This window comes from Dyella sp. (genome assembly GCF_035685805.1).
Classification (GTDB): domain Bacteria; phylum Pseudomonadota; class Gammaproteobacteria; order Xanthomonadales; family Rhodanobacteraceae; genus Dyella_A.
In genome coordinates this window covers 1-56,461 of record NZ_DASSAB010000032.1, presented here as the reverse complement: position 1 = coordinate 56,461, position 56,461 = coordinate 1, and the positions used below count along the sequence as shown (strand labels likewise).

Annotated in this window: 53 protein-coding genes (1 of these 53 cut by a window edge); 41 read left to right on the top strand and 12 right to left on the bottom strand. The window is 68.4% G+C overall.

Features of this window, described 5'->3' with window-relative positions; translation table 11 throughout:
- The 5 genes from ffh to rplS form a co-directional block, all read left to right on the top strand.
- A protein-coding gene (gene ffh / locus VFG40_RS07545; RefSeq protein WP_324896546.1) for a signal recognition particle protein crosses the window boundary here: on the top strand, positions 1 to 722 show its 3' portion. Its footprint begins 661 nt before the window's first position; 722 of the gene's 1,383 nt are visible here — the last part of the coding sequence; the start codon falls outside the window, past its left edge; the stop codon is at positions 720 to 722.
- 341 nt (positions 723 to 1,063) lie between these two features.
- Positions 1,064 to 1,318 carry a 30S ribosomal protein S16 gene (rpsP, locus tag VFG40_RS07540; protein ID WP_324896544.1) on the top strand — a complete coding sequence of 85 codons (255 nt, stop codon included), beginning with the start codon at positions 1,064 to 1,066 and terminating at the stop codon, positions 1,316 to 1,318.
- Positions 1,319 to 1,320: 2 nt separating this feature from the next.
- Complete coding sequence (rimM, locus tag VFG40_RS07535) at positions 1,321 to 1,836, top strand: ribosome maturation factor RimM (RefSeq protein WP_324896541.1); 516 nt, start codon at positions 1,321 to 1,323, stop codon at positions 1,834 to 1,836.
- A gap of 31 nt (positions 1,837 to 1,867) precedes the next feature.
- Entirely contained in the window at positions 1,868 to 2,629 is a 762-nt protein-coding gene (gene trmD, locus VFG40_RS07530; RefSeq protein ID WP_324896539.1) for a tRNA (guanosine(37)-N1)-methyltransferase TrmD, read from the top strand.
- Between the two features lie 32 nt (positions 2,630 to 2,661).
- Positions 2,662 to 3,066, top strand: coding sequence for a 50S ribosomal protein L19 (gene rplS, locus VFG40_RS07525; RefSeq protein WP_324896537.1), 405 nt, complete (start codon positions 2,662 to 2,664; stop codon positions 3,064 to 3,066).
- Positions 3,067 to 3,205: 139 nt separating this feature from the next.
- On the opposite strand, the gene VFG40_RS07520 is transcribed toward rplS, so the two are convergent.
- Both VFG40_RS07520 and epmB read right to left on the bottom strand, forming a co-directional pair.
- Positions 3,206 to 5,254 (bottom strand): EAL domain-containing response regulator, encoded by a 2,049-nt coding sequence (locus VFG40_RS07520; RefSeq protein ID WP_324896535.1) that lies wholly within the window; start codon positions 5,252 to 5,254, stop codon positions 3,206 to 3,208.
- A gap of 133 nt (positions 5,255 to 5,387) precedes the next feature.
- Positions 5,388 to 6,398, bottom strand: a complete 1,011-nt coding sequence (gene epmB / locus VFG40_RS07515; RefSeq protein ID WP_324896533.1) for an EF-P beta-lysylation protein EpmB — start codon at positions 6,396 to 6,398, stop codon at positions 5,388 to 5,390.
- Between the two features lie 89 nt (positions 6,399 to 6,487).
- Between epmB and efp the strand changes: the two genes are divergently transcribed.
- The 7 genes from efp to folE2 all read left to right on the top strand — a co-directional run bounded on the left by efp (position 6,488) and on the right by folE2 (position 12,254).
- On the top strand, positions 6,488 to 7,069 hold the full coding sequence (gene efp / locus VFG40_RS07510) for an elongation factor P (RefSeq protein WP_324896531.1): 582 nt from the start codon (positions 6,488 to 6,490) through the stop codon (positions 7,067 to 7,069).
- Between the two features lie 249 nt (positions 7,070 to 7,318).
- Complete coding sequence (locus VFG40_RS07505) at positions 7,319 to 8,650, top strand: TRZ/ATZ family hydrolase (RefSeq protein WP_324896529.1); 1,332 nt, start codon at positions 7,319 to 7,321, stop codon at positions 8,648 to 8,650.
- Positions 8,651 to 8,675: 25 nt separating this feature from the next.
- Positions 8,676 to 8,930, top strand: coding sequence for a YciI family protein (locus tag VFG40_RS07500; protein ID WP_324896527.1), 255 nt, complete (start codon positions 8,676 to 8,678; stop codon positions 8,928 to 8,930).
- 22 nt (positions 8,931 to 8,952) lie between these two features.
- Complete coding sequence (gene ubiG / locus VFG40_RS07495) at positions 8,953 to 9,663, top strand: bifunctional 2-polyprenyl-6-hydroxyphenol methylase/3-demethylubiquinol 3-O-methyltransferase UbiG (RefSeq protein WP_324896524.1); 711 nt, start codon at positions 8,953 to 8,955, stop codon at positions 9,661 to 9,663.
- Complete coding sequence (gene gph / locus VFG40_RS07490) at positions 9,660 to 10,340, top strand: phosphoglycolate phosphatase (RefSeq protein ID WP_324896522.1); 681 nt, start codon at positions 9,660 to 9,662, stop codon at positions 10,338 to 10,340. Before ubiG ends, gph begins: the two co-directional genes overlap by 4 nt.
- Positions 10,337 to 11,188, top strand: coding sequence for a squalene/phytoene synthase family protein (locus VFG40_RS07485; protein ID WP_324896520.1), 852 nt, complete (start codon positions 10,337 to 10,339; stop codon positions 11,186 to 11,188). Before gph ends, VFG40_RS07485 begins: the two co-directional genes overlap by 4 nt.
- Before the next feature lie 118 nt (positions 11,189 to 11,306).
- Positions 11,307 to 12,254 (top strand): GTP cyclohydrolase FolE2, encoded by a 948-nt coding sequence (folE2, locus tag VFG40_RS07480; protein ID WP_324896518.1) that lies wholly within the window; start codon positions 11,307 to 11,309, stop codon positions 12,252 to 12,254.
- Between the two features lie 15 nt (positions 12,255 to 12,269).
- Here folE2 and VFG40_RS07475 read toward each other — a convergent pair whose 3' ends face one another.
- Together VFG40_RS07475 and yidD are read right to left on the bottom strand one after the other, a co-directional pair.
- Positions 12,270 to 13,076, bottom strand: coding sequence for a M23 family metallopeptidase (locus VFG40_RS07475; protein ID WP_414649263.1), 807 nt, complete (start codon positions 13,074 to 13,076; stop codon positions 12,270 to 12,272).
- A 106-nt stretch (positions 13,077 to 13,182) separates the two neighbouring features.
- Positions 13,183 to 13,461, bottom strand: a complete 279-nt coding sequence (gene yidD, locus VFG40_RS07470; protein ID WP_324896516.1) for a membrane protein insertion efficiency factor YidD — start codon at positions 13,459 to 13,461, stop codon at positions 13,183 to 13,185.
- Between the two features lie 122 nt (positions 13,462 to 13,583).
- On the opposite strand from yidD, the gene dksA reads away from it, so the two are divergent.
- The 5 genes from dksA (at position 13,584) to arsH (ending at position 17,618) form a co-directional block, all read left to right on the top strand.
- Positions 13,584 to 14,753, top strand: coding sequence for an RNA polymerase-binding protein DksA (gene dksA / locus VFG40_RS07465; protein ID WP_324896514.1), 1,170 nt, complete (start codon positions 13,584 to 13,586; stop codon positions 14,751 to 14,753).
- A 244-nt stretch (positions 14,754 to 14,997) separates the two neighbouring features.
- The gene (locus VFG40_RS07460) at positions 14,998 to 15,348 is read left to right on the top strand and encodes an ArsR/SmtB family transcription factor (RefSeq protein ID WP_324896512.1); all 351 of its coding nucleotides are present in this window, start codon (positions 14,998 to 15,000) and stop codon (positions 15,346 to 15,348) included.
- Positions 15,345 to 15,788 (top strand): arsenate reductase (glutaredoxin), encoded by a 444-nt coding sequence (arsC, locus tag VFG40_RS07455; RefSeq protein ID WP_324896510.1) that lies wholly within the window; start codon positions 15,345 to 15,347, stop codon positions 15,786 to 15,788. The genes VFG40_RS07460 and arsC overlap by 4 nt, the downstream gene beginning before the upstream one ends.
- Before the next feature lie 28 nt (positions 15,789 to 15,816).
- Positions 15,817 to 16,881 (top strand): ACR3 family arsenite efflux transporter, encoded by a 1,065-nt coding sequence (gene arsB, locus VFG40_RS07450; protein ID WP_324896508.1) that lies wholly within the window; start codon positions 15,817 to 15,819, stop codon positions 16,879 to 16,881.
- Entirely contained in the window at positions 16,878 to 17,618 is a 741-nt protein-coding gene (arsH, locus tag VFG40_RS07445) for an arsenical resistance protein ArsH (protein ID WP_324896506.1), read from the top strand. The genes arsB and arsH overlap by 4 nt, the downstream gene beginning before the upstream one ends.
- Positions 17,619 to 17,648: 30 nt before the next feature.
- Here arsH and VFG40_RS07440 read toward each other — a convergent pair whose 3' ends face one another.
- Positions 17,649 to 18,074 (bottom strand): SufE family protein, encoded by a 426-nt coding sequence (locus VFG40_RS07440; RefSeq protein ID WP_324896504.1) that lies wholly within the window; start codon positions 18,072 to 18,074, stop codon positions 17,649 to 17,651.
- 287 nt (positions 18,075 to 18,361) lie between these two features.
- On the bottom strand, positions 18,362 to 19,729 hold the full coding sequence (gene cysS, locus VFG40_RS07435) for a cysteine--tRNA ligase (RefSeq protein ID WP_324896502.1): 1,368 nt from the start codon (positions 19,727 to 19,729) through the stop codon (positions 18,362 to 18,364).
- A gap of 181 nt (positions 19,730 to 19,910) precedes the next feature.
- On the opposite strand from cysS, the gene VFG40_RS07430 reads away from it, so the two are divergent.
- The 14 genes from VFG40_RS07430 to VFG40_RS07365 all read left to right on the top strand — a co-directional run bounded on the left by VFG40_RS07430 (position 19,911) and on the right by VFG40_RS07365 (position 33,505).
- On the top strand, positions 19,911 to 20,444 hold the full coding sequence (locus VFG40_RS07430) for a glycine zipper 2TM domain-containing protein (protein ID WP_324896500.1): 534 nt from the start codon (positions 19,911 to 19,913) through the stop codon (positions 20,442 to 20,444).
- A 386-nt stretch (positions 20,445 to 20,830) separates the two neighbouring features.
- Complete coding sequence (locus VFG40_RS07425) at positions 20,831 to 21,838, top strand: N-acetylornithine carbamoyltransferase (RefSeq protein ID WP_324896498.1); 1,008 nt, start codon at positions 20,831 to 20,833, stop codon at positions 21,836 to 21,838.
- Between the two features lie 11 nt (positions 21,839 to 21,849).
- Positions 21,850 to 22,476, top strand: coding sequence for an FMN-binding negative transcriptional regulator (locus VFG40_RS07420; RefSeq protein ID WP_324896496.1), 627 nt, complete (start codon positions 21,850 to 21,852; stop codon positions 22,474 to 22,476).
- Positions 22,473 to 22,949, top strand: coding sequence for an OsmC family protein (locus VFG40_RS07415; protein WP_324896494.1), 477 nt, complete (start codon positions 22,473 to 22,475; stop codon positions 22,947 to 22,949). The genes VFG40_RS07420 and VFG40_RS07415 overlap by 4 nt, the downstream gene beginning before the upstream one ends.
- 28 nt (positions 22,950 to 22,977) lie before the next feature.
- Complete coding sequence (locus VFG40_RS07410; RefSeq protein WP_324896492.1) at positions 22,978 to 24,168, top strand: argininosuccinate synthase; 1,191 nt, start codon at positions 22,978 to 22,980, stop codon at positions 24,166 to 24,168.
- Between the two features lie 3 nt (positions 24,169 to 24,171).
- Positions 24,172 to 24,615, top strand: a complete 444-nt coding sequence (locus tag VFG40_RS07405; RefSeq protein WP_324896490.1) for a GNAT family N-acetyltransferase — start codon at positions 24,172 to 24,174, stop codon at positions 24,613 to 24,615.
- Positions 24,612 to 25,712: an acetylornithine deacetylase gene (locus tag VFG40_RS07400; RefSeq protein ID WP_324896488.1), complete on the top strand. Its 1,101-nt coding sequence runs from the start codon at positions 24,612 to 24,614 to the stop codon at positions 25,710 to 25,712. Before VFG40_RS07405 ends, VFG40_RS07400 begins: the two co-directional genes overlap by 4 nt.
- Before the next feature lie 36 nt (positions 25,713 to 25,748).
- Positions 25,749 to 27,065, top strand: coding sequence for an acetylglutamate kinase (locus VFG40_RS07395; protein ID WP_324896486.1), 1,317 nt, complete (start codon positions 25,749 to 25,751; stop codon positions 27,063 to 27,065).
- A gap of 16 nt (positions 27,066 to 27,081) precedes the next feature.
- The gene (argC, locus tag VFG40_RS07390; protein WP_324896484.1) at positions 27,082 to 28,041 is read left to right on the top strand and encodes an N-acetyl-gamma-glutamyl-phosphate reductase; all 960 of its coding nucleotides are present in this window, start codon (positions 27,082 to 27,084) and stop codon (positions 28,039 to 28,041) included.
- Positions 28,042 to 28,146: 105 nt separating this feature from the next.
- Positions 28,147 to 29,442, top strand: a complete 1,296-nt coding sequence (gene argH, locus VFG40_RS07385) for an argininosuccinate lyase (protein WP_324896482.1) — start codon at positions 28,147 to 28,149, stop codon at positions 29,440 to 29,442.
- A 12-nt stretch (positions 29,443 to 29,454) separates the two neighbouring features.
- The gene (locus VFG40_RS07380) at positions 29,455 to 29,802 is read left to right on the top strand and encodes a cupin domain-containing protein (protein ID WP_324896480.1); all 348 of its coding nucleotides are present in this window, start codon (positions 29,455 to 29,457) and stop codon (positions 29,800 to 29,802) included.
- A complete protein-coding gene (gene proB, locus VFG40_RS07375) occupies positions 29,795 to 30,919 on the top strand; it encodes a glutamate 5-kinase (protein ID WP_324896478.1) in 1,125 nt (374 codons plus the stop codon). The genes VFG40_RS07380 and proB (VFG40_RS07375) overlap by 8 nt, the downstream gene beginning before the upstream one ends.
- A 142-nt stretch (positions 30,920 to 31,061) precedes the next feature.
- Positions 31,062 to 32,237, top strand: a complete 1,176-nt coding sequence (gene proB / locus VFG40_RS07370) for a glutamate 5-kinase (protein WP_324896475.1) — start codon at positions 31,062 to 31,064, stop codon at positions 32,235 to 32,237.
- Positions 32,238 to 32,239: 2 nt separating this feature from the next.
- Positions 32,240 to 33,505, top strand: coding sequence for a glutamate-5-semialdehyde dehydrogenase (locus tag VFG40_RS07365; protein WP_324896473.1), 1,266 nt, complete (start codon positions 32,240 to 32,242; stop codon positions 33,503 to 33,505).
- Between the two features lie 602 nt (positions 33,506 to 34,107).
- Here the strand turns inward: VFG40_RS07365 and ggt are convergent.
- The 3 genes from ggt to VFG40_RS07350 all read right to left on the bottom strand — a co-directional run bounded on the left by ggt (position 34,108) and on the right by VFG40_RS07350 (position 38,024).
- Positions 34,108 to 35,880, bottom strand: coding sequence for a gamma-glutamyltransferase (gene ggt / locus VFG40_RS07360; protein ID WP_324896471.1), 1,773 nt, complete (start codon positions 35,878 to 35,880; stop codon positions 34,108 to 34,110).
- 146 nt (positions 35,881 to 36,026) lie between these two features.
- Positions 36,027 to 37,307, bottom strand: a complete 1,281-nt coding sequence (gene kynU / locus VFG40_RS07355; RefSeq protein WP_324896469.1) for a kynureninase — start codon at positions 37,305 to 37,307, stop codon at positions 36,027 to 36,029.
- Between the two features lie 192 nt (positions 37,308 to 37,499).
- Positions 37,500 to 38,024, bottom strand: coding sequence for a hypothetical protein (locus VFG40_RS07350; RefSeq protein WP_324896467.1), 525 nt, complete (start codon positions 38,022 to 38,024; stop codon positions 37,500 to 37,502).
- 208 nt (positions 38,025 to 38,232) lie between these two features.
- Between VFG40_RS07350 and VFG40_RS07345 the strand changes: the two genes are divergently transcribed.
- From VFG40_RS07345 to tssH, 10 genes are all read left to right on the top strand, one after another.
- Positions 38,233 to 41,043 (top strand): protein kinase domain-containing protein, encoded by a 2,811-nt coding sequence (locus tag VFG40_RS07345; RefSeq protein WP_324896465.1) that lies wholly within the window; start codon positions 38,233 to 38,235, stop codon positions 41,041 to 41,043.
- A 26-nt stretch (positions 41,044 to 41,069) separates the two neighbouring features.
- Positions 41,070 to 41,630, top strand: coding sequence for an ECF-type sigma factor (locus tag VFG40_RS07340; protein ID WP_324896463.1), 561 nt, complete (start codon positions 41,070 to 41,072; stop codon positions 41,628 to 41,630).
- Between the two features lie 433 nt (positions 41,631 to 42,063).
- Complete coding sequence (gene tssB, locus VFG40_RS07335; protein WP_324896461.1) at positions 42,064 to 42,579, top strand: type VI secretion system contractile sheath small subunit; 516 nt, start codon at positions 42,064 to 42,066, stop codon at positions 42,577 to 42,579.
- A 6-nt stretch (positions 42,580 to 42,585) separates the two neighbouring features.
- The gene (gene tssC / locus VFG40_RS07330; RefSeq protein ID WP_324896459.1) at positions 42,586 to 44,079 is read left to right on the top strand and encodes a type VI secretion system contractile sheath large subunit; all 1,494 of its coding nucleotides are present in this window, start codon (positions 42,586 to 42,588) and stop codon (positions 44,077 to 44,079) included.
- A 215-nt stretch (positions 44,080 to 44,294) separates the two neighbouring features.
- Positions 44,295 to 44,795: an Hcp family type VI secretion system effector gene (locus VFG40_RS07325; RefSeq protein WP_324896457.1), complete on the top strand. Its 501-nt coding sequence runs from the start codon at positions 44,295 to 44,297 to the stop codon at positions 44,793 to 44,795.
- Between the two features lie 204 nt (positions 44,796 to 44,999).
- Positions 45,000 to 45,797, top strand: a complete 798-nt coding sequence (locus tag VFG40_RS07320) for a type VI secretion system accessory protein TagJ (protein ID WP_324896454.1) — start codon at positions 45,000 to 45,002, stop codon at positions 45,795 to 45,797.
- 15 nt (positions 45,798 to 45,812) lie between these two features.
- Positions 45,813 to 46,316: a type VI secretion system baseplate subunit TssE gene (tssE, locus tag VFG40_RS07315; RefSeq protein WP_324896452.1), complete on the top strand. Its 504-nt coding sequence runs from the start codon at positions 45,813 to 45,815 to the stop codon at positions 46,314 to 46,316.
- Positions 46,317 to 46,321: 5 nt separating this feature from the next.
- Entirely contained in the window at positions 46,322 to 48,208 is a 1,887-nt protein-coding gene (gene tssF, locus VFG40_RS07310; RefSeq protein WP_324896600.1) for a type VI secretion system baseplate subunit TssF, read from the top strand.
- Entirely contained in the window at positions 48,172 to 49,194 is a 1,023-nt protein-coding gene (gene tssG / locus VFG40_RS07305) for a type VI secretion system baseplate subunit TssG (RefSeq protein ID WP_324896450.1), read from the top strand. Before tssF ends, tssG begins: the two co-directional genes overlap by 37 nt.
- 98 nt (positions 49,195 to 49,292) lie before the next feature.
- A complete protein-coding gene (tssH, locus tag VFG40_RS07300) occupies positions 49,293 to 51,923 on the top strand; it encodes a type VI secretion system ATPase TssH (RefSeq protein ID WP_324896448.1) in 2,631 nt (876 codons plus the stop codon).
- Positions 51,924 to 52,001: 78 nt separating this feature from the next.
- On the opposite strand, the gene VFG40_RS07295 is transcribed toward tssH, so the two are convergent.
- The 3 genes from VFG40_RS07295 to VFG40_RS07285 form a co-directional block, all read right to left on the bottom strand.
- Positions 52,002 to 53,600, bottom strand: a complete 1,599-nt coding sequence (locus VFG40_RS07295; protein WP_324896446.1) for a hypothetical protein — start codon at positions 53,598 to 53,600, stop codon at positions 52,002 to 52,004.
- A gap of 52 nt (positions 53,601 to 53,652) precedes the next feature.
- Entirely contained in the window at positions 53,653 to 54,552 is a 900-nt protein-coding gene (gene tagF, locus VFG40_RS07290; RefSeq protein ID WP_324896444.1) for a type VI secretion system-associated protein TagF, read from the bottom strand.
- Between the two features lie 2 nt (positions 54,553 to 54,554).
- On the bottom strand, positions 54,555 to 56,461 hold a 1,907-nt coding region (locus VFG40_RS07285; RefSeq protein WP_324896442.1), incomplete at its 5' end, for an ImcF-related family protein.

Sequence of the window (56,461 nt, the reverse complement as noted above, 5' to 3'; positions counted from 1 at the left end):
TCGACTCCATGACCGGCCAGGACGCAGCCAACACCGCCAAGGTGTTTGCCGAGGCGCTGCCGCTGACCGGCGTGGTGCTGACCAAGACCGACGGCGATGCGCGTGGCGGCGCGGCGCTCTCCGTTCGCTACGTCACCGGGCGGCCGATCAAGTTCCTGGGCGCAGGGGAGAAGCTCGACGCACTCGAGCCGTTCCATCCGGATCGCGTCGCCCAGCGCATCCTGGGCATGGGCGACGTGCTGTCGCTGGTGGAAGAGGTCGAGCGCAAGGTCGATCAGGAAAAGGCGCAGAAGCTCGCCACCAAGGTGATGAAGGGCAAGCGCTTTGACCTCAACGACATGCGCGACCAGCTCGAGCAGATGAACAACATGGGTGGACTGGCCGGCCTGATGGACAAACTGCCCGGCATGTCCAGCATTCCCGACAGCGTCAAGTCGAAGGTCAACGACGGCGAGTTGAAGCGCATGGTCGCGATCATCGGTTCGATGACCAAGAAGGAGCGGCGCCATCCCGACCTGCTCAACGGCTCGCGCCGCGCCCGCGTGGCCCGCGGCTCGGGCACCCAGCCGGCCGACGTCAACCGTCTGCTCAAGCAGTACATGCAGATGGAAAAGATGATGTCCAAGCTGGCCAAGGGTGGCACCAAGGGCCTGATGCGGCAGATGCGCGGTGCCATGAAGGGCATGGGCGGGATGGGCGGCGGCATGCCGCCGATGCGCTGATGAGACGGCGTCTGGCGCAAGTCCGACTCTGCGCCTTTGGATACACCTGCAGCTGGACGTGGCTACAGCGCGAGCGGACCCAGCCACAGGACGAGCGTCATCTCCGCGAAAGCGGGGATCCATTTCGCTCTTGCCACCAAAGTCAACATGGGTCCCCGCTTTCGCGGGGATGACGCTGGCTTCGTCGCTACATCTTCCCGGGTGCGAGGTGGGGCGAGGGGGCTTCGATTGGCGTGTCGTCGAGGGCTTCCCTTTTCCCTCAAACCCGCTAAAATGTCGCGTTTACCGCGCACGGTCTCGTGCGTGCGGCCGGCAATTCCGGCAACTCTGGAGCTTTTACTATGGTCAAGATTCGTCTTTCGCGCGGTGGCGCCAAGGGCCGTCCGTTCTACCACGTCGTCGTGACCGACCAGCGCAACAAGCGCGACGGTCGCAACATCGAGAGCGTGGGTTTCTACAACCCGGTTGCGTCGGGCAAGGACAAGCGCCTTGAGCTGAACGTCGAGCGCGTGAAGGAATGGGTGGGCAAGGGCGCCCAGCTGACCGACAAGGTCGCTGCGCTGGTGAAGGAAGCCGGCAAGCAGCAGGCCGCCTGAGTATGGCGACAGCCGGTCGGCGCGTCCTGATGGGGCGCATCGTCGGGCTGTACGGCGTGCAGGGCTGGCTCAAGATCGAATCCTGGTCCGAGCCCCGCACGCGCATCTTCGATTACCAGCCCTGGCAGCTGAGTGTGGCGCCGGGTGAGATGGTGGAGATGTCGGGCATCAAGGGGCGTCCACAGGGCAAGGGGCTGGTATGCCAGTTGCCGCAGGTGGACAGCCGCGAAAAGGCGGTGGCGTGGGTGGGCAAGGACATCTATGTCGCCCGCGAATCGCTCCCGCCGCCCGGCAAGGACGAGTATTACTGGGTCGACCTCGAAGGCCTCGAGGTCACCACGACGGACGGAGTGGTGTTGGGACGGGTCAGCCACCTGTTCGCAACGGGCGCCAACGATGTGGTGGTGGTGCGTGACGATGAACGCGAGCGGTTGATTCCCTTCATTCAGGGCCGCTACGTGCATTCGGTGGATCTCGACGGCGGCCGTATGGTGGTGGATTGGGATCCTGAATTCTGAGTTCGCGCCACGCGCCGGAGTCGAGGGTCTGATGCGGATCGACGTTGTCACGCTGTTTCCCGAATTCATGCAGCAGTGCGCAGCGGTCGGTGTGGTGGGACGCGCACAGCAGCGGGATCTGTTGCAGGTGCAGACGTGGAACCCCCGCGACTATGCCCGCGACAGCTACCGCACCGTGGATGGCCGCACCTGCGGCGGTGGTCCCGGGATGGTGATGCTGATCGAACCCTTGCGCGCGGCCCTGAGCGTCGTACGCGAGGCTGCGCCGGAGCCGGTGCACGTGATTTACCTCAGTCCGCAGGGAGCGCGGCTGACGCAAGGCAGGGTGGAGGCGCTGGCGAGGTTGCCGCGTGTGGCTCTGATTTGCGGACGATATGAAGGTGTGGACGAGCGTTTGCTGGCGCACGAGGTCGACGAGGAGCTGTCGATCGGCGATTATGTGTTGTCGGGTGGCGAGCTGGGCGCCGCGGTGGTGATCGATGCCGTGGGAAGGCTGCAGGATGGCGCGTTGAACGATGCGCAGTCCGCCCTGCAGGATTCGTTTTCGGACGGCCTGCTGGATTGTCCGCACTACACCAAGCCGGTGCACGACGCACTGGGTGATGTGCCGGCAGTGCTTTTGTCCGGCGACCACGCGGCGATTCGCCGCTGGCGCCTGAAGCAGTCGCTGGGACGGACCTGGTTGCGACGTCCCGACCTGCTGGCGCGGCGGACCCTGGATGCAGAGTCTTCCGCGCTGCTTGAAGAATTCCGCCGCGAGTACCTGCGGCACAACGATGCGGCCAACGTGTGACCGCAGTTATTGCATTTGACACAGGTGTTGCCATGAACAAGATCATCGAACAGTTCGAATCCGAGCAGATCACCCGCCAGCTGCCGGACTTCGGCCCCGGCGACACGGTAGTGGTCAACGTCAAGGTGAAGGAAGGTAACCGCGAGCGCGTGCAGGCGTTCGAGGGCATCGTCATCGCCAAGCGCAGCCGCGGCCTGCATTCGGCCTTTACCGTGCGCAAGATCTCGCATGGTACCGGCGTCGAGCGCGTGTTCCAGGCGCACAGCCCGACCATCGAATCCGTCACGGTCAAGCGCAAGGGCAAGGTCCGCGGCGCGAAGCTGTACTACCTGCGCGGGCTGGAAGGCAAGGCTGCTCGCATCAAGGAAGACATCGCTGCCGCTGCTGCCGCGAAGGCTGCCTCCAAGGCCGCCGCGGCCGCTGCTGCCGCCGAGTAAACGCTCGCTCCCAGCGGGTTTTGCAAAACAGAAAAGCCGCGGGCCAGCCCGCGGCTTTTTTGATGCTCGCCTGCTGCGCGTCATCAGCAGCGGGCGGCGTCCCGGTGCAGCCAGCGCTGCCGCCGGGCTGCGCGGACGATCAGGCCATCAGGCGCTGCGGCTCCTGCAGGAAGTTGCCCTGCACGAAGTCCACGCCACACGCGAACAGCAGCGACGTGCTGCTGGCATCCTCGACCCACTCGGCCACGGTGATGCGGTTCATCTCGCGGGCCTGGTGGCAGATCTCGGTGATCTTCTTCTGGTTTTCCGGGTGCTGCGGCAGTTGCGCCATATAGCTGCGGTCGATCTTGAGATAATCCGCGTCCACATGGGTGAGCAGCTGGAACGAGTTCAGGCCGGAGCCGAACTGCTCCAGTGCGAATCGACCGCCGAGCTTCTTCCAGCCGGTGACGAACTCGTGGGCCGGACGCAGCAAGGTGACCACCTTGCTTTCGGTCATCTCCAGCACGATCTGTCCGTGCTTGAGCCCGGCCTTGCTCACCTGCTCTCCCAGCCAGGGCAGCAGGGTCGGGTCCTGGATCGAGTCGGCGGTGAGCTTGACGAAGAACGTCGTGTGGATGCCCTGGCCATCGCGGGTGCGCAGGATCGAGATCGCCTTGCTCAGCACCCAGCGATCGATCGCCACGGTCAGCCCGTGCTGTTCGGCGATGGGCATGAAGAACCCGGGCAGCACCTCGCCCTGCGGACCATTCATGCGCAGCAGGATCTCCGAATACTCGCCTTCGGCGTCCTGCAGGCTGATGGTGTGCTGGTGGTAGAGCACGAACCCGTCGGTCGCCAGGGCCTGCTGCAGCAGCTGCAGCCAGTAACGCTCGCGCTCCTCGTCGGCCTTCTCGCGTGCCGCCGGGTCGTGTACCTCCACCCGGCCACCGCCCTGGCTGATCACGTTGCGCAGCGCCTGGTTGGCCTGGTTCAGCAGCAACTCGGCGTTGGCGTTCTTCTCTCCCAGCAGGCTGCCACCGATACTCGTCGACACGGTGATGGACTGGCTGCCGAGGTCGAAGATCTCGTCGGCGATGGCGTGCTGCAGTTTGCCGATCCAGGCCTTGATGGCCTCGTCGTTGCGATCGCGCAGCACCACGCCAATGGTGTGCTCGGCCAGCAGTCCGGCGACATCATCTTCGCCGAGCTGGCTGCTGACACGGTTGGCGAAGGCCGCAAGCAGCTCGTCAGCCCGTCCCAGGCCGACACTGTCGACCATGCTGTTCCAGTTGTCCGGCTCGATCAGCAGCAGGCTCTGGCCCTTGGTTCCCTTCGCGGCGGCGGCCACCGCGTCGTCGATGCACTCCAGCGTGCGGGCGCGGTTGTACAAGCCGGTGACCGGGTCGCGCTGCAGCTGTTCGATCAGCATCGGATCGACCTGCTGGCGCCGGAACACGATCTGCAGGCACGGCTCGCCCTCGAAGGTGGCGTGGGCGAACTCCACCGTGGCCTGGAACGTGGTGCCGTCCGAGCGTCGGGCCTGCAGTTCGATGTGGTTGGGCGCCTTCTCGTTGCGTGACTGGGCGCGCAGCAGGTTCTTGAAGCCTTCCGCATCGTTGCTGCTGATCAGGTCCAGCACCGGCAGGCCGAGCATGTCGTCGAACTCGTCGTAGCCGAAGGTCTCCAGGTAGGCCTTGTTGGCGCGCACATGCATGCCCTCGTGCACGAAGGCGATCGGATCGGTGGAGGAGTCGAGCAGGGCATCCGCGCGGCGCTCCGATTCGCGCAGCGCCGACTCGAGCAGGCGCACCTGGCGGCGCGTCTGCAGGGCCTCGTGCTCGCGCTGCAGGACCGTCGCCAGCTGCTTGGTCTGGCTGCGGATCGCGATGCCGCGCACGCCATCGTTGAACAGGTCGGCGACGAGCTGGTTGTCCATCTGCGCCACGATTGCCACCAGCGCCATGTCGCGCCCGTTGGCGTCCAGCTTCTGGGTGACTTCCCTCAGCGTCATCTTCGCCAGCGCCGGGTCGTACAGCACGATGTCCGGCGCCTGCTCGTCAAGCGCGGCCTGGATCTCCTCGGGGGTGGTGGCGCGGGCGGGGCGTACCGCGATACCCCCGTTGCGCAGCAGGCTGATGATCTGCTCGGCATCTTCGACCGAAGTCTCGATGAACAGGATCCGGATAACGGAGGCGTCTTTTTTCATGGGCACCGGGTGGTCCGTGGGGCGCCGTGCCTTGCGGAGGCGTGGCGCAGGCGCTCTTGCGTAGACGAGGTTTGTAACGGATTCCGGCGGTGGCCGCCAGCGTGGCGCGACGGCGTGGCGAGCGGCTTCGCTTTCAGAGCGGGCGTTTGGCCGGCTCGCCTGCCACCTCGCGCACCAGCCGCGGCACCAGGTAACCGGGTAGCCGTGCGCGAATGGCTTGCACCAGCGCCAGTGCGGCAGCGTCGTCGACCTCGAAATGGGCCGCGCCCTGCACCCGGTCGAGCTGGTGCAGGTAGTACGGCAGCACGCCCGCGGCGAACAGCCGCTCGGACAGGTCGACCAGCGCGTCGGCCGCGTCGTTCACCCCGCGCAGCAGCACCGCCTGGTTCAACACGGTGGCGCCGGCGCCGCGCAGGCGCTCGCACGCGTCGTCCACCGAGGCATCCAGTTCGTTGGCATGGTTGGCGTGCAGCACCACGACCTTCTGCAGCGGAAGCGAGCCCAGCCATTCGGTGAACGGCGCATCGATCCGCTCGGGCAGGACCACCGGCAGGCGGGTGTGGATGCGCAGCCGCGTCACGTGCGGCAGGTCGGCGAGGCCGCGGCTGAGCTCTTCGAGCTTGGCCGTGGCCAGCGCCAGCGGATCGCCGCCGGAGAGAATCAACTCGTGGATGCTGGTGTCCAGGCGCAAGTGCTCCAAGGCCCGTCGCCACTGGCCTGCCGCGGCCATCTCCTCGCCGTAGGGAAAGTGTCGGCGGAAGCAGTAGCGGCAGTTGATCGCGCAGCTGCCGCTGGCGATCAACAGCGCGCGGCCGTGGTACTTGTGCAGCAGGCCCTGCGACTCGCGCGCGCCCAGATCGCCCACTGCGTCCACGGCGTAGCCGTCCACGTCCGCAAGCTCCGCCAGCTGGGGCAGTACCTGCAGCAGCAGGGGGTCCGATGGATCGCCGTGGCGCATGCGCGACACGAAACCGCGCGGTACGCGCAGCGCGAAGCCGGCATCGTCGACAGGCAGTTGCGCCGCAAGCGAGGACAGCCCCAGCAGGGCGAGCAGCTCGGCGGGGTCGGTGATGGCCTCGCGCCAGAGCTGGCGCCAGTCCGGGACGGGCGACGATAGGCGGGCGCTGGAGCTTGCGGTTATCATGGCGGACCTGTGAATCGGGCCCGGGCGCCCGACGAAGCATTCATTTTAGCCGCCCGCGGCGGCGGAATTTACCCTGGAGCAGATAGCGCATGGCGACCCTTGGCCTCAACGATGTCAAAACGGGCAAGAAGATCCTCCACAACGGCGATCCGTGGATCATCACCGAGGCGGACTTCATCAAGCCGGGCAAGGGCCAGGCGTTCACCCGCATCCGTATCCGCAACCTCAAGGATGGCCGCACCACCGAGCAGACGTTGAAGTCCAGCGACTCGTTCGAGGAGGCCGATGCGGTCGACACCGACATGCAGCTGTCCTTCATCGACGGTATCGGCAAGGACCGGGTGTGGAACTTCATGAACATGGAGACCTTCGAGACGATCCCGGCCACGCTGTCCGCCATGGGCGACGCGTGGAAGTGGCTCAAGGGCGAGGAGGAATGCGTGGTCACGCTCTTCAACGGCGGCATCATCGCCGTACAGCCGCCGAAGTTCGTCGAGCTGAAGATCGTCGAGACCGACCCGGGCGTGCGCGGTGATACCTCCGGCGGCGGCGGCAAGCCGGCCACGCTGGAAACCGGCGCCGTGGTGCGCGTGCCGTTGTTCGTCAACCAGGACGAGATCATCAAGGTCGATACCCGCACCGGCGAATACGACAGCCGCGTCGGCAAGTGACAAGCCGGCGCGTGGGCGATGCCCGCGCCTTTGCCGGCTTGTCATCCCGGCGAAAGCCGGGATCCAGTGAGGTACCTGTGCGCAGCACGCCGAGCCCCTTCGCGGAGAGCATCGCACTCACTGGATTCCAGCTTCCGTCGGAATGATGACCATGGGGGCGGGCGCCGCAAGGTACCGCCCCTTGTCGTATTTGCATCAAGTGCAGCGGCCATGATGGCCGCAGGCGCACCCGGACACAGTGAGGTGAAGATGAGTTCCATGCCGCCGAAGTCGGTTGATCTGGTCATCGAGGCGCGTTGGGTCGTGCCGGTGGAGCCCCATGCGGTGGTGCTGGAGCAGCACGCCGTGGTGGTGGACGCCGACCGCATCGTGGCGCTGCTGCCGATTGCCGAAGCGCGCGCCGCCTACGCGCCGCGCGAGCGGGTGGAACTGGGCGAGCACGCGCTGATTCCCGGCCTGATCAACAGCCACACGCACAACCCGATGACCCTGCTGCGCGGCCTCGCCGACGACCTGCCGCTGATGACCTGGCTGCAGGAGCACATCTGGCCGGCCGAGGCCAAGGTGATCGGGCCGGAGTTCGTACGCGACGGGGTCGAGCTGGCGGTGGCCGAGATGCTGCGCGGCGGTACCACCTGCGCCAACGAGAACTACTTCTTCCCCGATGCGATCGGCGCCACTTATCGCAAGCTCGGCTTCCGCGCCGTGGTCGGCCTGCCGGTGATCGAGTTCCCCACGGCCTGGGCCAAGACCCAGGACGAGTACTTCGAGCGCGCGGGCGAGGTGCACGACAGCTTCCTCGGCGATCCGCTGGTGGGCACGGCGTTCGCGCCGCACGCGCCGTACACCGTGTCCGATGCCAGTTTCGAGCGGATCCGAGTGCTCTCCGACCAACTCGACATCCCGGTGCATCTGCACACGCACGAGACTGCCCACGAGATCGAGGAAGAAAAGAAGAAGTCCGGCCTGCGCCCCTTCCAGCGGCTGCAGCGGCTCGGGCTGGTCAACGACCGCCTGATCGCCGTGCACATGACGCAGGTAACCGACGGCGAGATTGCCGCGTGCGCCGAAGCGGGCGTATCGGTAGTGCATTGCCCGGAGTCCAATCTCAAGCTGGCCTCGGGCTTCTGCCCTGCCGAGAAATTCCGTCGCGCAGGCGTCAACCTCGCCATCGCCACGGACGGCTGCGCCTCCAACAACGACCTGGACATGTTCAGCGAGATGCGCACGGCGGCGATCCTGGCCAAGGCGGTGGCGCAGGATGCCGCCGCGTTCGACGCCGCCTCGGCGCTGCGCGCCGGCACCCTCAACGCGGCCCGCGCGATGGGCCTGGAAGACAAGGTTGGCTCGATCAAGGTCGGCAAGCAGGCCGACTTCGCTGCCGTGCGCCTGAGCGACCTGGAAACCCAGCCGCTGTTCCATGTCGCCTCGCAGCTGGTCTACGCCACCGGCCGTCATCAGGTGACGGACGTGTGGATCGCCGGACGTCGCAAGCTGGCCGGGCGCGAACTGGTGGGCATGGATGTGGAAGGAATGCTCGCCCGCACGCGCCAGTGGCGCGAACGCATCGCGGCGGTGTGAGGCGATGCAGGCAATCGATCGACCGATGAAGCTTTACCTGGTCATGCTGCTGCGCCGGCCGCAGGTGGACCCCGCCGCGATCAGCGCGCACATGGCGTTTCTCGATGCCCTGCGGCTGGACGGCACCATCGAGCGCTCCGGCCCGTTCACCGACCGCTCCGGCGGTGCCTACCTGCTGCGTGCGGTTGACGCCGACGCGGCGCAGGCCATCGTCCAGCGCGATCCGGCGCATACCAGCGGCGGCTGGGATATCACTGTCCACGAATGGCAGGCGCGCTGAGCGCCCGCCCGGAGCCTTGACCATGCAGACCACGCACGCCAACGTCAGTCCGGAAGAGATCGCGCGTTTCGACAAACTCGCCGCGCGGTGGTGGGATCCGGATGGCGAATCCCGGCCGCTGCACGACCTCAACCCGGTCCGCGCCGCCTACGTGGCCGCGCGCAGCAACCTGCGCGATGCAAAGGTGGCCGACGTCGGCTGCGGCGGTGGCCTGCTCAGCGAGGCACTGGCACGGGAAGGGGCTCGCGTCACCGGCATCGACCTGGGCGAAAAGGTCATCGAGATCGCCAGGCTGCACCTGTACGAGTCGAACCTCACCGTCGATTACCGGGTGCAATCCTCCAAGGCGCTGGCGGAAGCCGAGCCGGCGAGCTTCGATGCCGTTTGCTGCATGGAGATGATCGAGCACGTGCCCGATCCCGAGGCGCTGGTGAATGATCTGGCGGCGATGCTCAAGCCGGGCGGCCGCCTGTTCATGTCCACGCTCAACCGCACGCCGGCCGCGTTCGGCACCGCCATCATCGGCGCGGAGTACCTGATGCGGCTGCTGCCGCGAGGCACGCACCACTACGCGCAGTTCCTCAAGCCTTCCGAGCTGGCGCGGCTGCTGCGTCATGCCGGGCTGGAGCTGGAGGACGTCAGCGGCCTGGCCTACAACCCGATCAGCCGCAAGGCCTGGCTCAGCCGCATCACCGCGGTGAACTACGTGCTGTGCGCACGCAAGGGCGCATGAGGACGCTGCCGTCGCCGCTGGGCGGCGTGCTGTTCGACCTGGACGGCACCCTGCTCGACAGCGCCCCGGACCTTTATGCGGCGCTCGTGCAGCAGTGTCTGGAAGAGGGCGTGCCGGCGCCGCCGTTCGAGCCGGTGCGCGAGGTGGTGTCACGCGGTTCGCGGGCCATCCTTCGCTGCGCCTTTGCAGGGCTTGGCGAAGCCGCGATCGAGGCGAGGGTGCCGCGCTACCTCGCGCTGTACGAATCCATGCTGGCGCAGCACACGGTGGCATTTGAGGGCGTCGATGCGTTGCTGGCGCAGCTCGAGGCGCAGGGCACGCGCTGGGGCGTGGTCACCAACAAGCCCGGCTTTCTCACCGATCCGCTGCTGGCCCGCATCGGCTGGGCGGCGCGCGCGGCTGCGGTGGTCTCCGGCGACACGCTGGCGGTGAAGAAACCCGACCCGGCGCCCGTGCTGCTGGCCTGTGTGCGTGCCGGCATCGATCCGGCGCACAGCGTGTTCGTCGGCGACGACCGTCGCGACGTGCTCGCCGGCGCGGCGGCGGGGCTGTATACGGTGGCCGTGCGCTGGGGCTACCTGGACGGCGGCGATCCGGACGACTGGCAGGCCGATCGCGTGGTCGATCATCCGGACCAGCTCACGACGTTGCTGACCGCGGGGCGCGTGCCGGCATGAGCGAGCTGCCGCCCGATGCCCTGCAGAGCTACACCGACAAGTGGCTTGCCGTGCAGCCGCAGCAGCGCCTTGCGCTTGCCTTCGTCGACCCGCAGCAGCATGCGGGGCACATCGCGCTGGCTGCGCTGGAACAGGAGCTGCTTGCTGCCGCATATGGCATCCGCGAGCCGCAGGTAGCCGCCGTGAAGCTCAACTGGTGGGCAGAAGAACTCGCCGGCGCGGCGGCCAGCGGAGGGCGTCATCCGCTCACCCAGGTGCTGTTCGACGACGCGCGGGCGCAGGCGCTGCCGGTCGAGTACTGGCTGGCGCCGGTACGCGCCGCGATTGCGCAGCTCGAGGCGGGAACGTCCGCTGATTTTTCTGCACAGCTCGCCGCGGCCGAGCCGCTGCACGGGGCGCTGGCGGCGCTGGAAACGGCCTGGTGGTTCGGGCCCGCGGCGCCTTCTGCCAAGGCAGCGCGACTGGCTACCCTGGCGCACCTGCTGCACGCGCTGCGTCGCCTGCATGACGATGCGGAGCGCGACCGATTGCCGCTGCCCATGGCGCGATTGGCCCGGTTCCACCTGTCACGCGCGGCGTTGCGTAGCCGCAGCGACTCGCTGGATCAGGCGCTCCGCGCGCAGTTGTCCGACCTCGCCCGGTGCTGGGACGAGGCGTCCAGGCACGATGGTCCGCTGAGCGTCTTTCGCACGCTGGAAGCCCGTACCGGCGGGGCCTTGGCCCGCGCCGGCGCCCGCGCGGGCGATCCCCTCCACGTGTTGCAGCAGGGCCTGTCCGGCGGCGCTTTCGGGCACACGCTGGCTGCGTGGCGGGCCGCGCGGCGCTGGCGGCGGCACGACCAACGCTGACCATTTCCGGCCTGCTGCGGACGCAGCGTTTCCCGCGGTCGCCTGTTGTGCCCGGCCGGGCTGCCCCAAAATAGGCGTTTCGACGCGGACCGCTTCGCCCGCACGACAAGGATTTTTCATGCACAGCCACGAGAACACCGCCCGCCTGATGCCCGACGTCGCCCATCAGGAGCAGCCGCATCTGGCCGGTGCGCTGGACTGGGTCGGCATGGACGGCATCGAGGTGCCGGTGCGCTTCGATGCCGGCGATGGCGACGTGCAGCGCGCCAGCGCGCAGGTCGGCGCGTTCGTCAATCTCACGCGCACCGACAAGCGCGGCATCCACATGTCGCGGCTGTACCTGCTGGTGGACGAGCACCTGAGCAAGCGCACGCTCGACGCGACCACGCTCGAGGCGCTGCTGCACGCGTTTCTCGAATCCCACGCGGGGCTGGCCGATCGCGCCCGCATCTCGGTGCGCTTCGATCATCTGGTGCGGCGCGCGGCGCTGCGCAGCGCCAACAGCGGCTGGCGCGCCTATCCGGTGTCGATCGAGGCCAGCCTGGGGGCCGAGGGTTTCCGCATGGAGCTGGGCACGGAAGTGGTCTATTCATCCACCTGTCCGGCGTCGGCCGCGTTGTCGCGTCAGCTGATCCAGGAGCAGTTCGCCCGGGATTTCGCTGCCGGCGAGCCGGTGGATCACGCGGCGGTGCTGGCCTGGCTGGGCAGCGAGCAGGGCATCGTCGCGACGCCGCATGCGCAGCGCAGCGTGGCGCGCCTGCTGGTGCGCTTCGGCAAGGGTGCACCGCTCGACCTCATCGGCCTGCTCGACCGTGTCGAACAGGCGCTTGGCACGCCGGTGCAGACTGCCGTGAAGCGCGAGGACGAGCAGGCATTTGCGCTTGCCAACGGCGGCAATCTGATGTTCTGCGAAGATGCCGCCCGCCGGATCCAGCGGGCGCTCGACGCTGATGCCGCCATCGTCGATTTCCACGTGCGCCTCGAGCACCAGGAGAGCCTGCATCCGCACGATGCCGTGGCCTACGCCAGCAAGGGTGTCGAGGGCGGTTTCGGGCCGCGCGGCTGAGCCACGCGCTGCGCCTCAGCGCGGCGGTGCCAGTCCCGGCAGCAGCAGTGGATCAAGCCGGGTATCGAACCAGTTGAAGCCCCAGTGCAGGTGCGGGCCAGTGGCCCGGCCGGTCATGCCGGACCGCGCGATCACTTGCCCTTGCGCCACGCGCTGGCCCACGCGCACGTCGATCCGCGACAAGTGCAGGAAGTTCGAGCTGAGCCCGAACCCGTGGTCCAGCACCACGGTGCCGCCGGTGAGGAAGAGCGAGGCCGAGGCGAACGTCACCACGCCCGCTGCCGGCGCGCGAACCGGCGTGCCAGTGGGCACGGCCAGGTCCATGCCCGAGTGAGGCGCCCCCGGCGCGCCGTTGTAGATGCGCTGGCGGCCGAAGCGGCCGCTGATGCGCCCGTTCACCGGCCAGATGAAGCCGCGCAGGAAATCCTCCCTTGCATCGTCCCGCTTGCGCGCTGCGCCAACCTGAGCCTGTTCGCGCGCAATCCGACGGGCGATCGACGGGGGCGGTTTGACCGTCTTCGCCGGCACGCCGTCGATCCGTTCCAGCGGCCAGTCACGGGGCGTGACGGCGATCCGGAACGTGCGGCTCTCCGAGTGCGCGTCGCGCACGGTCAAGAGCAGCGGCCCCACCGAGTCGCGGCCGGCCGCGAATACCACGCTGCCATCGCCGCCGACCCTCAGCGGTATGCCGTCCAGCTGTGCAGTGCTACCCGGGGTGACGCGGGCGATCACCAGTTCTCCCTGGGTGATCCGGCGCGGCATGGCGATGCTCGCGGCCGCCACCGTCAGCGCCGGCAGCAGCACAAGCAACAGTGCAAGCAAGCTGCAGCAGGTCCTCGGCACGCGCGCGATCCGGCGGCGGATGTTGCCAGCGCCGCGGGCCGGCGCGCCGTTGCATGGCGCCATCGCAGCCGACCCCGCTGCGGCCTCAGCTCGCACGGGGCGGTTCACTTGAGTCGGTGGTGCGGTGGTGTCCGCATCGCGCCAGGCGGAAGTGCGCTGGCACCGGATCCTCTCCGCCATGGCACAGCGGCTGGCAGCGCAGCAGGCGCCACAGCGTCAACACACTGCCCTGGAGCGGCCCGAAGCGTGCAACGGCAATCCGTGCATAATCGGAGCAACTGGGGTAAAAGCGACAGCGCTGCCCCAGCAGGGGGCTGAGCCAGCGTTTGTAGAAGCGAAGCAGAAAAAGCAGGAATCGGGTCAAGACATTTCACGCGGCCGAGACGGCTGGCGGTTCGAAGTGCCGAGTATTCCAGAAGCGCGCTTGCTGGTGTAAGGCACATGGGCTATAACACCCGGCCGCCACGGCCACAACGGTGAAGGGAAATGGCGAAAACCACGCGTAGTTCGACCGCCGCCAAGGCGAAGAAGAACAAGCCTGCGGCCTCGGCGAAACAAGCCAAGCCGGGCAAGGCGAAGCCCTCAGCCGCCGCTGCACGCAGCGCCAGCAAGGCCACCGTGAAAGCCGCGCCGAAAAAGGCGGCAGCAACAACCAAGGTCGCGGCGAAGAAGGCTCCGGCGAAGAAGGCGGCCGCCAAGGCGGCTCCTGCAAAGAAGGCGGCGGCGAAAAAACCCGTTGCCAAGAAGCCGGCCGTGACCAAGGCTGCGGCAACCAAGGCAGCGGCCAAGAAATCCGCGGCGAACAAGCCGGCCGTCGCCAAGAAAGCGGCAGCAGCGAAGTCGCCCAAGAACATCAAGCACACCAAGGCCACGGGCAAGGCGCCCGTCGCCACGAAGGCACCGACCAAGCCAGCCAGCCGCAGTTCGGCAGGCGCCAGCAGCAAGCCGGCGACCAAGCCCGCACCCAAGCCGGTGGCTGCCGCGGCGAAGGCCCAGCCGGCGAACAAGCCGACGCCCGCCAGGCAGGCACCGGCCGCCGCACCTGCGGCATCGGCCGCGTTGCCGCTCAAGGGCAAGGTCGCCAGCGCGGTCAGCATGGCCAGTCAACGGGTTGCCACGGCAACTGCCAGTCATACTCCTCCCAAGAAACAGAAGTCTCAGTCGTCCCCAATGAATAAAGCTGCTTCAAATACAGACAATGGCGTGACCAAGGAAGACGGGCGTTACGCACTTCCCGCCAACATCACCATCGAATTGCCCAAGGGCTATCGTCCCTCCGCCAATGAGGAGTACATGGGTCCCAAGCACCTGGCGTACTTCCGCCAGAAGCTTCGTGACTGGCGTGACCAGCTGGTGGAGGAGTCGCGCCAGACCATGGAGAACCTGCGCGACGAAGTGCGCGACGTCGGCGACGAGGCCGAGCGCGCCACGCGCGAAACCGAGAACTCGCTCGAGCTGCGCACCCGCGATCGCTACCGCAAGCTGATCTCCAAGATCGACAAGGCGTTGCGCCGGATCGAGGAAGGCCGCTACGGCTACTGCGAGGAGACCGACGAGGAAATCGGCGTGGATCGTCTCGACGCCCGCCCGATCGCCACGCTCTCGCTCGATGCGCAGGAGCGCCGCGAGCACCTGCAGAAGCAGATGGGCGACTGATTCCTCCGGCATCGCCGCGAGTCGTCAAAGCCCCGCCTCGCGCGGGGCTTTGTCTTTCCAGCCTGGTATCGATCGAGGGGCGTCGACAGCGTCAGCTTGCAGCGAAGCATGCAGGGCGGCCGGTGAGGGGATCGGCGTTGTAGTCGCGCGCTGCATGCAGGTATCACACGCCAGCAAACGAACAAAGCTCCTGGCAGCTGTAGGTGGCCTTGCGCCTCGATTACATATCGGCGATTCTGGAACTATGGATGAAAGCGACGCCCTCGCCACGCTCGCCGCGCTCGCCCAGCCGACCCGGCTGGCGGTGTTCCGGCTGCTGGTGACGCGTGAGCCGCTTGGCCTGCCGGCCGGCGACATCGCAACTTCGCTTGCCGTACCCCAGAACACCATGTCGACGCACCTGGGGGTGCTGGCGCGTGCGGGACTGGTGTGTGCCGAGCGCCATAGCCGCTCGATGATCTACCGCGCCCGGCTCGACGCGCTGCGTGCGCTGATGGTGTTTCTCGCCCGCGACTGCTGCAACGCTCACCCTGAACTGTGTACCCCGCTGCTGGCCGAGCTGGCCTGCTGCCCTCCGACCAAGGTCAAGGCATGAACGACACCGAGCCATCATTCGACGTGGTGATCTACCACAACCCCGCCTGCGGCACCTCGCGCAACACGCTGGCCCTGATTCGGCACTGCGGTTTCGAGCCTCACGTCATCGAATACCTGCAGACGCCGCCGAGCCGCGCGCTGCTCGCGCAGCTGGCGGCACGCACGGGCGAGCCGCTGCGCGCGCTGATCCGCGAGAAAGGCACGCCTTACGCCGAGCTGGGGCTACACGACACCACGCTGTCGGACGACGCGTTGCTCGACGCGATGATCGCCCATCCGATCCTGATCAACCGCCCGCTGGTGGTCTCGCCGCGGGGCGTGGCGCTGTGCCGGCCGTCCGAGCGTGTGCTCGACCTGCTGCCGATGCGTCCGCGTGGCGCCTTCGTCAAGGAGGACGGCGAGGCGGTGCTCGATGCGCAGGGCCATCGCGTCGGCTGATGGCTTTTCACTCTTGTCGGATTCACCGATGACCGCCGCCGCCCCACGCCTTCGCCTCTCGTTTCTCGACCGTTACCTCACCGTGTGGATATTCGCCGCGATGGCACTGGGCGTGCTGCTCGGCTCGGTGTTCCCGCAGTTGCCCGCGGCGCTCGATCACCTGAGCATCGGCAGCACTAACCTTCCGATCGCGGTTGGCCTGGTGCTGATGATGTATCCGCCGCTGGCTAAGGTGCGCTACGAGGAGCTGCACCGGGTATTCGCCGACCGCCGCCTGTTGTGGCTGTCGCTGCTGCAGAACTGGATCATCGGGCCGCTGCTGATGTTCGCGCTGGCGGTGATCTTCCTGCGCGACCAGCCCGAGTACATGACCGGGCTGATCCTGATTGGCCTCGCGCGCTGCATCGCCATGGTGCTGGTGTGGAACCAGCTGGCCGGCGGCGACAACCAATACGTGGCCGGGCTGGTGGCGTTCAACGCGATCTTCCAGCTGCTCACCTTCGGCGCGTATGCGTGGTTCTTCCTCAGCGTATTGCCGCCGCTGTTCGGCCTCGCGGGGCAGGTGGTGCCGGTGGCGTTTTCCACCATCGCTGTCGCGGTGCTGATCTATCTCGGCATCCCGTTCGCCGCCGGCTGGCTGAGCCGGCGCGTGCTGATCCGCAGCAAGGGTGAGGCCTGGTATACCGAGCGCTTCCTGCCGCGCATCGGGCCGATCACGCTGGTGGCGCTGCTGTTCACCATCGTGGCGATGTTCAGCCTCAAGGGCGGCCAGCTGCTCGCGCTGCCGGCCGATGTGCTGCGCGTGGCGCTGCCGCTGGTGGTGTACTTTGTGGTGATGTTTGCGGCGAGCTTCGCGATGGCGCGTTTCGTCGGCGCCAATTACCCGCGCACCACGGCGGTGGCGTTTACTGCCGCCGGCAACAACTTCGAGCTGGCTATCGCGGTGGCCATCGCCGCATTCGGGCTGGCGTCGAAGGTGGCGTTTGCCGCGGTGATCGGGCCACTGGTGGAGGTGCCGGTGCTGCTGGCGCTGGTGCATGCGGCGCGGGCGATGCGGTCGCGCTTCCCGGTGACGGCGGAGACGCGCGCATGAGCCGGCTGCGCACCCTTGCCGATCCCGATCTGTTGCCGGCGCTGCAGCCGGAATTCGCCCATCGCCGCCCGGCGCTGGGCCTGGCGCCGGACCAGCCGCCGCCGCGCATCCTGCTGCTGTATGGCTCGCTGCGCGAGCGCTCGTACTCGCGGCTGGCGGTGGAAGAGGCGGCGCGGCTGCTGCAGTTCTTCGGTGCCGAAACGCGCATCTTCGATCCCTCCGACCTGCCGTGGCCCGACCAGCCGGGCGCTGACGACCACCCGGCCGTGCGCGAACTGCGCGAGCTCTCGCTGTGGTCCGAGGGCCAGGTCTGGTGCAGCCCGGAGCGGCACGGCCAGATCACCGGCGTGATGAAGGCGCAAATCGATCACCTGCCGCTGTCGATAGGCTCGGTACGCCCCACCCAGGGCCGCACGCTGGCGGTGATGCAGGTGTCCGGCGGCTCGCAGTCGTTCAATGCGGTCAACACGCTGCGCCTGCTGGGGCGCTGGATGCGCATGGTCACCATCCCCAACCAGTCCAGCGTGGCCAAGGCCTGGCAGGAATTCGACGAGGCCGGCCGCATGAAGCCCTCGGCCTACTACGATCGCATCGTCGACGTGATGGAGGAGCTGGTGCGTTTCACCGTGCTGCTGCGCCCGCATGCCGCGCAACTGGTGGATCGGTATTCCGAGCGACGCGAGGCGGGACAGCCTGTGCCCGACGCGGCCGTGCAGGCCACGCTGGCATCCATGTAGCTGCCCCGTGCGCTGGCTTGCGCCGTCCGGTCAGGCCAGCGTAGCGGCGGCGTAGGCCTTGATCTTGGCCAGCATCGCCGCCAGCCCGTTCGAGCGCGTGGGCGAGAGGTGCTTGGCCAGGCCGATGGTCTGGATGAACTCCGGCTCGGTCGCCACAATTTCGGCGGCGGAGCGATCGGAGTACACCCGCAACACCAGCGCGATCAGCCCGGAAACGATGGCCGAATCGCTGATCGCCTCGAAGTGCATCTTGGCCGCGTCGCCGCTGGGCACCAGCCACACCATCGACTGGCAGCCGTGCACACGGTTGGCCTCGGTCCTGGCGTCGTCGGGGAAGGCGGGCAACTGCTTGCCCAGGTCGATCAGGTACTGGTAGCGCTCGGTCCAGTCACCGAAGAAGGCGAACTCCTCGGCAATTTGCTGCTGGGCGTCGTGGGTCGTGGGGGTCTCGGTCATCCACGCATTATTGCGCCCCCGGCGGCGGGACGCGACCGGGCCCGGCGTCGTGCTGGCCGCCTGGTGGGAGGGCGGGCTCATGCGTCACGGGGCAGGTGCCCGTCTCTCCTCGACGCCATTCCCGCAAAAGCGGGAATCCATGGGGCGGGGGCAGAGGCCAATATCGATGACCGGCACTCGCGTTGAAAAGCTCCTCCCGCTCCCGCGGGAATGACGTCACGAGCCATTCCACGTGCCGGCGGATCCATGAGACTGAGCAGCAAAGCGGCCACTTGCGGCGGATGAGGTCAACCCTTGACCACACTCCAGCGCGTGCCTTGGGCGCCGTCCTCGATGACCACGCCCATCGTGGTCAGCTCCGCGCGGATTGCATCGGCGCGGGCGAAATCCTTCGCCGCTCGCGCGGCGCGGCGCTCTTCCAGCAGGGCTTCCACCCGAGCGCCATCGAGGCTGTCGGTGCCGCGCTGGAACCAGGCTTGCGGCAGTTGCTGCAGCAGGCCGAGCAGCGCGCCGCCGCCGAGCAGGGCGGCCTTGGCCGCTGGGGTGCCGGCTTGCCGTGCCGCATCGGCAAGCATCGACAACTCGGCCAGCGCCTGCGGCGTGTTGAGGTCGTCACTAAGTGCGGCCTCGATGGATTCGGGTACGGGCAGGCTGCCTTCCACTGCAACGCCTTCGAGGTCGCGCAGCACGCGATACCAGCCGTCCAGCGTGCTGATCGCCTGGGCGATCGCGTTGTCCGACCAGTCCAGCGGCTGGCGGTAGTGACCGCGCAGCAGCAGCAGCCGCAAGGCCTCCGGCGGATGCTGCTGGAGCAACTGGTGGACGTGCAGCACGTTGCCCAGCGACTTGGACATCTTGCGGCCGTCGAAGGTGAGCATGCCGTTGTGCATCCACCAGCGGGCGAACGTCTTTCCGCCGTGCGCGCAGGTGGACTGGGCGATCTCGTTCTCGTGATGCGGGAACTGCAGGTCGATGCCGCCGGCATGAATGTCGATGGTCTCGCCCAGGTGCGCCGCGCTCATCGCCGAGCATTCGATGTGCCAGCCCGGGCGGCCGCGGCCCCAGGGGCTGTCCCAGCCCGGCAATTCGGGCGTGGACGGCTTCCACAGCACGAAGTCGGCGGGGTTTTTCTTGTAGGGCGCCACTTCCACCCGGGCGCCGGCAATCATCTCTTCCGTGTCGCGACCGGACAGCGCGCCGTAGGCCCCGTAGGACGCCACGTCGAACAGCACATGGTCCTCGGCGGCATAGGCGTTGCCTCCGGCAATCAGCGTCTCGATCATGGCGATGATCTCGCCGATATGGGCGGTCGCATGCGGCTCGATGTCGGGCGGCGCAATGCCGAGCGTGGCCATGTCCTCCCGGTAGGCGGCGGCGAAGCGATCGGTGATGGCGTTGATCGGCACGCCCTGCTCGAGTGCGGCGTTGTTGATCTTGTCATCCACGTCGGTGATGTTGCGGGCGTAGACCACCTGCGGGTAATGCCGCCGCAGCAGCCGCACCAGCACGTCGAACACCACCGGCCCGCGCGCGTTGCCGATGTGCACGTAGCTGTAGACGGTGGGCCCGCACAGATAAACGGTGACCCGCCCGGCGTCCAGCGGTGCAAACGGCTCGACCCGGCGGCTGAGGCTGTTGTAGAGCGAAATGGGCATGGGCGGGAGAATCCTCGGCAGAGCGTGCCTGGCCCGCATCAGGCCAAGGAGGCCGGGCATCTTAACAAGGGCTAAGACGACTCGCCGATGGACGGATTTCTAAGCGTGGATTCAGTGTGAATTTGCTCGAATGGCGTACGGTCCATCAGGGCCGGTTACTTCTCCCGAGGTGGAGTCCGCAATGACCAAGATGTTGCTTCCCGCGCTGGCGCTGACCCTGCTCGCCGGTGCCGTTCATGCGCAGGATCGCTATGCGCCGCCCGGCCCTCCCGGCGACGACAACACCCACTACGGCTGGGCCGACGTGCTGCGGGTGGATCCCAACTACGGCGTGACGCGCACCGAGGTGCCGCGCCAGGAGTGTTACGACCAGCCGGTGGTCCGCCGTGAGGGCGGCAACACCACGGCCGGTACGGTGCTTGGTGCCATCGTTGGTGGCGTGCTCGGCAACACGGTGGGCAAGGGCGACGGCCGCAAGGCCGCCACCGTGGCCGGTGCGGTGGCGGGTGGCGCCGTCGGGCATCGCGCGGCCGGCGGACGCGAGTACGAAAGCAGCGAGACGCGTTGCCGCGAAGTCAGCCAGATCAGCGAGCAGCGCCGCATCACCAGCTACGACGTGGAATACCGTTACCGCGGCGAGGTGTATGTCTCGCGGCTCAGCTACGACCCGGGCGAGCGTCTGCGCGTGCGGGTGAGCGTCGAGCCCGCCGACTGAGATCCCGCACCCGCGGGCCGACGAGCCGCCGCCTTCGGGCGGCGGCTTCCGTTTGGGCGCAGGCCCTTAATTTTGTTGCATAGCAGCGATATTGCCGCCATCATGCCCACTCCCCTGCCCGAGCTTCCCATGTCCACAGCCGTCTATACCGCCAACGTCCTCACCAGCGCCCGCATGGCTGCCGGGATGACGTCGCGTGCGCGCCGACCGCTGGTCCGACATTTGGCCGGGTAGGCTGTCGCGCGCTGCTGTTCCAGGTGCAACGACTGAAAAACCCGGCCCTCGCGCCGGGTTTTTTCGTTTTGGATTTACCTCACGCGGATCCGTCCAAGCATGGCGGGACCGGTCACCCAGGGCCGGACCATTCACCAAGAGCGATGTCACCCATGACCCTTCGGCATTTCATCACCACCCAGGACTACAGCCGCGCCGAGATCGACACGCTGCTGGAACAGGCGGCTGCGTTCAAGCGCTCGCCGCGCGGGCAGCAGCTGGCCGGCAAATCGGTGGCGCTGCTGTTCTTCAATCCCTCGATGCGCACCCGCACCAGCTTCGAACTGGGTGCATTCCACCTGGGCGGGCATGCCATTGTGCTGGCGCCGGGCAAGGACGCGTGGCCAATCGAGTTCGAGGTGGGCAGCGTGATGGACGGCGATACCGAGGAGCACATCGCCGAAGTAGCGCGCGTGCTCAGCCGCTACGTCGACCTGATCGCGGTGCGCGCCTTCCCGAAATTCCAGGACTGGTCGGTGGACCGCGAGGACAAGGTCATCAAGGCGTTCGCGCAGTACGCCACGGTGCCGGTGATCAACATGGAGACGATCACCCACCCGTGCCAGGAGCTGGCCCATGCGCTGGCGATGAAGGAGCACTTGGGTGATCTGCAGAACAGGAAGTACGTGCTGACCTGGACCTACCACCCCAAGCCGCTCAACACCGCAGTGGCCAACTCGGCATTGCTGATCGCCACCAAGATGGGCATGGACGTGACCCTGCTGTGTCCCACGCCCGACTACGTGCTGGACGAGCGCTACATGCAGGCCGGCTACGAGAACGCCGCGGTCAACGGCGGCTCGCTGAAGGTCAGCCACGACATCGAGGAGGCCTACTCGGGGGCGCACGTGGTGTACGCCAAGAGCTGGGGCGCGCTGCCGTACTTCGGCCGGTGGGAGCAGGAGAAGCCGATCCGCGAAGCCAACAAGCACTTCATCGTCGACGAGGCAAAGATGGCGCTGACCGACCACGGCCTTTTCAGCCACTGCCTGCCGCTTCGCCGCAACATCAAGGCCACCGACGCGGTGATGGATTCGGCTGCCTGCATCGCCATCGACGAAGCCGAGAACCGCCTGCACGTGCAGAAGGCGGTGATGGCGTCGCTGATCGGCCAGGGTTGAGCCGCGCCGCCATGTATCAGCCCAGGCATTTCGTCGAGACGCGCGAGCAGGCCCTTTACGGGCTGATCGATGCGCATCCGTTCGCCACGCTGGTGGCGAACGCAGCCGCTGGCATGGCGGTGAACCACCTTCCGTTCCTGCGGCAGGGCGGTGTGCTGCGCGGTCACGTCGCCGGCGGCAACGAGCTGGCCGCGATGGATGGCGCCGCCGTGGTGGTGGTGTTCCACGGTCCGCAGGGCTACGTGAGCCCGAACTGGTACCCGAGCAAGCACGCCAACGGTGGCCGCGAGGTGCCGACCTGGAACTACGCCGTGGCGCACGTGCACGGCCACCTGCGCGTGGTCCGCGATGCGGGCTGGCTGCGCTGCCTGCTCGATGCGCTCACCGATCGTTTCGAGGCGAGCGAGCCGGCGCCGTGGAAGGTGTCCGATGCGCCGGCCGATCACGTGGAAAAGTTGCTCGGCGCCATCGCCGGCATCGAGATCGCGATCGAGCGCATCGAGGGCAAATTCAAGCTCAGCCAGAATCATCCGGCCGCCAACCGCGCCGGCGTGGTTGGCGGCCTGACCCGCCGCGCGCAGGGAGACGACCTGGCACTGGCCGCACTGATGCAGGAACAAGAGGAAGGCCGCGCATGAACCGCCCCCATCGCTACCGCGTCGACGTGGTCTGGACCGGCAATCGCGGCACCGGCACCGACGGCTACCGCAGCTACAGCCGCAACCACGTGATTCGCGTGCCCGGCAAGCCAGAGCTGGCCGGATCGGCCGACCCCACCTTCCGCGGCGACGCCACGAAGTACAACCCCGAGGACATGCTGGTGGCCGCGCTGTCCACCTGCCACATGCTCTCGTACCTGCACATGGCGACCGTCGCCGGCGTGGTCGTCACCGACTACCGCGACGCGGCCGAAGGCACGATGGTCACCGAGGGCGACGGCGGCCGCTTCACCGAAGTGGTGCTGCGTCCCGTCGTCACCATCACCGCCGCCAGCGACCCGGCCAAGGCCGAGGCCGCGCACGAGGCGGCCCACCACGCCTGCTTCATCGCCAATTCCGTGAATTTCCCGGTGCGCTGCGAGCCGCGCATCGTCGTCGCTTCTTCTATCTGAACTTTTTTCTTTCCAGGATCTGCAAGCCATGAGCAAAGACATCGTCCTCGCCTTCTCCGGCGGCCTCGACACCAGCTTCTGCGTCCCGTACCTGAAAGAGCGCGGCTGGGCCGTGCACACCGTGTTCGCCGACACCGGCGGCGTCGATGCCGAGGAGCGCGCCTACATCGAGGCGCGGGCGAAAGAGCTCGGCGTCGCCAGCCACGTCACCGTGGACGGCGGCCCGGCGATCTGGAACGGCTTCGTCAAGCCCTTCGTGTGGGCCGGCGAGGGCTACCAGGGCCAGTACCCGCTGCTGGTGTCCGACCGCTACCTGATCGTCGATGCGGCGATCGCGCGCGCCAAGGAGCTGGGCACCAAGGCGATCGCCCACGGCTGCACCGGCATGGGCAACGACCAGGTGCGCTTCGACCTGGCGGTGAAGGCGCTGGGCGATTACCAGATCGTCGCGCCGATCCGTGAGATCCAGAAGGAGCACACCCAGACCCGCGCCTACGAGCAGGCCTACCTGGAAGAGCGCGGCTTCGAGGTGCGCGCCAAGCAGAAGAGCTACACCATCAACGAGAACCTGCTCGGCGTGACCCTGTCCGGCGGCGAGATCGACCACTGGAAGGCGCCGGGTGAGGGTGCTCGCGGCTGGTGCAAGCCGCGCGCCGAATGGCCGTCCGACAAGCTGACCGTCACGTTGGGCTTCGATAAGGGCGAGGCGGTGTCGCTCAATGGCGAGAAGCTGCCCGGTGCGCAGATCCTGGCCAAGCTCAATGCGCTGTTCGCGCCGTACGGCGTGGGCCGCGGCATGTATACCGGCGACACCACCATCGGCCTGAAGGGCCGCATCGTGTACGAAGCGCCGGGCCTGATCTCGCTGCTCGCCGCCCACCGCGCACTGGAGGAGGCGGTGCTGACCAAGCAGCAGAACCGCTTCAAGCCGGAGGTGGCGCGCAAGTGGGTCGAGGTGGTCTACGAGGGCTTCTTCCACGATCCGGTGAAGACCGACCTGGAAGCCTTCCTCGCCTCGAGCCAGTCGCAGGTCAACGGCGAGGTGGTGCTGGAGACCACTGGTGCCATGGTGACCGCGGTGGAGATCCGCTCGCCGCACATCCTCAACGCCAAGGGCGCCACCTACGCGCAGTCCGCCGACTGGGGCGTGGAAGAGGCCGAGGGCTTCATCAAGCTGTTCGGCATGAGCTCGACGTTGTGGGCCGAGATCAACCGCTGACGCATGGACGGCACGTTGCGCATCGACACGTCACGGGAGGCGCTGGATCGGGACATGATCCACGCCTTCCTCGCCGAGCAGGCCTACTGGAGCCGCGGCATCCCGCGCGAGACGGTGGAGCGCGCCATCGAGGGTTCGCTGTGCTTCGGCGGCTATCTGGATGGACGCCAGGTCGCCTTCGCGCGGGTGGTCACTGACGGCGCCACCTTCGGCTACCTGGCGGATGTGTTCGTGCTGCCGGCGTCTCGCGGGCAGGGGCACGCCAGAACACTGATGGCGGCCGTGATGGCGCATCCGCAATTGCAGGGTCTGCGCCGCTTCAGCCTGGCGACTCTCGATGCACACGCACTGTATGCCGGCTTCGGCTTCACCGCGCCGAGCCGGCCGCAGAACCTGATGGAAAAGCTCGACCCGGACATCTACACCCGACCGCCAGGCAGGCCATGACTCCTCTTCTGCAATCCACTCTGCAACACCTCGAGGCGCTGATCGGTTTCGACACGCGCAATCCGCCGCGCGCCATCGGCACCGGCGGTATCTTCGACTACATCCGCGCGCAGCTGCCGGGCTTCGACGTGACGGTCACCGATTACGGTGCCGGCGCGGTCACCCTGCATGCGGTGCGCGGTGCACCGAAGCGGCTGTTCAACGTGCACCTGGATACGGTGCCTGACTCGCCGCACTGGAGCGCCGACCCTCACGCGCTGCGCATCGAGGGCGACCGCGCGATCGGCCTGGGCGCTTGCGACATCAAGGGCGCCGCGGCGGCGCTGCTCGCGGTGGCGAACGTCACCGACGGCCCGATGGCGATGCTGTTCTCGACCGACGAGGAGGCCAACGACGCGCGCTGCATCGCCGGCTTCCTGAGTAAAAGGCACGATTACGACGCGATCATCGTGGCCGAGCCGACCAAGGGCGAGGCGGTGCTGGCGCACCGCGGCATCCATTCAGTGTTGATGCGCTTTGCCGGCCATGCCGGCCACGCCTCGGGCGAGCAGAAGCCCAGCGACAGCGCGCTGCACCAGGCGGTGCGCTGGGGCGATGCGGCGCTGGATTTCGCCGCGGCGCAGTCGCATGAACGCTTCGGCGGGCTGACCGGCCTGCGCTTCAACATCGGCCGCATCGACGGCGGCATCAAGGCCAACATGATCGCGCCGACCACCGAGGTGCGCTTCGGATTCCGGCCGCTGCCGACGATGGATCCGAAGCGCATGCTGGAGACCCTGCGCACCCTGGTCGAGCCTGCGCCCGCCGAGTTCACCGAGACCTTCCGCGGCGACTCGCTCCCGGCCGGCGACACCGCCACCGCCGAGGCGCGCCGGCTGGCCGCGCGCGACCTCGCCGACGAGCTCGAAATCCCGGTGGGCAACGCCGTGGACTTCTGGACCGAGGCGGCGCTGTTCTCCGCCGCGGGCTACACCGCGTTCGTCTACGGCCCCGGCGACATCGCCCAGGCGCACACCGCCGACGAGTGGGTGGCGCTCGACCAGCTGCACCATTACGCCGACACCATTCATCGCCTCGTCGCCCGCGGCGACGCGTGACGCGCGGCGATTTCCAGCTCTCCATCGACTGAAGACATGACCACCGGTTCCCACACCCGCAAGACCATCGTTCGCCTGCTCTCGGCCATGGGCAGTGCGAAGGAGATCCAGCAGTACCTCAAGCGTTTCTCCCAGCTCGACGCCAGCCGCTTCGCGGTGGTGAAGGTGGGCGGTGCGGTGCTGCGCGACGAGCTCAACGACCTCACCTCGTCGCTGACCTTCCTGCAGCAGGTCGGCCTCACGCCGATCGTGCTGCACGGCGCCGGCCCCCAGCTGGACGAGGAGCTGGCCGCCGCAGGCATCGAGAAGCAGACGGTGAACGGCCTGCGCGTCACCAGCCCCAAGGCGCTGGGCATCGTGCGCCGCGTGTTCCAGCAACAAAACCTCAAGCTGGTCGAGGCGCTGCAGTCGATGGACACGCGCGCCACCTCGGTGCCCTCGGGCGTGTTCATGGCCAGCTTCCTGGACCGCGACACCTACGGCATGGTCGGCAAGGTCGACAGCATCAACCTGGCGCCGATCGAGGCCAGCCTGCGTGCGGGCTCGATTCCGGTGATCGCCAGCCTGGGCGAGACCGACGAGGGCCAGTTCCTCAACATCAACGCGGACTTCGCCGCCAACGAACTGGTGCGGGTGCTGCAGCCGTACAAGATCGTGTTCCTCACCGGTACCGGCGGCCTGCTGGACGACCAGGGCAAGCTGATCGACTCGATCAACCTGTCCACCGAGTTCGACCACCTGATGGCGCAACCGTGGATCAACGGCGGCATGCGGGTGAAGATCGAGCAGATCGCCGACCTGCTCGACAAGCTGCCGCTGTCGTCCTCGGTGTCGATCACCCGGCCGTCGGAGCTGGCCAAGGAGCTGTTCACCCACAAGGGTTCGGGCACGCTGGTCCGGCGTGGCGAAAAGGTGCTGACCTTCGACAGCTGGGCGGGCGTAGACCAGATGCGGCTGCGCGAGCTGATCGAGTCCAGCTTCGGCCGCAAGGTGGTGCCGGACTATTTCGAGCGCACCACGCCGTACCGCGTCTACGTGAGCGAGAACTATCGCGCCGCGATGATCCTCACCATGGACGAAGGCTTGCCGTACCTGGACAAGTTCGCCGTGCTCGACGAGGCGCAGGGCGAAGGCCTCGGCCGCGCCGTATGGCAGGTGATGCGCGAGCAGCATCCGCAGTTGTTCTGGCGCTCGCGGCACGGCAATCCGGTCAACCCGTTCTACTACGCCGAGTCCGACGGTTGCTTCAAGCAGGCGCGCTGGAAGGTGTTCTGGTACGGGCTGGACGGCTTCGACACCATCGCGCGCTGCGTCGCCCATTGCGCCACCCGCCAGCCGACGCTGGTCGACTGATTCCACGAGCCACGATATGACTTCCTCACGCAAAACCCTCGGCATCGTTGGCGCCCGCGGCCATACCGGCGCGGAGTTGATCCGCCTGGTTGCCGGGCATCCGGCACTGGAGCTGTGCTTCGTCTCCTCGCGCGAACTGGACGGCCAGCGCGTAGCCGACCACGTGGAGGGCTACGTCGGCGAGCTGCGCTACGCCAGCCTCGATGCCGACGCCGTGGCCGCGCAGGGTGCGGACGTGGTGGTGCTGGCCCTGCCCAACGGCAAGGCGGCGCCCTATGTCGAGGCGATCGACAAGGCAAAGCCCGACACGTTGATCCTCGACCTGTCGGCCGACTACCGCTTCGACAGCACGTGGTACTACGGCCTGCCGGAGCTCACCCGCGAGAAATGGCGCGGCGAGAAGAAGATCAGCAACCCCGGCTGCTACGCCACCGCGATCCAGCTCTCGATCGCGCCGCTGAAGGACCTGCTGGCCGCGCCGCCGGTGTGCTTCGGCGTGTCCGGCTATTCCGGCGCCGGCACCACGCCCTCGGACAAGAACGATCCCGAGAAGCTGCGCGACAACCTGATGCCGTACTCGCTCACCGGCCACACCCACGAGAAGGAAGCCAGTCGCCACCTCGGCGTGCCGGTGGAGTTCATGCCGCACGTGGCGCCGCATTTCCGCGGCCTCACCGTCACCACCAACCTCTACCTCGCGCGCAAGATGACCCGCGAGGAAGTGATGCAGCGCTTCCACCACGCCTACGACGCCGAACCATTGGTGCACGTGGTGGACGAGGCGCCGTGGGTGAGCGCCATCGCCGACAAGCATCACGTCGACATCGGCGGCTTCACCCTCTCGGCCGACGGCAAGCGCGTGGTGGTGGTGGCCACGCTGGACAACCTGCTCAAGGGCGCGGCCACCCAGGCACTGCAGAACATCAACCGGGCGATCGGCGTCGACGAGCTCACCGCCATCCCCGCCACGCCATGACGACGCAGGAGCCCGCTCGCGGGTGATGCTTTTTCTTCTGATCCCCATCAAAGCCAAAAGCATCGCCCGCGAGCGGGCTCCTACCCACGATCCAGGACATCAGCGATGACCCAACCCCTCTGGCAGAAATCCGGCATCCAGATTGACCCGCGCATCATGCGGTTCCTGGCCGGTGACGACGTGATCCTCGATCGCGAGTTCTTCCTGTACGACATCACCGCCAGCAAGGCGCACGTCGAGGGGCTGCAGCACGTCGGCGTGGTCAGCACCGACGAGGCGGCGGCGCTCAAGCGCGAGCTCGACGTGCTGGCGGACGATTTCCGTGCCGGCACCTTCGTGCTGGACGATCGCTACGAGGACTGCCATTCCGCCATCGAGGCGCGGCTCACCGAGCGGCTGGGCGATGCCGGTCGCCGCGTGCACACCGGGCGCAGCCGCAACGACCAGATCCTGGTCGCCACGCGGCTGTGGCTGAAGGACCAGCTGGCCGAGCTGGAGGCACACTGCCGCGCCGTGGCCGAGGTCTGCCTGGAGCGCGCGGCGCAGCCGGCCCTGCCGATGCCGGGCTACACCCACCTGCAGCGTGCGGTGGTGTCGTCCACCGCAATGTGGTTCGCCGGTTTCGCCGAGGGCTTCATCGACAACGCGCTGCGCGCCCGGCAGACGCGCGATTGGATCGACGCCAACCCGCTCGGCACCGCTGCCGGCTACGGCGTCAACCTGCCGCTGGATCGCGCGCACACCACGCAGGCGCTGGGCTTCGCCCGCATGCAGGTCAGCCCGATCTACGCGCAGCTGTCGCGCGGCAAATACGAGATGGCGGTGCTGGAGGCGATCGGTGCGGCGATGCTGGACGTGCGCCGGCTGGCCTGGGACCTGTCGCTGTTCACCACGGCCGAATTCGGCTTCGTGCGGCTGCCGGCGCAGTACACCACCGGCAGCTCGATCATGCCGAACAAGCGCAACCCGGACGTGGTCGAGCTGCTGCGCGCCAGTTACGCCAGCGTGGCGGCGGCGCGCACCGAGATCGAACAGCTGCTGTCGTTGCCCTCGGGCTACCAGCGCGACCTGCAGTTCTCCAAGGGCTCGATCTTCCACGGCGTGCGCCATGGCCTGATGGCGCTGGAGCTGGTGCCGGGCCTGCTGGCGCAGATGCAGTGGAACGAGGCGACCATGCGCGCGGCGATCGAGCCGGCGATGTACGCCACCGACGTGGCGATCGAGCAGGCGGCCGCCGGCGTGCCGTTCCGCGACGCGTACCGTGCGGCCGCCGAGGCCGCCGCTTCGGCGGGCGAGGGGCGTACGCCCGAAGGCAGCCTGGCTGCCCGTACTTCACCCGGCGCCGGTGACCAGTTGAAGCTGGACGAGCTGCGCGCTCGGCTCGCCGCGCTCGGCCAATGAGGTAACGCATCCATGTCCGCCGTCAGCACCGCCAACGCAGCACATTACGTCTGGGGCCAGCAGTGCGACGGCTGGCATCTGCTGGCCGGCGACGACCTCAGCGTGATCGAGGAACGCATGCCGCCCGGCACGACCGAGGTGCGCCACCGGCACGTGCGCTCGCGGCAGTTCTTCTACGTGCTGAGCGGCACCGCCACGCTGGAGCTGGAGGGCGTGGCGCATCGTCTCGGGGCGGGGCAGGGCCTGCACGTGCCGCCCGGCGCGGCGCACCAGATGCGCAACGATTCCGGCGAGGAGCTGCGCTTCCTCGTGGTGTCCTCGCCGCGCAGCCACGGCGACCGCGAGGTGGTCGATGGCTGAGCTCGCGTTCCAGCCGCTGCCCGCGTGGCGGCGTGCGGTGCTCAAGGTCGGCAGCAACCTGCTGGCAGCCGATGGCGGCGGGCTCACGCCGGTTTATGCGCAGGCGCTGGCCGCCTTCATCGCGGCCAGTTGCGCGCAAGGCAGGGAAGTGGTGCTGGTGTCCTCCGGCGCGGTCGCCGCCGGCCGCGCGCTGCAACGTGCGCGGGCGGTCGCCATGGGCGATCTCGCCGAACGCCAGGCGCTGGCCGCGCTGGGGCAGGCGCCGATGATCGCGCTGTGGCAATCGCTGTCGCCGCGGCCGGTGGCGCAGGTGCTGCTGACCCACGACGACCTGCGCAACCGCCGTCGCTACCTCAACGCGCGCGACACGCTGCGCCAGCTGCTGGCGATCGACGTGCTGCCGGTGATCAACGAGAACGACACCGTCGCGGTGGACGAGCTCAAGCTCGGCGACAACGACAACCTTGCCGCCATCGTCGCCGCGCTGGTCGATGCGGACCTGCTGCTGATCGCGTCCGACGTCGCCGCGCTGCACGATGCTGACCCGCGCACGCATCCTGCGGCGCGTCCGCTCGCCCGTATCGATGCGATCTCGCCGCAGATCCTGGCCATGGCCGGTGGCAGCGGCAGCGCGGTGGGCACCGGTGGCATGCGCACCAAGCTGCAGGCTGCCGGCAAGGCCGCCGCGGCGGGCATTCCCACCGTGTTGTTCGACGGCCGCAATGCGCAAACGGTGGCGGCCCTCGCCGAGGGCGAACTTCGTGGCTCGTATTTCAGCGCCGCGCAGAGCCGCGTACAGGCGCGCAAGGCCTGGCTGCTGCATGCGCCTTGCGGCGGCGCGCGCATCAGCGTGGACAGTGGCGCCGCGCTGGCGCTGGCGGAGGGGCGCGCGTCGCTGCTCCCCGGCGGTGTACGGAACGCCGAGGGCGACTTCCGGCGCGGCGATCCGGTCGAGATTGCCGATCCCGCCGGACGCGTGCTGGCGCGCGGCCTGTCCCAGTACAGCGCCGCGGACGTGATCCGGCTTGCCGGTTGCCACAGTCGCGACATCGCGTCGCTGATCGGCTACAGCCACGGGCCGGTGGTGGTGCATCGCGATGATCTGGCGCTCGTCTAGGTCGTTTATGCATGGACGTCCAGACGTCCAATCAAGACGCGCTTGCATCAACCGCTTCGAGCGGATTTCCCGCGGAAAGGTTGAAATGCGCAGCCGCTGCCCCGACCCTCTGTAAGTTGTTCACGCTGGGATGTTTGGGGAAATGACGCAACTGAGGAAGTTCCGACAGCAGTCCGTGCCGCCGTGGAAGCGCGCCGTACTCAAGGTGGGAAGCAGCCTGATCGCTGCCGACCAGGGCGGCCTGAGCACGCGCTACGCGCTTGGCCTGGCGCAGTTCATCGCCGCCTGCCACGCCTCCGGTCGCGAGATCGTGCTGGTGTCCTCCGGAGCGGTAGCCGCGGGAAGGCTGTTGCTGAAGGATCACTCCGGCGAGGACGCCAGCAGCGCCGCGCGCCAGGCGATGGCCGCGCTGGGCCAGACGCAGACGGTGGCGCTGTGGCAGCGCCTGCTAGACATTCCGCTGGCGCAGGTGCTGCTCACGCATGACGACCTGCGCAATCGCCGGCGCTATCTCAATGCCCGCGCCACGCTGACCGAGCTGCTCAGCCACCGCGTGATGCCGGTGGTGAACGAGAACGACACGGTCGCCATCGACGAGCTCACCCTGGGCGACAACGACAATCTCGCCGCGATCATCGCCGCGCTGGTCGATGCCGACATGCTGCTCATCGCCACCGACATCGACGGGCTGTATACCGCCGACCCCCGCAGCAACCCGGCCGCGGAGCCAGTCAACGAGGTGCACGAGCTCACGCCGGAGATCATGGAGATGGCGCGCGGCGCCGGCTCCTCGGTGGGGACCGGCGGCATGCGCACCAAGCTGGAGGCGGCCGAGAAGGCGTCGGCGGCGGGTATCGAGACCATCCTCTTCAACGGACGCGACAGCGAGGTGGTGAACCTGCTCTCGCGCGACCTGCTGCACGGCACCTTGCTGCGCACCAAGGCCACCCGCCTGCAGGCACGCAAGTACTGGCTGCGCCACGTGCCGGCGGTACCGGGACATATCGAGGTGGACCCCGGTGCCATGCGCGCCTTGTGCGAGGAGGGTGCCTCGCTGCTGCCCAAGGGCGTTACCCACGCGGCGGGGGAATTCCAGCGCGGCGACATGGTGGAGATCGTCTGCAGTATCGACGGCGGCGCCCGGCAGTCGTTTGCCCGTGGCATCAGCCAGTACAGCGCCGCTGAAATCAACCGCATCGCGCGTTCGCACACGCGCGAGATCAAGAGCCGGCTCGGCTACAGCTTTGGCGAGAACGTCGTGCATCGCGACGACCTGGCCATGGTGCGCGAGCCGGACCTGACCACAGGAGACCTTTGAGCATGAGCGATATCCGAACCCGCGCACTGGCTTGCCGCGACGCCGCCCCCGCCATCGCCGGCCTCGACGACGCTGCGCGGCGCGCGCTGCTACTGGACATGGCCGCCGCGGTGGACGCGCACGCGCAGGACATTCTTGATGCCAACGCGAAGGACATGGCCGGTGCCGCCGACAAGGGCGTGCAGGGCGCCATGCTCGATCGACTGAAGCTGGACGCTTCGCGGGTGGCGGCGATCGCGGACGCGGTGCGCGAAGTCGCCGGGCTGCCAGACGTGGTGGGGCAGGTGACGCGCCGCGAAGAGCGCCCCAACGGGCTGGCGATCGAGCGCGTGCGGATTCCGCTGGGCGTGGTGGCGATGATCTACGAGGCCCGGCCGAATGTGACCGCCGATGCCGCGGCGCTGTGCATGAAGGCCGGCAACGCCGTCATCCTGCGCGGCGGCAAGGAGGCGATCCACTCCAACCTGGCGATCGCCGCGGCGCTGCACGAGGCGCTGGACAAGCACGGCGTGCCGAAGGAAACGCTGACCATCATGGACGACCTGCGTCGCGAAGCGATGGTCGAGCTGCTGCAGCTGAGCGAGATCGTCGACCTGGCGATTCCTCGCGGCGGCGAGGGTCTGATCCGCTTCGTCACCGAGCATGCGCGCGTGCCGGTGATCAAGCATTACAAGGGCGTGTGCCACCTGTACGTGGATCGCGAGGCCGATCCGGACCTCGCGCTTGCGCTGCTGCTCGATGGCAAGACCACCCGCACCGGCGTGTGCAATGCGCTGGAGACGCTGCTGGTGCACAAGGACATCGCGCCGAGCTTCCTGCCGCGGGCCGCCGAAGCGCTGCGTGCGAAGGGCGTGGAGTTGCGCGGCGACGAGGCCAGTCGCTCGCTGGCGGGAGAGATGACCGCCGCGACCGAGGACGACTATGACGCGGAGTTCCTCGACCTGATCCTGGCAGTGCGCGTCGTCGACGATCTCGACGCGGCGATCGCCCACATCCGCCGCTACGGCTCCGACCACACCGAGGTGATCGCCACGCGCAACCAGGCGACGGCCGCGCGCTTCGTCCACGCACTGCGCTCGGCGGTGATCATGGTCAATGCCTCCTCGCGCTTTTCCGACGGCGGGCAACTCGGGCTCGGCGCGGAGATCGGCATCTCCACCACCCGCCTGCACGCCTACGGCCCGATGGGTGCGGAGTCGCTCACCATCGAGCGCTTCGTGGTGCGCGGAGAAGGGCAAGTGCGGCATCCGGAGAGCCGTAGTCGCTGAGGCCCTGCAGGAGCGCACCCTGTGCGCGATCAAACGAAGCGGCCAGCCCGATCGCGCACAGGGGCCGAGTGCGCACGCGGCCATTACGGCGCCACGGCACTCGGCATAGCCGTCCGCCCCCTCGCCTCGACGTCATATCCGCGAAATCTGGAGTCAGCGGGTCTGCTCGAGGCCCTCATTACCGCGAAAGCGGGAGTCCTCGAGTCTCCTCACGGCCGTCATTCCCGCGAAAGCAGGAGTCCTCGAGTCTCCCTCACGGCCGTCATTCCCGCGAAAGCGGGAGTCCTCGAGTTTCCTCACGGCCGTCATTCCCGCGAAAGCAGGAGTCCTCGAGTCTCCTCACTGCCGTCATTCCCGCGGAAGCAGAAGTCCTCGAGTCTCCTCACTGCCGTCATTCCCGCGAAAGCGGGAATCCATCTCGCTTCTCCCTCGGGATCAAAATGGATTCCCGCTTTCGCGGGAATGACGGCAGTGAAACTGGACGTTGACGTGGTGATGGGCGGAACTAGCCCCGCGATCTGAAGACAGCCCGCTCTAGACGCTTCGACCAAAAAAGAAGGGCGCCCGTGGGGCGCCCTTCGCGTTTCCGCCGATCGGCGAGATCAGTACCCCGCGGCCAGCCCCGCCGGCCGTCGCCGGTCGTTGGCGCCCTCGAGCAGACCGGTTTTCGGATTGCGCAGGATCGCCTCGTCCGCGCCCCAGGACTGCACTTCCTTGAAGGTGTAGCCCATGTCTTCGAGCTCCTTCTTCACCGTGGCGGTGAGCAGGCCCGGCTCCACGATCACGCTGTCCGGATACCACTGGTGGTGCATGCGCGGGGCGTTTACCGCCTGCTGCATGTTCATGCCGAAGTCGATCACGTTGGTGATGCTCTGCATGACGGTGGTGATGATGGTGGAGCCGCCGGGGCTGCCCGTCACCATGAACAGCTTGCCGTCCTTGAGCACGATGGTCGGTGCCATGGAGCTGAGCGGCCGCTTGCCGCCCTCGACCTGGTTGGCCTTGCCCTGCACCAGCCCGAACGTGTTGGGCACGCCGGGCTTGGAGGTGAAGTCGTCCATCTCGTTGTTGAGGAAGAAGCCGGTGTCGCCGGCGATCTGCCCCACGCCGAACAGGTAGTTGATGGTGTAGGTGACCGCCACCGCATTGCCGTCCTTGTCCACCACCGCATAGCTGGTGGTGTTGGTGCCTTCGGTGGCCCCGAGACTCCCGGTGATCTGGGTCGACGGCGTGGCCTTGTTCGGATCGATCGTCGCGCGCAGCTTGTCGGTGTGTTCGCGTGAAAGCAGCTTCTTCGCGGGGTTCTTCACGAACTCCGGATCACCCAGGTAGTTGTTGCGATCGGCAAAGGCGCGGCGCTCCGCCTCGATGATGAAATGCAGGCTGCGCGTGGCACCGTAGCCCCAGTTCTTCAGCGGATACGGTTCCAGCAGCTGCAGGATCTGGCACACGGTGACGCCGCCGGAGCTGGGCGGCGGATCGGACACCACCGTATAGCCGCGGTAGTCGCAGCGGATCGGCGTGTCCCACTCGGCGGTGTAGTCGGCGAAGTCCTTCATCGACAGCAGGCCGCCATTGGCCTCGCTGGCGTCCACCACCTTGCGCGCGATGTCGCCGCGGTAGAACGCATCCGCGCCGCCCTTGCGGATGGTCTCCAGGGTCTTTGCCAGCTGCGGTTGCACCAGCCGGTCACCGACCTGCAGCGGCTTGCCGTCTTTCAGGAAAGTGGCCGCCACGTTGGGGTACTTGGCGAAATCCTTGGTGCGCTGGTCAAGAATGTTCACGTCGCCCTTCTGCAGCACGTAGCCGTCCCGGGCCAGCTTGATCGCCGGCGCCATGACCTGATCGCGCGACAGGCGGCCGTACTTCTTCAGCGCCTCCTCCATGCCCATCACCGTGCCCGGCACGCCCACGCCCAGGTAGGTGCCGGTGCTCTTGCCCGGCACGACGTTGCCCTGCTCATCCTGGAAAATGGTGGGGCTGGCCTTGAGCGGTGCCTTCTCGCGGAAATCGAGGAACACGTCCTTGCCGTTGGCAAGGTGCACCAGCATGAAGCCGCCGCCGCCGATGTTGCCGCAGCACGGGTGCACCACCGCCAGCGCGTAGCCCACCGCCACGGCGGCATCCACGGCGTTGCCGCCGCGCTTGAGGATGTCCACGCCCACCTGGGTCGCCAGGTGCTGGGCCGAGACCACCATTGCATGACGGGCGATGACCGGCTGGTCGTTCGAGAGGTCCGCCAGCGTGGTCGGCGCGGCGGTGGCATCCAGCGCCTGCTTGGGGATGCTGTCCTGCACGGTGGCGGACTGCGCTGGCGCCGCCAGCGGTACGCTGAACAGGAGGGCCGCGGCCAGGGGGAGGAGGGTATGTCGCATCGTTGGCTCCGGTGGAAATCAGGACGGGCGTGCCGGCGGTGATGGTAACCGGCGCGTCCACGGCATGCCTCCGTGCATGTTCTTGCGTTGCTGCGGGGCGGGCGCGTACGGACGGCTAAGCCGCCAGACGTCCGTCCGCGTCCGGGTCAGCGGCCGTCGTTCCAGGCGCGCACCGCATCGGCGAACGCGAGGCAGTCGGCGAAGCGGTTGTACAGCGGGGCGGGCGAAATGCGGATCACGTCCGGCTCGCGCCAGTCGCCGATGATGCCGCGATCGACCAGGTAATCGAACAGCGCCCGGCCGCGCTCGCGCCCGCCCAGCACGCGGATCGACAGCTGCGCGCCTCGCTGCGCCGGGTCGGCCGGCGTGATGATCTGCAGCAGGTCGGACAGCTGCGTGTTCACCAGCCACTCCAGATAGCCGGTGAGCTCCAGCGACTTGGCGCGCAGGCGGTCGATGCCGGCGCGGCGGAACATCTCCAGCGAAATGCGCAGCGGCACCATCGCCAGGATCGGCGGGTTGGACAGCTGCCAGCCCTCTGCACCCGGCGTGGGGTCGAACTCCGGGGCCATCTGGAAGCGGTTGTCGCGACGGTTGCCCCACCAGCCGTGGAATCGCGGCAGTGCGGTGGTGGCATGGCGCTCGTGCACGAACACGCCGCCCACCGCGCCGGGGCCGGAGTTGACGTACTTGTAGTGGCACCACACCGCAAAGTCCGCGCCGCTGTCATGCAGCGCCATCGGCAGGTTGCCGACCGCGTGGGCCAGATCGAAGCCCACCGTGCAACCTCGGGCATGCGCCAGCGCGGTGATCGCCGGCAGGTCGAACGCCTGGCCGGTGCGGTACTGCACGCCGGGCAGCAGCACCAGCGCCACCCGGGGGCCGTGCTCGGCCAGCGCGCGCTCGATCGCGGCGGTGCTGAGGGTGCCGTTGGGGCCGTCCGGCTCCAGCTCGATCAGTGCCGTGGCCGGGTCGAATCCGTGGAACCGCACCTGCGACTCCACCGCGTAGCGGTCGGTGGGAAATGCCCCGGCTTCGATCAGGATCGCCGGACGTTCGGCGGTGGGGCGATAGAAGCTCACCATCAACAGGTGCAGATTCACCCCGAGGGTGTTCATTGCCACCACTTCGACGGGCTTGGCGCCGACCAGCGCGGCCAGGTTGTCGCGCAGGTAGTCCTCGTAGTTGAGCCACGGTGCGCGGCCCTTGAAGTGCCCCTCCACCGCCAGCTCGCCCCAGTAGTCGAGCTCTTCGCTCAGCGCGGGGCGCACCGCGCGCGGCTGCAGCCCGAGCGAGTTGCCGCAGAAGTAGTGGCCGTCGCGGCCCTGGTGGGGCGGGATCAGGAACTCGTCGCGGAAACCGCGCAGCGGATCGGCCTCGTCGCGCGCCTGAGCCCAGGCGTGGGTGGCTTGGTACGTATCGGACATGGAGCGTTTCCGGCAGGAGCGATCTCCAAGGGTACAAGCTCGCACCGGCCGGGTCAGGCCGAGGGGACGCCCTGCCGCACCCCCTATGCCGCACCTCCGATGCGGCACGCCGGCCTGTTGCGGCGACAGCGACCGGCCAGGCGCGCAAGCCCGCGGCGCGTCCGGGCCACGGTCGCTGCCTTCAGCCGGTCGTCAGAGCCGGCCCAGACGGGCGGCGACGTCGTTGCAGCCCTGGTCGAAAGCCGCCTGCCACTGGGCGCCCGCCTGGCTGGAGGCCGGTCGCAGGCAACGCAGCTGGATGGCGTGCCCGTCGCGGTACCAGTAGTGCTCTACGTAGGCGATCGACTCGCCGCTCTCCTGCGCGGTGTAGACGTAGTCGTTGGGCCCGCGCGAATCGCTCACCCCGCGGATCGACTGGTAGCCCGGCAGCTCGCGCGCCTTGGCCGCTGCGGCATCCACATAGCGCTGGTAGCCGCCGATGTCGCCCACCTGCTTCACCGTCACGGTGACCCGCGCCAGCGTGTTGCTGGCGGTGGGCGAGGGGTCCGGAACCTGGAACACGCGCACCTCCGGGTCGCCGTCGGTCTGCATGATGCCCAGCCAATTCGACGGGGTGGAGAAGTTGACGCTGCCGTTGGCCATGCTCACGTCGGTGGCGAAGGCCGGGACGGCCACCAGCAGGGCGGCGGCAAGGACGACGTGGCGCAGCAGGTTCATGCGGACTCCGGAATACAGCAGGTGGCGAAGCGGGCGCGGCGGGGCGCGGTATCGGCGAAGAATAATCCTTTGCGGCAGCGGCGGGATCGACGCCGGTCACAGCGGCGCGCGCGTGCGGCCGGGCGGCAACGGCCGATGCACAGCCTGCGCCGGCACGCCTATACTCGCGCGCTGACGCCGGTCCGGGCGTCACTGCAGGGGGAACTGCATGAACGAGGCACGCCGGCAGCGCTATGCGCTGGCCAAGCCGATCGCGTTTGCCGCAATGGAGCTGGGCGACGCGGCGCAGCGCGAGCGTTACGTGGAGGCCGCCTGCCAGGGCGATGAAGCGCTGCGCGACGAAGTGCTGTGGATGCTCGAGGCGGCCGACGACACCAGCGAGGCGCCGCTGCTGCTGCCGCTGATGGGCGATCTGCACGACGCCAGCGGATCCAGTGTCGACGGGGCCGAGGCCTGCCGTTACCGGCTGGTCAGGCAGCTCGGCGAGGGAGGCATGGGCGTGGTCTACCTGGCCGAGCGGATCATCGACGAGGGCTCACCGGAAGAAATCCGCCAGCGCGTCGCCCTGAAGTTCATCAACACCGGCAGCCTGCTCGCGCCCGGCGTGCGTCGGCGCTTCGCCGAAGAACGGCGCATCCTGGGCTCGCTCAGCCATCCCGGCATTGCCCACCTGATCGACGGCGGCAGTACGCGCGACGGGCGGCCATTCCTGGCGCTGGAGTTCGTCGAGGGTGAGCGCATCGACGCGTGGTGCGAGCGGCACCAGCTGTCGCTGCGCCGGCGGGTGGTGCTGTTCCTGAAGGTCTGCGCGGCGGTGCGTCATGCACACGAGCGGCTGGTGATCCACCGCGACATCAAGCCGGCGAACATCCTGGTCACCGCCGACGGCGAGCCCAAGCTGCTGGATTTCGGCATTGCCCGGCTGCTCGACCACGTCGGCGGCGTCGCCGCGGCGCAGACCATGACCATGCAGCGTGCGCTGACGCTGGCCTACGCCAGCCCGGAACAGGTGCGTGGCGAGCCGCTGGGCACGCGCGCGGACGTGTGGTCGCTGGGGGTAGTGCTGTACCAGCTGGTGTGCGGGCAGCGGCCGTTCGGCAGCGCCCACGGCGACAGTCCGCTGGACATCTCCAACGCGATCGTCACCGGGCGGATGTTGCCACCAAGCCGTCGGGTGCGCCGCGAGACCGTCGGCAAGGTGATGGCGACGCGCGAAGTGCCGCCGGACGTCGACGCGATCGTGATGAAGGCGCTGCGGCGCAACCCGTCCGAGCGCTACGCCACGGTGGGCGAGATGGCGACGGACCTGGAGAATTTCCTTGACCTGCGCCCGGTGCGGGCGCGGCGCGGTCACCGCTGGTACCGGCTGGGGCTGTACCTGCGTCGCCATCGCGTCGGCCTCGGCGTTGCCGGCGTGATGCTGGCGATGTTGCTGGGGTTCGGCGTGGAGCGCGAGGCGCAACTGCGGCGGGTCGAGCTCGAACGCGACAAGACCCAGGCGATCGCCGGCTTCATGCAGGAGCTGTTCGAGAACGCCGACCCGACCCATGCCGGCGGCAGCCACGTCACCGTGCGCCAGGTGCTGGACCGCGGCGCCGTCAGCCTGGCGCGGCGCACCGACATTGCGCCACAGGTGCGGGTCAGCCTGATGGTTTCGATGGCCCGCTCCTACAACCAGCTCAGCCTCGGCGGCCCGGCGGTGGCGCTGATGAAACAGGCGCTCGAACTGCAGCAGGCCTATCAGCCCGCGACGCTCGAGCGCGGCGAGGTGTACGCCGCGCTGGGGCGCGGCTATTCCACCATGCTCGACGAATCGTCGGCCATCGTGGCCAACGAGCGCGCCATCGCGCTCCTGTCCGAGGCGCCCGGCGACCACGCCGACGCGGTCCTGCGCGTGCGGATCAACCAGCTCTACAACCATCTGGGGGTGCAGGATCTTCCGCTGGCCGAGGTGCGCTCGCAGATCGATGCGATCGTGGCCGCGCTGGAGCAGCGCCCCGACCGGCACGAGCCCGAGCTGCACATCCAGGCGCTGGCGGTGCTGGCGCTGACCCAGGCAGCGCAGGGGGAGGATGGGGCGGCCATTGCCGTGGCGCAGCGGGCGGTGCGCGAGGCGGATCGGTTGTTCGTCGCCGACGACACCAACCATGTCTACTACCGCTTCGTCGAGGCGCTGGTGTCGCTGCGCACGCGCCCGGAGCAGGCGCTGGACGGCTTCCGCCGCGCGCTGGCCGACTACGACACGCTGATCGGCACCTCCAGCCCGTCGCTGGCGGCGCTGCTGGGCTACTTCGGCGGGGCACTGGCGCAGACCGGGCGTACCGGCGACGCGGTACGCGCGCTGGAGCGCGCCAGCCAGATTGCCGGCAACTACGCTGCCGACTCGCCCGACTTCTACTTCAGCACGCTCGACGCACTCGCTGCCCAGTACCTCGAACTGCAGCGCCACGCCGACGCCGAGTCACTGCTGCTGCCGCATCTGGACGGCATGCGCCGGCGCGTGGCCGCCGGCTCGGCGTGGGCCCGCACGAACCTCGCCGATGCGTTCAACGTGACTGCGGCGGTGGCGCTGCGGCGGCGCCAGGGCGCCCGGGCGCTCGAGCAGTTCCGTCGGGCGCGCGACCTGCTCGGCGAACGCGAGCAGAAAACCGCCCCGGAAACCTACGCCACCGCGCTGGCTGGCATGGGCAGCGCCGCGCTCGCGGTCGGTGATCCGCGCCAGGCGGCGAGCTGGCTGGACGCGCTGCGCGGGTTCAACGACCGCGCGGGGCTGGCGCTGCCCCAGCCGGCGGCGCTAGATGCGCAGCTGCTGGCGGTGAGCCTGAACCTGGCGCGGGGCGAATTTCAGCAAGCCGCTTCATTGGCGGCCACGGCCGCGGCACAATCGGATACGCGATGGGGCGCCTGCAGTCGGCGCTCACAGGCATTGCGGCAACTGCAGGCAGAGGCGCGCCACGGCATGGGCGCGGCGCCGGCGGGGGTATTCTGTGCCGTGGATCGTCGTGTAGCTGCGCCATGACCGGGATCGATGCATGTATGAACGTGATGGATAACCAATCGGAAGTCACCCGCCTGCTGCATTCGGCCCAGGCGGGCGACCCGGACGCCATGGACGAGGCGCTTCGACAGATGTACGCAGCCCTGCATCGGCTCGCCGGCGCGCAGTTGCGGCAGAACTCCAGCGAGCGAACGCTGAGCGCCACTGCGCTGGTCAACGAGGCGTATCTGAAAGTGTTCGGCGGCAGTGGCTCGCCCGCGTGGGAAAACCGCGGGCACCTGCTCGGCGTGGCCGCCCGGGCCATGCGCGAGGTGCTGATCGACGCCGCCCGCCGCCGCCAGGCCGCCAAGCGGCCGCAGCACGCCGACCGCATCGAGCTGTCGGAAATCTCCGGCGCGCTGACCCACGATGTCGACTACGCGGCGCTGGCCGAGTGCCTCGAGGCGCTGGAACAGATCGACCCGCGCCAGGCCAATATCGTGTCGATGCGCTTCTTCGTCGGCCTAACCGCCGAGCAGATTGCCTCGGCCATGGGCATCTCGCCGGCCACCGTGCAACGCGAGTGGCGCCTGGCGCGCGCGTGGCTGCAGCGCGAGCTGCAGGGCTGATAGCGCCCGCTGGCCGCTGGTGGCCAGCGTTTCACGCCCGCGCGATACCGGCCTCCGCGCCGTTCCGTTTGCGCCTTTCCCTCCTCGCCACGGTCGCCATGGGTCGCCGTGATGGCGACGCGTGCGTGCTATTTCCGTCCATTCCTGAATTCGTGCTGAATGCGCTGAATTGCGGCTGACCAGATCGCCCGCACCGGCGCGCACTAACCCTGTGGAAGGGCTTGCAACCGCCCGGCGGACAGCTTGGCCGAAGGCGGTGCCGCGCTTGTCGCGGTCGCCGGTGGCGGCCGGGTTCCGCATCAGCAGCAGGGGGACACGAATGACGTCATCAAGCGCGTTTGCCGCGGTTCGTCGCGGCGGGCTCGGCACGTCGTCGGCCGTGGCTCCGATCCGCCCTCATCACCGGTAAATCCTGTTTGAAGGAGACACGAGCATGGCCAAGCAAAGCAGTCAGAAGTTCATTGCCAGGAACCGCGCGCCGCGCGTGCAGATCGAGTACGACGTAGAGGTCTATGGCGCCCAGAAAAAGGTGCAGGTGCCGTTCGTGATGGGCGTGATGTCGGACCTGTCCGGCGCCAACAACGCCGAACTGCCGGGGATCGAGGAGCGCAAGGCGCTCGAGATCGACGTCGACAATTTCGACCAGCGCCTGCAGTCGATGAAGCCGCGCGTGTCCTTCGCCGTGCCCAACACGCTGACCGGCGAGGGCAACCTCAACGTCGACATCACCTTCGAAAGCATGGACGACTTCTCGCCCGCCGCCGTGGCGCGCAAGGTGAGCTCGGTCGCCAAGCTGCTGGAGGCACGCACCCAGCTGGCCAACCTGGGCACCTACATGGACGGCAAGGCTGGTGCCGAAAAGCTCATCGCGCAGGCGATCAACGATCCGGCGCTGCTGCAATCACTGGTGTCGGCGCCCAAGCCCGGCGACGACAAGGACGGGGAGTAAGCACACATGGCAACCGAGAAACTGGCCGAAACCGGCGGCGCCACCGCGACCGTCGAAGCGGGTGACTTCGCCGCGCTGCTGAGCAAGGAGTTCAAGCCCAAGAGCGAGCGCGCGAAGGAAGAGGTCGAGTCGGCCGTCCGCACCCTCGCCGAGCAGGTGCTGAACAAGTCCGACATCGTCTCCGAGGACGTCACGCAGACGATCAACGCCTACGTCGCCGAGCTCGACCGCAAGATCAGCGAGCAGCTGAACCTGGTCATGCACCACGAGGATTTCCAGAAACTCGAGAGCGCCTGGCGCGGCCTGCATCATCTGGTGAACAACACCGAGACGGATCAGCAGCTGAAGATCCGCGTGATGAACATCTCCAAAAAGGAGCTGGGCAAGACCCTCAAGCGCTACAAGGGCACCGCCTGGGACCAGAGCCCGATCTTCAAGAAGATGTACGAGGAAGAATACGGCCAGCTCGGTGGCGAGCCTTACGGCTGCCTGGTCGGCGACTACTACTTCGACCACAGCCCGCCCGACGTGGAAATGCTCGCGGGCATCGCGCAGGTAGCTTCGGCCGCGCACGCGCCGTTCATCGCCGCGGCCAACTCCACCCTGATGGGCATGGACAACTGGAACGAGCTGGCCAACCCGCGCGACCTGGCCAAGATCTTCTCCACGCCGGACTACGCCGCCTGGCGTTCGCTGCGCGAGTCCGAAGACGCCAAGTACCTCGCGCTGGCGATGCCGCGCACGCTGGCGCGCCTGCCGTACGGCGCCGCGACCAGCCCGGTGGAGGAGTTCGACTTCGAGGAAGACACCTCCGGTGCCGACTCGTCCAAGTACACCTGGCAGAACGCGGCCTACGCGATGGCAGTGAACATCAACCGCTCGTTCAAGGAGTACGGCTGGTGCTCGCGCATTCGTGGCATCGAGTCCGGCGGTGCGGTGGAAGGCCTGCCCGTGCACACCTTCCCCAGCGACGACGGCGGCGTGGACATGAAGTGCCCGACCGAGATTGCCATCACCGACCGCCGCTCGGCGGAGCTGGACAAGATGGGCCTGATGCCGCTGGTGCATCGCAAGAACTCGGACATGGCCGCCTTCATCAGCGCGCAGTCGCTGGCCAAGCCGGAGGAGTACGACAACCCGGACGCCACCGCCAACGCCGCACTGAGCTGCCGCCTGCCGTACCTGTTCGCCGCCAGCCGCTTCGCGCATTACCTGAAGTGCATCGTGCGCGACAAGATTGGCTCGTTCTCCAGCCGGGAGCAGGTCGAGAGCTGGCTCACCAACTGGGTGATGAACTACGTCGACGGCGACCCGACCAACTCCAGCGAGGAGACCAAGGCGCGCAAGCCGCTGTCGGCCGCCGAGGTGGTGGTGGAAGAAGTCGAGGGCGCGCCGGGGTACTACACCTCCAAGTTCTTCCTCAAGCCGCACTACCAGCTCGAGGGGCTCACCGTGTCGCTGCGGCTGGTCTCGCGCCTGCCGTCGGCGGCCAAGGGCTGATCCAGCCACGGGCGGTCCCGGCAGCGCCGGGATCGCCCATGGGTGTCAACACAAGGATGCGGCAGGGGGACGGTCGCTTCCCGGACGGTGTTCAACGACGGTCCCAGGCCGGCTGTCGTCCCCATGCAACACATGCGTCAACCACGGATCGACCGGTGCGGGGACGTTCCCGAACGGCGTCATCCATTCATCACAGGTGATCGAGGAGAGGTTTCATGGCATTCGACATGCACATCAAGTTCGGCTCGGGCAAGGTCAAGATCGAGGGCTCGTCCAAGCACGCCAAGCACACCGGCGAGGTTCCGATCCTTGCCTGGTCGTGGGGCGCCAGCAACACCGGTGACCTGCACGGCGGCGCGGGCGCCAGCGGCGGCAAGGCCAACGTGCAGGATATTTCCATCACCAAGTACGTCGACAGCTGCTCCAACGCACTGTTGAACGCGGTGTGCACCGGCGGTCGCATCGACACGGCCTGGCTGTATGTCACCAACGCCACCGGCGAGCAGACCGATTTCCTCACGCTGGAGCTCAGCGAAGGCATCCTGGTCACCTCGTATTCCACCGGCGGCTCGGGTGGCGAAGATCGCCTGACCGAGAACATCACCCTGCACTTCGGCAAGTTCAAGTACTCGTTCCAGCCGCAGGATGACAAGGGCGCCAAGCTCGGCGGCGCGAAGGACTTCACCTACGACATGCAGAAGGTCGCGGCGGCCTGATCGCCCCGCTACCTGCCGGGTGCGCCGTCACGGCGCACCCGCGTGGTGTGCAAATGCCTGCCGGCCCCGTGGCGTGTCCATCGGTCGGCCAGGCGCGGCGCGACCGCCGCCCGCCGGCGGTCGTTCCGTACTACCCCCATTTCGCGATCGGCCCGGCCGGTCGCTGCATTTTCCTGCGTCCTTCTCGTCAACCAAGGCATGCGCGTGGATAACAGTCCCGAAAATCTGCTCAAGGAAGGCCGGCTCGACGAGGCGCTGCAGTCGCTCACCGCGCAGGTGCGTGCGCATCCAGCCGACGCCAAGCGCCGCGTGTTCCTGTTCCAGCTGCTGGCAGTGCTGGGGCAGTGGGAACGCGCCCAGAATCAGCTTGCCGTGGCCGGCGAGCTGGACCCCCAGAACGCCCTGATGGTCGGCGCCTACAACGTGGCCCTGGCCGGCGAGCGCGAGCGCGTCGAGGTGCTGGAGGGGCGGCGTGCGCCGGTGATCATCGGCGAGCCCGCGCAGTGGGTCGCACTGCTGCTGCAGGCGCTCAAGCTCAACGCCGAAGGCCGCCACGCGCAGGCCGCCGCGCTGCGCGAGCAGGCATTCGAGCAGGCCGACGCAGTCGGTGGTGCCATCGACGGTGCGCCGTTCGAGTGGATGGCCGATGCCGACCCCCGCTTCGGTCCGTGCCTGGAAGTGATCACCAAGGGCGGCTACGCCTGGGCGCCGTTCTCGCGCATCAGCCAGCTCGTGTTCGAGGCGCCGACCGATCTGCGCGACAAGATCTGGGCGCCGGTACAGATCACCTGGGCCAATGGCGGCCAGGCCGTCGGCTTCGTGCCGGCGCGCTACCCTGGTGCCGAACGGGCCACCGAGGGCGACATCGTGCTCGCCCGCGCCACCGACTGGCTGGACCTGGGTGACGATTTCCAGGTCGCCCGCGGCCAGCGCATGCTTGCCACGGACGCGGGCGAATATCCGCTGCTGGATGTCCGCGCCATCACCTTCGCCGCTGCCTGACGGGTCACGGGCGTCATGGCCGAGCTGACCACCCAGGAACGCCTGCAGCCCTCGCTGCTGGACCGTCTCACCGACGACGAACCGCTCCAGCGCGAGGAAAGCCGCGACAAGCGCGTGATCAACGCCAACCGCCTGCGCGAGTGCGTCACCCGCGATATTGCCTGGCTGCTCAACTGCGTGAACCTCGGCGCCGAAAGTGACCTGGCGGACTACCCCGAGGTCGCCCGCTCGGTAATCAATTTCGGCATCCCCGACCTCACCGGCACCGCGCTGTCCGGAGTGGAGGCTGCCACGCTCCAGCGCCAGCTGCGGGCCGCGATCCTGGCGTTCGAGCCGCGCCTGACCGCCAGTACGCTGCGCGTCACCGTCAACGCGGACACCGAGCGCATGGACCAGCAGTCGCTGGTGTTCAACATCGAGTCGGAGATGTGGGCGCAGCCGATTCCGCTGAAGCTCTACCTGAAGACCGAGGTGGACCTGGAAACCGGTGCCTTCCGCGTCTCCGAGGGGTTCGGCTGATGAGCATGGATCCGCGCCTGCTGCGCTACTACAACCGCGAGCTGCAGCACGTCCGCGAGATGGGCGGCGAGTTCGCGCGCGAATATCCCAAGATCGCCGGACGGCTGGGGCTGGAAGGCTTCGAGTGCGCCGACCCTTACGTGGAACGGCTGCTGGAGGGCTTCGCGTTTCTTGCCGCGCGGGTGCAGCTCAAGCTCGATGCGCAGTACCCGGTGTTCACCCAGCACCTGCTGGAGATGGTCTACCCGCACTACCTCACGCCGATCCCGTCGATGGCGGTGGTGCAGCTGCAGCCGGACGTGAAAGAAGCCGCCCTGGTCGCCGGCCACACCGTGCCCCGGCACACTGCGTTGCGCAGCCAGACCGGCCGCGACGATCGCACCGCCTGCGAATACCGCACCGCCCACGACGTCACGCTGTGGCCGCTGGAGCTGTCCGAGGCGAAGTATTTCGAGACCCCGGCCGCCCTGGCCGCGGCCGGTGTGCCGATGCCCGAAGGCAAGACCGTGCGCGCCGGGCTGCGGCTGGCGTTCCGGGTCACCGCGGGTGCGCCGGCGAATGCGCTGGCGCTGGACCGGTTGCCGGTGTTCATCGCCGGCGCAGACGAGCTGCCCAAGCGCCTGTACGAGCAGCTATTGGGTAACGCCGTGGGTTACGTGGTGCGCGCGCCGGGGGCGTCGGGCAGCACCGTGACGACCACATTTCCGGCCGACGCCATCCGTCCGCGCGGGTTCGACGACAGCGAGGCATTGATTCCCTACACGGCGCGATCGTTCAGCGGTTATCGACTGCTGCAGGAGTACTTCGCCTGTCCCGAGCGGTTCCTGTTTGCCGAGTTCACCGGGCTGCGTTCGGTGCTGTCCCGGTCGCAGGGCAGCACGTTCGAGATCGACGTGCTGTTCGACCGCAGCATCGCGCGGCTGCACAACGCGGTGGACGCGGGCAACTTCCGGCTGTTCTGCACGCCGGCGATCAACCTGTTCCAGCGTCGTGCCGACCGCATCCACCTGCAGGCGGGCAAGACCGAATACCACGTGCTGGCCGATCGCACGCGGCCGATGGATTTCGAGATCCATTCGGTCAGCGAGGTGGAGGGCTTCGGTGATCGGCAGGAGCCGGAGCTGCGCTTCCAGCCGTTCTACGGCTGCGACGAGCGCACCTGGCACAGCGGCACGGCGGCCTTCTACACCGTGCGCCGCGAACCGCGCCTGCTCTCCGCCCGCCAGCAGCTGCACGGCGCGCGCTCGAGCTATGTCGGCAACGAGATGTTCATCTCGCTGGTCGACGCACGCGATGCGCCGTTCGCCACGTCGTTGCGGCAGATCGGCATGCAGCTGCTGTGCACCAACCGCGACCTGCCGCTGCAGATGCCGGTGGGCAAGGGCGCCACCGACTTCACCATGGATGCCGGCGCGCCGGTGCAGTCGATCCGCTGCGTGGCCGGCCCGACCAAGCCGCGGGCGCCCACCGCCACCGGTGAGACGGCCTGGCGACTGCTCAGCCACCTGCAGCTCAATTACGCCTCGCTGCTGGGCGAGGGCAGCGAGCAGGGCGCCGCCGCGCTGCGCGAGATGCTCACGCTGTACTGCGACGAGTTCGACTCCGGCGCGCGGCGGCAGATCGAGGGCGTCAAGGCGGTGGGCACCACGCCGATCGTGCGGCGTATTCCGGTGCCGGGGCCGATCAGTTTCGGCCGCGGCCTGGAGATCACGCTCACCTGCGACGACGGCGCCTTCGAAGGCACCGGCGCCTTTCTGCTCGGCTCGGTCATGCAGCACTTCTTCGCGCGCTACGTCTCGGTCAATTCGTTCACCGAGACGGTGCTGCGCACCCTGGAACGCAACGAGGTGGCCCGATGGCCGGCACAGCTGGGCAAGCGCCAGATCCTGTAGCGCTGCTCGATGCGCTGCATCAACACCCGGAGCGCTTCGATTTCTTCGACGCGGTGCGGCGGATCGAGTGCGCCTATCCGAACCAGCCGCGGCTGGGCGAGTCGACCAAGCCGTCGGAAGATCCGGTGCGGCTGTGCCACACGCCCTCGCTGGCGTTCGCCCCGCGCATGCTCGACCGCGTGGACAAGCCGGCAGACGGCAAGCCCGTGCGCGTGCACGGCCTGTTCCTCGGGTTGTTCGGCCCCAATGCCGCGCTGCCGCTGCACCTCACCGAATACGCCATCGACCGGCAGATCAACTCGCGCGACAGCACCTTCACCGCCTTCGCGGACATCTTCCACCACCGGATGATGAGCCTGTTCTACCGCGCCTGGGCGGACGCCCAGCCGACCGTGCAGTACGACCGCCCCAGCCAGGACCGCTTCGGCACCTACGTCGGCGCGCTGGTGGGACTGGCCACGCCGCACGTGGGCGATCGCGATGCGATGCCCGACCGCTACAAGCGTTTTTTCGCCGGTCGATTGCTGCAGCAGGCGCGCAACGCCGAGGGGCTGCAGACCCTGCTGCAGGATTTCTTCCGCATTCCGGTGCGGGTGGTGGAGTTTGTCGCCGAGTGGATGCGCCTGCCGGGCGAGGCGCACCTGCGCCTGGGCGGCGGGGCGCCGGTGGCTTCGCTCGGGCGCACCGCGGTGGTCGGCGAGAGCGTGTGGGGTGCGCAGCAGCGCTTCCGCCTGCGCATCGGCCCGCTCGATGGAACGCAGTTCCAGCACTTCCTGCCCGGCGGCCCTGCACTGGAACAACTGGTTGCCGCGGTGAAGAGCTACGCCGGCGAGGAAAAGGCCTGGGACGTGCAACTGGTGCTGCGGCGCGAGGAGATTCCCGCCACGCGATTGGGCCAGGCGGGGCGCATGGGCCTGACCACCTGGCTCGGCCAGCCGCGGCGGCACACCGACGCCGACGAGGTTGTGCTGCGCCCCACCGGATGAGCCCGATGCCACGCCTTCCGCTCCACCGAACCGATTCGATCCACGCCCGCGCCCTGTGCGCGGGAGTCACCCGCTAACGTCGCAAGGATTCCAGCACCATGGCAGACATCAGTCGCAGCGCCCTGTTCGGCAAGCTCAACAAGATCGCCTACCGGGGCATCGAAAGTGCCACCGTATTCTGCAAGCTCAGGGGCAACCCGTACATCGAGCTGGTGCACTGGATCCACCAGATCCTGCAGCTGCAGGACTCGGACCTGCACCACATCATCAAGCAGTTCAACCTCAACCCGTCCAATCTGGTGCGCGACGTCACCGACGCGCTGGACCGCCTGCCGCGCGGCTCCAGCAGCATCTCGGACATCTCCAGCAACGTGGAGGAGTCGGTCGAGCGCGCGTGGGTGTTCGCCACGCTGATGTTCGGCGAGGCGCAGGTGCGCACCGGGTATCTCGTCGTCGGTATCCTGCAGACGCGCCACCTGCGCAACGTGCTGGTGGGCATCTCCAAGGAGTTCGAGAAGATCAAGCTCGACACCCTCACCGACCAGTTCGCCGAAGTGGTCGGTGGCTCGCCCGAGGACAACCAGACCGCCTCGGACGGCTTCAAGATGGGCGGCGCCGTGCCGGGCGAAGCCAGTGGCGCAATGGGCCCGGCGCAGATGGGCAAGCAGGAGGCGCTCAAGCAGTTCACGGTGGACCTCACCGAGCAGGCGCGCAGCGGCAAGATCGATCCTATCGTCGGCCGTGACGAGGAGATTCGCCAGGTGGTGGACATCCTCATGCGCCGTCGCCAGAACAACCCGATGCTGGTGGGCGAGGCGGGCGTGGGCAAGACCGCCGTGGTGGAGGGCTTCGCGCTGCGCATCGTGCAGGGCGACGTGCCGCCGCAGCTGAAGGACGTGGAGCTGCGCACGCTCGACGTCGGTCTGCTGCAGGCCGGCGCCAGCATGAAGGGCGAGTTCGAGAACCGGCTGCGCCAGGTGATCGAGGAGGTGCAATCATCGCCCAAGCCGATCATCCTGTTCATCGACGAGGCGCACACGCTGGTCGGCGCGGGCGGCGCCGCCGGGACGGGCGACGCGGCGAACCTGCTGAAGCCGGCGCTGGCGCGCGGCAAGCTGCGCACGATCGCCGCGACCACCTGGGCCGAGTACAAGAAGTACATCGAGAAGGATCCGGCGCTCACCCGCCGCTTCCAGGTCGTCCAGGTCGACGAGCCGGACGAGGAGAAGGCGATCGGCATGATGCGCGGCATGGCCGGCACGCTCGAGGAGCACCACAAGATCGGCGTGCTCGACGAGGCGCTGCAGGCGGCGGTGAAGCTGTCGCACCGCTACATCCCGGCGCGCCAGCTGCCCGACAAGGCGGTCAGCCTGCTGGATACGGCGTGCGCGCGCGTCGCGATCAGCCAGAGCGCGGTGCCGGCGGAGGTCGAGGACAGCCGCAGCAAGATCCGTGGCCTCGAGATCGAGCTCGAGATCATCGGGCGCGAGAAGGCGTCCGGCTGGGACGTCGCCGCGCGCGAGGCGGCGACCAAGGCGAAGATCGAAGGCGAGCGCGGGCGCCTGGACGAGCTGGAGAAGCGCTGGAAGTCCGAGCAGGAGCTGGTCGCGAAGATCCTCGAGCTGCGGAAGGCGGCGCGCAAGGAAGGCGACGACGAGAAGCTGCGCGCGACGACGGCCGAGCTGCACAAGCTGCAGGGGCAGACGCCGCTCATCTTCCCGACGGTCGACGCGCAAGCGGTCGCGGCGGTCGTCGGCGAGTGGACGGGGATCCCGGTGGGCCGGATGGTCAACGACGAGATCCAGACCGTCTTGAAGCTGGGCGACTCGCTGAGCCAGCGCGTGATCGGGCAGCGCCATGGGCTCGACATGATCGCCCGCCGCATCCAGACCTCGCGCGCCGGCCTGGCCGACACGCGCAAGCCGATCGGCGTGTTCCTGCTGGCGGGCCCGTCGGGCGTCGGCAAGACCGAGACGGCGCTGACGCTGGCCGAGACGCTGTACGGCGGCGAGCAGAACCTGATCACGATCAACATGAGCGAGTTCCAGGAGGCGCACACCGTCTCGACGCTGAAGGGCGCACCTCCCGGATACGTCGGCTACGGCGAGGGCGGCGTGCTGACCGAGGCGGTGCGGCGGAAGCCGTACAGCGTCGTCCTGCTCGACGAGGTCGAGAAGGCGCACTCCGACGTCCACGAGATCTTCTTCCAGGTGTTCGACAAGGGGGTCATGGAGGACGGCGAGGGGCGGATGATCGACTTCAAGAACACGCTCATCCTGCTGACCTCGAACGTGGGCAGCGATCTGATCGCGACCATGTGCAAGGACCCGCAGCTGATGCCGGAGCCGGAGGCGATCGCGACCGCGCTGCGGCCGGCGCTGCTGAAGGTGTTCCCGGCGGCGCTGCTCGGACGTCTGGTCACGATCCCGTACTACCCGCTCAGCGACGAGATCATGGGCAGCATCGTCAAGCTGCAGCTGGGGCGCGTCGTGCGCCGCGTCTCCGACGCGCACGGCATCCCGCTGGAGTACGACGACAAGGTGGTGAAGCTGATCGTCAGCCGCTGCACCGAGGTGGAGAGCGGCGGCCGCATGATCGACGCGATCCTGACCAACACGCTGTTGCCCCGCATCAGCCAGGAGCTGCTCGTCCGCATGGGCGACGCCAACCCGGTCAAGCGCGTGAAGATCACCGCCCCCGCCGACGACTTCGAGTACGCCTTCGAGTAGCGAGATCAGATCCCCTCTCCCCGGCCGCGGGGAGAGGGTCAGGGTGAGGGGCCCGTCTTCACCGCAGCCCTTCGCCCCTTACTCGATCGTGACGTCGTCGATGTACCAGCGCTTCGTCGGCGACGAGTTCCAGTCGGTCGGAAGCGTGCACTCGACGGCGATCCCGAAGGCCTGTGAACCCGTGCTCGGCAAGGTCGCCGAGAGCGAGAACCAGGTCGTGGTGAGCGGGTTCGAGTTGGTGGCGAGGGTCGTGCGGTTCAGGGACCCGCCTGAGACCAGGTCAGCGAACAGCCGGCAGCTCGCCGTCCCCGCCGGAAACGATCCGTTCAGCATGACCCATGCGCTCACCTTCTTGCCGCGCAAGTCGAACACGGGGTAGTCCGTGCTCGGCGCGTCGCAGCTGGCGTAGACCTCGGCGAACCCGGGACTGGAGACGCCAGATCCGATACCCTCGAACGACCACTGGCCCAGGTGTGGGTGGTCCATGCTGGGCATGAACGGGGACTCGCTCGTGGGGACCCAGCCCATGTTGTCGCCGGTCTCCCAGTCCCATCCGGTAGCGACGCAGCTGTCCGCCGTGCCGTGGCACATCGTATAGCCCGAGCGGCAGGCCGTGCCGCACACGCCCGCGGTGCAGGCGGGAACGGAGTTCGGCAGCGACGGCTGCGAGCACGCGTGATTGCACATGTTGCAGTGGGTGGCGTTGGTCTGCGTGTTGACGCACGCGCCGCTGCAGACCTGCGTGCCCGCCGGCTGGTTCGACCGGATCGAGCACGTGCCCGACGACACGCCCGTCGTCGCCATGCTGCAGCCCTGGCACGAGAGGTTGCACGCGACGTTGCAGCACACGCCGTCGACGCAGTAGTTCGACAGGCACTGGTTCGCGTTGGAGCAGGACGCGCCGAGGCCGGCGAGCGGCGTACCGCCCGCACCGCCCGTCCCACCGCGCCCCGCGCTGCCCGTCGTGCCGCCGCCGCCGGCCCCCGTCGAACCGCCGCCGCCACCGCCGGTCGTGCCGCCGCGCCCCGCGCCGCCCGAGCCGCCGCCGCCGCCGCCACCGGCGCCCGTCGTGCCGCCGCCGCCGCTGCCGCCGCGTCCTGCGCCGCCCGAGCCGCCGCCGGCGCTGCCGCCGCTGCCGCCGCGCCCGGCGCTGCCCGCGGTGCTGCCACCGGCCCCGGAGCTGCCGCCGTTACCGCCGCTGCTCCCGGCGCTGCCGCTGGTGCCGCCGCGCCCGGCGCTGCCCGCCGTCGCGCCGCCGGCGCCACCAGCCGCGGCGCCGCCGGTCCCCGGCGCGCCTGCGACGCCAGCGCCCGCTGTCGCGCCCGTACCCGCGGCACCGCCGGCACCGGGTCCGCTGCCCGCGATGCCGCCGGCGCCGATCGCGCCCGCGACCCCGCCGCTGTTCCCGGCCGCCCCCGCCGCGCTGCCCGCGGTGCCACCCTTGCCGCCCATGCCCGCCGGATGATCGTTCTCGGCGTCCATCGGGCCGCCGTCGTCTTTGATGGCCGCGGAGCCGCACCCACCGACGACGAGCACGACGGCGACTATGAAAAGGTTTCGCTGCAGCGGGTTCTCGAGCACGCCGGTAGGTGCCCCGCCGCTGTGGCCGCGGCTCACGCGTTCGGAGAGCGAGGCCGCTCTCAAAAAGATGATAAAAACGCCGCGTATTCTGCTCAAACGCGGCGTCGCGTACTCACCGGCGCGTCGCCGGATTCGCCCGCGCGGCCCGTCAGCGCGCGAACGCCGCGGCCAGCTCTGCCAGCGACGCGCCCGGATCGCCCGTGACGGCGCGCTGCTGCGCGCTCAGCGCCCCGACCGCTTCCTGCACGGCGGTGGCGACGTCGGTGCGCATCGGCCAGAAGCGGTTGCTGCGGTGGCGCGGGTTCGCGAGGAACGCCAGCGCGGATCCCGCGGGCGGCCCCAGCGTCATCAGCAAGCGGCCGTCCGGACCGTCCGTCCACATCAGCGCGGGAACGGAATCCCGCCAGCCGAGCCGCTCGCGCGCAATCGCCAGCCAGAGCTGCTGCGCCATCGGCGACGGCGCCGGCGCGTCGACGGTGATCCCGCCGCGCCCCTCCCCCGCCTTCGCCGCCTGATCGCACGCCGCCACCAGCGTCCGGCACGCATACGCGAGCGCGGGCTGACCGCCGCCCATCGCCTCGATCAGCGACGACACGGTCTCGCCCGCGAGGCCGTCGGCGCCGCCCGGCCCCTCGTCCGGCAAGATCGATTCGAGCTGCTGCGCGCCCGCCGCGATCGCGGCGCCGTCGTGCGTGGCGCTCGATCCGGCCAGCGCGCCCGCCGCATTGATGAAATACGCGTACGTCGCGGGCAGCGACGACAGCCGGTCGGCCAGCCCCTCGCGCACCAGCTCGACGAACACCGCCAGCACGGACGCGCGTCCCGCCGCGTCCGCCGCCGGGGCGAACGCGCCGATCAGCGCCGGCGCCCCGGGCGCCGCGATCAGGAACGAGATCGGCCCCGCCGGCAACGCCGTCCGCTCGGCGCGGATCATCTCGAGTCCCTCCGCGATCCAGCGATCCAGACCGGCCTGCGCGAACGCGCCCGCGTTCACGCGCAGGAAGTCCGCCTGGCTCGCGACCTTTCCGTAGACGCCGACCTTGCTCATGATCAATGGCACCCCGACGAGCCCGCGACCACGCTGCGCGGGATCTCGATGTTGCGGAACGCGCGCGGCAGGATCACCGGCTTGAGGTCGGCGTGGATCGGCGCCGCCAGCTCCGACGGCGTCCAGGTCCCGGAGATGAACTCCTCGCCGTCGTTGGCGTAGACGAGCTTGCCCTGGTCGATGAGGTGGAACAGCGCCCACTCGCCTTCCGGCTGCCCCAGCTCACCGTCTCCGGTCTTCTGGAAGTAGCGGAACACCGCGCCCTGCCCGGGCCACGCCACGTCCTCCCAGCGCTCCTTGGTGTTGAAGTAGGTCAGCTTGCGCCCGCTGCTCTCGAACATGATCTTGCTGTACGGCGCTGACGCGCGCAGGCGCATCGAGACCGCCAGCGACAGCTTCCCCGGCTCCTTGGCGTACAGCAGGTCCGTCAGCTCTTGGGCGCGCTTCAGGAACACCACCATGCTCGGCTTCCACTTCACGCTCGCCTGGTCCTTCAGGTGGAAGACGGTCGTGCCGGCCGGATGCTCGAAGTCCGCCTGCAACGCCTCGGCGTAGTACTGCCAGAGCACGCCGGTCTTGGGCGCGAAGAACTTGTCGATGTCCGCCACGCGCGCCTCGCGCGCCTTGCGGTTGGCGATGAACGGATACCGTCCCGCCAGCAGCTGGTCGTAGACGACGACCACGGTCTCGCACCACTTGCGGTTGGCAGAGTCGCCCGTCGCGCCGCTCACCGCGACCTCGGCGCCGCTGAGCGGCGGCATCAGGATGCGCTCCAGCAGGCCCGCCTCCCAGCCGTGCTCGTTGTAGTTCGAGATCAGGGTCGACAGCTTCAGGCGGCCGTTCTTGAGTGCGGTCTGGAACGCCTTGGGATCGGGCGCGCCCTGGTCGCCCAGCGCGGCGGCGAGCTCGGTCAGCACCTGCGTGTACGCCTCGAGCCCGGTCGGCTTGGTCATGCCGAACCCGAGGAAGCCCGAGAACTCCAGGCCGACGTCCTCTGGGCTCATCGGATCGCCGCCCGTGCCGGCGACCGGCTTCGCGCCGGCCGCGTCGGCGCCGTCCGCCCCGTCCGCGGCGTCGTCGCCGAGGATCTTCTTCTTCGCGGCGCTGACCTTCTGGAGCAGCCCGCCCTTGCCCTTGTTGATCGCCGCCGCGATCGGCGAGTCGTCCTTGAAGATCAGCTCCTTCGAGGCGTTCCGCCAGATCGCATCGAACGGCTTCTGTGTCAGGAGCGCCTTCACCAGGTTCCGCGTCTCGTCGACGGTGGTGGGCGCCTGGACCGACAGCGACAGCAGGAACGACCGCCAGGCGTCGACGTAGCGCCGGAAGTACCCGGCGCGCATCGCCATCGCGTCCGCGTTCGCGACGCCCGCCTGGCTGGGCGACCCGAGCAGCCAGCTCGTCTCGTCGCGCGACTTCTCGCGATCGGCCGTGAACCGTTCGATCCGATCCTTGATCACCTTCCAGCCCGCGGGCGTGAACGCGCCCGGCACCGACGGGCCCGCGGTCTTCGCCGACGCCGCGGTCTGGAACACGGTGATCGCGCCGCCCGCCACGTCGACCAGCCGCACGTCGCGCGGCAGGTTCGGATCGCGCAGCAGATCAGCGAGCGGATCGCCCTGGCTCGCCTGCAGCAGCGCCGCGCGCACGCGCGACACGACGCGCGCGTTGCGTTCGACCAGATCGCCGTTCGCCGTCGAGCGCGCCGCGTAGAAGCGGACGGAATCCTCGACGGCGTGGCGGGCGCGCGTCGTCGTCAAGTCGCCCGCGACTGCCGCCCAGCGCTCGCTCGCCCGGTCGGCCGCGATGTCGACCCACCGCTCGCCCCAGCCGTCGTTCTCGGGCGACGGCTCGTCGGCGGCCTTCGGCTGCGTCAGCAGGAGGTGCAGCATCAGGCCGTTGGTCGCGCCCG

Coding starts and splice junctions, on each gene's coding strand:
- rpsP (WP_324896544.1), top strand. CDS start 1,064: ATGGTCAAGATTCGTCTTTCGCGCGGTGGCGCCAAGGGCCGTCCGTTC.
- rimM (WP_324896541.1), top strand. CDS start 1,321: ATGGCGACAGCCGGTCGGCGCGTCCTGATGGGGCGCATCGTCGGGCTG.
- trmD (WP_324896539.1), top strand. CDS start 1,868: ATGCGGATCGACGTTGTCACGCTGTTTCCCGAATTCATGCAGCAGTGC.
- rplS (WP_324896537.1), top strand. CDS start 2,662: ATGAACAAGATCATCGAACAGTTCGAATCCGAGCAGATCACCCGCCAG.
- VFG40_RS07520 (WP_324896535.1), bottom strand. CDS start 5,254: ATGAAAAAAGACGCCTCCGTTATCCGGATCCTGTTCATCGAGACTTCG.
- epmB (WP_324896533.1), bottom strand. CDS start 6,398: ATGATAACCGCAAGCTCCAGCGCCCGCCTATCGTCGCCCGTCCCGGAC.
- efp (WP_324896531.1), top strand. CDS start 6,488: ATGGCGACCCTTGGCCTCAACGATGTCAAAACGGGCAAGAAGATCCTC.
- VFG40_RS07505 (WP_324896529.1), top strand. CDS start 7,319: ATGAGTTCCATGCCGCCGAAGTCGGTTGATCTGGTCATCGAGGCGCGT.
- VFG40_RS07500 (WP_324896527.1), top strand. CDS start 8,676: ATGAAGCTTTACCTGGTCATGCTGCTGCGCCGGCCGCAGGTGGACCCC.
- ubiG (WP_324896524.1), top strand. CDS start 8,953: ATGCAGACCACGCACGCCAACGTCAGTCCGGAAGAGATCGCGCGTTTC.
- gph (WP_324896522.1), top strand. CDS start 9,660: ATGAGGACGCTGCCGTCGCCGCTGGGCGGCGTGCTGTTCGACCTGGAC.
- VFG40_RS07485 (WP_324896520.1), top strand. CDS start 10,337: ATGAGCGAGCTGCCGCCCGATGCCCTGCAGAGCTACACCGACAAGTGG.
- folE2 (WP_324896518.1), top strand. CDS start 11,307: ATGCACAGCCACGAGAACACCGCCCGCCTGATGCCCGACGTCGCCCAT.
- dksA (WP_324896514.1), top strand. CDS start 13,584: ATGGCGAAAACCACGCGTAGTTCGACCGCCGCCAAGGCGAAGAAGAAC.
- VFG40_RS07460 (WP_324896512.1), top strand. CDS start 14,998: ATGGATGAAAGCGACGCCCTCGCCACGCTCGCCGCGCTCGCCCAGCCG.
- arsC (WP_324896510.1), top strand. CDS start 15,345: ATGAACGACACCGAGCCATCATTCGACGTGGTGATCTACCACAACCCC.
- arsB (WP_324896508.1), top strand. CDS start 15,817: ATGACCGCCGCCGCCCCACGCCTTCGCCTCTCGTTTCTCGACCGTTAC.
- arsH (WP_324896506.1), top strand. CDS start 16,878: ATGAGCCGGCTGCGCACCCTTGCCGATCCCGATCTGTTGCCGGCGCTG.
- VFG40_RS07440 (WP_324896504.1), bottom strand. CDS start 18,074: ATGACCGAGACCCCCACGACCCACGACGCCCAGCAGCAAATTGCCGAG.
- cysS (WP_324896502.1), bottom strand. CDS start 19,729: ATGCCCATTTCGCTCTACAACAGCCTCAGCCGCCGGGTCGAGCCGTTT.
- VFG40_RS07430 (WP_324896500.1), top strand. CDS start 19,911: ATGACCAAGATGTTGCTTCCCGCGCTGGCGCTGACCCTGCTCGCCGGT.
- VFG40_RS07425 (WP_324896498.1), top strand. CDS start 20,831: ATGACCCTTCGGCATTTCATCACCACCCAGGACTACAGCCGCGCCGAG.
- VFG40_RS07420 (WP_324896496.1), top strand. CDS start 21,850: ATGTATCAGCCCAGGCATTTCGTCGAGACGCGCGAGCAGGCCCTTTAC.
- VFG40_RS07415 (WP_324896494.1), top strand. CDS start 22,473: ATGAACCGCCCCCATCGCTACCGCGTCGACGTGGTCTGGACCGGCAAT.
- VFG40_RS07410 (WP_324896492.1), top strand. CDS start 22,978: ATGAGCAAAGACATCGTCCTCGCCTTCTCCGGCGGCCTCGACACCAGC.
- VFG40_RS07405 (WP_324896490.1), top strand. CDS start 24,172: ATGGACGGCACGTTGCGCATCGACACGTCACGGGAGGCGCTGGATCGG.
- VFG40_RS07400 (WP_324896488.1), top strand. CDS start 24,612: ATGACTCCTCTTCTGCAATCCACTCTGCAACACCTCGAGGCGCTGATC.
- VFG40_RS07395 (WP_324896486.1), top strand. CDS start 25,749: ATGACCACCGGTTCCCACACCCGCAAGACCATCGTTCGCCTGCTCTCG.
- argC (WP_324896484.1), top strand. CDS start 27,082: ATGACTTCCTCACGCAAAACCCTCGGCATCGTTGGCGCCCGCGGCCAT.
- argH (WP_324896482.1), top strand. CDS start 28,147: ATGACCCAACCCCTCTGGCAGAAATCCGGCATCCAGATTGACCCGCGC.
- VFG40_RS07380 (WP_324896480.1), top strand. CDS start 29,455: ATGTCCGCCGTCAGCACCGCCAACGCAGCACATTACGTCTGGGGCCAG.
- proB (WP_324896478.1), top strand. CDS start 29,795: ATGGCTGAGCTCGCGTTCCAGCCGCTGCCCGCGTGGCGGCGTGCGGTG.
- proB (WP_324896475.1), top strand. CDS start 31,062: ATGACGCAACTGAGGAAGTTCCGACAGCAGTCCGTGCCGCCGTGGAAG.
- VFG40_RS07365 (WP_324896473.1), top strand. CDS start 32,240: ATGAGCGATATCCGAACCCGCGCACTGGCTTGCCGCGACGCCGCCCCC.
- ggt (WP_324896471.1), bottom strand. CDS start 35,880: ATGCGACATACCCTCCTCCCCCTGGCCGCGGCCCTCCTGTTCAGCGTA.
- kynU (WP_324896469.1), bottom strand. CDS start 37,307: ATGTCCGATACGTACCAAGCCACCCACGCCTGGGCTCAGGCGCGCGAC.
- VFG40_RS07350 (WP_324896467.1), bottom strand. CDS start 38,024: ATGAACCTGCTGCGCCACGTCGTCCTTGCCGCCGCCCTGCTGGTGGCC.
- VFG40_RS07345 (WP_324896465.1), top strand. CDS start 38,233: ATGAACGAGGCACGCCGGCAGCGCTATGCGCTGGCCAAGCCGATCGCG.
- VFG40_RS07340 (WP_324896463.1), top strand. CDS start 41,070: ATGGATAACCAATCGGAAGTCACCCGCCTGCTGCATTCGGCCCAGGCG.
- tssB (WP_324896461.1), top strand. CDS start 42,064: ATGGCCAAGCAAAGCAGTCAGAAGTTCATTGCCAGGAACCGCGCGCCG.
- tssC (WP_324896459.1), top strand. CDS start 42,586: ATGGCAACCGAGAAACTGGCCGAAACCGGCGGCGCCACCGCGACCGTC.
- VFG40_RS07325 (WP_324896457.1), top strand. CDS start 44,295: ATGGCATTCGACATGCACATCAAGTTCGGCTCGGGCAAGGTCAAGATC.
- tssE (WP_324896452.1), top strand. CDS start 45,813: ATGGCCGAGCTGACCACCCAGGAACGCCTGCAGCCCTCGCTGCTGGAC.
- tssF (WP_324896600.1), top strand. CDS start 46,322: ATGGATCCGCGCCTGCTGCGCTACTACAACCGCGAGCTGCAGCACGTC.
- tssG (WP_324896450.1), top strand. CDS start 48,172: ATGGCCGGCACAGCTGGGCAAGCGCCAGATCCTGTAGCGCTGCTCGAT.
- tssH (WP_324896448.1), top strand. CDS start 49,293: ATGGCAGACATCAGTCGCAGCGCCCTGTTCGGCAAGCTCAACAAGATC.
- tagF (WP_324896444.1), bottom strand. CDS start 54,552: ATGAGCAAGGTCGGCGTCTACGGAAAGGTCGCGAGCCAGGCGGACTTC.